We start from the raw sequence: 46,045 nt of genomic DNA on the forward strand, positions 1-46,045 counted from the left end.
ATACGAGCGAGAAAGCGGTCATCGCCATGAACGACATCGGCCGCGTGGCGTTGACGCTGCAAAAGCCGATCGTTTGCGATACCTACGACGCGCATGCGGCGACGGGTGCGTTCGTGTTGATCGATGAATCTACGCATCACACCGTCGCAGCCGGCATGATTCGCGCATTATATGCATAAATCTATTGTTGAATCAGCAATAATGTTTGTTAACAAAATGCCACGTTAAACAAAAAGTTCATAAAAGCTCAATGGAAATCGGCAAGAATTCGCCCCGGCGCTAAAGGGGCCGCTTTCCAATTCACAAACGGACCACTCAATTCAAATGATGAACAAACGAATTCTCGTTGCTGCCGTGCTCGGCAGCATCGGCGTTGCAGCACATGCGCAAAGCAGCGTGACGCTTTACGGCCTGATCGACGCGGGCGTGAGCTATGTCAACAACAGCTCGTCGACGGTGACGGGCCACTCGAACTCGCTGACGAAGTACGACGACGGCGTGGCACAAGGCAGCCGTTGGGGCTTGAAGGGCAGCGAAGATCTCGGCAATGGCCTGAAAGCGATTTTCACGTTGGAAAACGGCTTCAACAGCGGCAATGGCACGCTGAGCCAGAACAATCGTGAATTCGGCCGCCAGGCTTTTGTCGGCTTGACGCAGGCCGGCACGGGCTCGGTTACGTTCGGCCGTCAATACTCGCTGTCGACCGACGTGCTTGCCAATTACACGACCGGTGGCAATACGGTCGCCGGCAACTACGCGTTCCACATCAACGACATCGATCAACTGACGTCGAGCCGCATCGACAATTCGGTCAAGTTCACGAGCGCGAACTTCGCGGGCGTGACGTTCGGCGCGTTGTACGGCTTCTCGAATCACGCCGGCGCATTTGCCGGTGCGCCGACGACGGGCACGGGCGCAGCGGCCGTCGCCGGTTCGGCACGCACGTACAGCTTCGGCTTGAACTATGCAGCAGGCCCGTTCGGCGTGGGCGCAGCCTACACCGACATCCGTTTCCCGTCGCAACAAGCAGGGATCAGCACGGGCATTTCGAACGCCGTGTTCCCCGCGGCCAACATCAAGGAATTGCGCACGTTCGGTTTGGGCGGCCGCTACCTGATGGGGCCGGCGACGTTCTGGGCACTGTGGACGAACACGCGTCTCGTGCAACTGCCGGGCACGGGCTCGTCGAACCTCGTGTTCAACGCCTATGAAGCTGGTGCGAAGTACGCCGTTACGCCCGCCTTCACGGCTGGCCTGGGCTACACGTACATGAACCTGAGCGACGCGGCGAAGGGCCACTTCAACCAGGTCGATCTGAGCCTCGACTACGCACTCAGCAAGCGCACCGACGTGTACGTGCTCGGCATCTACCAGAAGGCCTCGGGCAATAACAACGGCACGGCGCTGCAAGCGCAGATCGGCGATTCGACGGGCTTCTTCGGTACGTCGGGCGTCGACTCGCAGCAGCAGGTCGCCGCTCGCGTGGGCATTCGTCACAAGTTCTGATCGAACCGGACAGGCGGCCTTGCGCCGCCCTACAGTCTGATAAAAAAGGGCGCTCCGTTGTTTCGAGCGCCCCTTTTTTTGCAACCGTCAGTCGCTATTTGCCGAGTTCGTAGCCCACCACCCCGCCTGCGACGGCCCCACCGACGGTCCCGAGCGTGCTGCCGTGCGTCAGCTTGTTGCCCGCGTAGCCGCCCACGGCGGCACCACCCAGCGTGCAGCCGGACACGAGCGCAACGGTGACGGTTGCAACCGCTCCGACGAACTTCAGTCGTCCCAATCGCTTCATGATCGCCTCCCGGTTACGGAAATCGCTTATGAACGATCATGCAAACTTCGTGCCGACGCCCCGCTTCGTCAAACCGTGCGTCGCGCCACCTGATTCAACCCGGGGAAGTCGAGGATTTCCACCTCCTTGCCGCGCACCTTGATCAGCCCTTGCTTCTGAAACCGCGACAGCGTGCGGCTGACTGTTTCGAGCTTGAGCCCGAGAAAGCTGCCGGTCTCCTCGCGCGTCATGCGCAGACCGAACGCATTGGGCGAGTAGGCGCGTGCCTGCCAGCGGCTCGACAGGTCGAGCAGAAACGCAGCGACGCGTTCGTCCGCCGTCATCGTGCCGAGCAGGATCAGCGCATTGCTTTCGCGCACGAGGTCGGCGCTCAGCATGCGAAAGACGTTGTGCTGCACCGCTTTGACTTCGCGGCTCAGCAGTTCGAGCAGATCGAACGGCATGACGCAGACGCTGCTGTCCTCCAGCGCCACGACATCGCTCGCGTAATGGTCGGTTGCGATGCCGTCGGCGCCCAGCAGTTCACCCGAGACATAGAAGCCCGTCACCTGTTCGCGCCCGTCGGCCAGCAGCGTCACCTTCTTGTAGGAGCCCGTGCGGACGGCATACAGATTGCTGAACGCATCACCGGCACGGTAGAGCGCCACGCCCTTCTTCACATGGCGATACCCGAGGATCAGATCGTCCATTTGCCGCGAGCAGGACAGCTCATCGGGGTTGACCGCGCACACGGTGCGCAGTGAGCAGCTCTTGCAGGAGGAAGCGGCGCCGCGCATCGCTGCCGAACGTCTCGCCGCTCCGACGCCTTCGACCGCTGCGGAGCGCACCGAAACCGGCGGAAGGCCTGGGTGGGCCACGTCACGCGTGCTGGCTCGTTCGCTGGCACCGAGCATGTTCTTTCTCCTTTTCAACGATAAACACCGGGCGCCCGACTGCCTGCTTCGCAGCCGCGCTGCCGATTGGGGCCGACCGCGAGTGTCGCTCGTCGACATATAAGGGGACTATCGTCTTTCGACGAGAGTCGTGTCGGCGAGCGCGCACGCGCTGTCAGCGAATTCCTACGACACGCGACCATCGAGCGCGGCAACGCCCGTGGTTCCCAGCTTCTTGCGGTATTGCGCATTTGTCACGCTCGAGCGGCGCGACGAACCGCCGCATCGGTCGTGCGCAGCATGTGGCTTTGTCACGCGGACGTGATCCAGGTCAACCCGCGCGGTGCAATCGGATGTTCCAATCGTCAGGTTTGGCGGTCGATTCGAAACAGGAGGCATGGCGCCGGGTTTCGAGTGCGCCTTCTCGGGTGACAGACAGTGCTTTCGTTTTCGTCTGCATTGATTAGAATCGCAAGCACAGCCAGAGAAGATGCATTGCCGTTTCGGTCCGCACCGCTGCGAGGCTTGAGCCATAGCACCCGCGGGCGGCCCGCATATCGTTGGGGTTCCCGGAGACGATGACGTGATGCTGAGAAGAAGAATTGCTGCTGTTGTCCTCACGGGCCTTGTCGCTGTGGTCGCTCATGCGCAAGGTGCGCAGACCGGGCGAGCGCCCGATACGATGCAGGCGCGCGTGCTGGCCTGCGCCGCCTGCCATGGGGCGCATGGCGAAGGCACTGACAATGATTACTTTCCACGGCTGGCGGGCAAACCGGCAGGGTATCTCTACAACCAGCTGATCGCATTCCGTGACGGGAGGCGGCAGTACCCGCCGATGAACTATCTGCTCGCCTATCTGCCCGATGCCTACCTGCATCGAATCGCAGAATATTTCGCAGGCGAACGCCCGCCCTACCCCGTTGCGTCGACGCCGGCCATATCGGCCACCTTGCTCGCACGCGGCCAGCAGCTCGCGAAGGTGGGCGACCCGTCGCAGAAGATTCCGGCATGCGTGTCGTGCCACGGCGCGGCGCTGACCGGTATGGAGCCCGCGATTCCGGGGCTGCTCGGCCTGCATGCCGACTACATCAGTGCGCAATTGGGCGCTTGGCGCTACGGCACGCGCAAGTCGTACGCGCCCGATTGCATGCATGAGGTCGCTTCGCGTTTGACGAACGACGACATCACGGCGGTCGCGGCGTGGCTCGCGGCATCGCCGGGTCCGGCCAATCCCGCTTTCGCTCCCGCGGGAAGCCTGAAGATGCCGCTGCGTTGCGGCAGCGAACCGCAATGACGGAGTCTTTCGTGCCACACATCCTTTCTTTCTCGCGCTCGCTTGCTCGCGTCGGCGCGGGCCTCGTACTTGCCGCCACGACCGCAGTCGCCTTTGCGCAAGGCCCTTCGGGCGCATCGGCCGACGTCATCAAGCGCGGCGAATATCTGGCGCGCGCCGGCGACTGCGTCGCCTGCCATACGCAACCGGGCGAGAAGTTGTTCGCGGGCGGCCGAGCGATGCCGACGCCGTTCGGCACGCTCTATTCGCCGAACATCACGTTCGACAAGGAGACCGGCATCGGCCAATGGAGCGCAGACGAGTTCTATCGAATGATGCACACGGGACGCTCGCGCGACGGCGCGTTGCTCTATCCCGCGATGCCTTATGGCGCCTACACGAAAGTGACACGCGTCGATTCGGATGCCATCTTTGCGTACCTGCGTTCGGTGCCGCCCGTGCACCAGCCGAACCGGCCGCACGAAATGCGCTTCCCATACAACAACCGCGAGCTGCTGCTTGGCTGGCGCACCCTCTACTTCCGCGAAGGCGAATACCAGGCGGATCCCACGCGCTCGGTCGAATGGAATCGCGGCGCGTACCTCGTGCAAGGTCTCGGCCATTGCTCGATGTGTCACACGGCGATCAATGCGCTTGGCGGTAGTTCGGAGTCCAAAGCATTCGAAGGCGGTTTGATTCCGATGCAGGATTGGTACGCTCCGTCGCTGACGTCGAACAAGGAAGCGGGCCTCGGCGATTGGAGCATCGAGGACATTTCCGACCTGCTGCAAAAAGGCGTGGCCAAACGCGGAGCCGTGTATGGTCCGATGGCGGAAGTCGTCTACGACAGCCTGCAGTACCTGTCGGACGACGACGTTCGCGCGATGGCCGTTTATTTGAAGTCGCTGCCGCAGCACGGCGGTGAAAACGGTGCGAGCGCCAAGAGCGCAATGTCGGGCGAAGAGCGCGAGTTGCTCGTCCGTCTGGGTGCGAAGATCTACGACGCGCAATGCGCCACGTGCCACGGCAAGCGCGGCGAGGGCAAGCTGCCCGATTTTCCGCCGCTCGCGAACAATCAATCGATCCAAATGACCTCGGCCGTCAATCCGATCCGCATGGTGCTCAACGGCGGTTACGCGCCGGGCACGTTCAAGAATCCCTCGCCCTACGGCATGCCGCCGTTCGCGCAGTCGCTGTCGGATGAGGAAGTCGCGGCCGTCGTCACGTTCATTCGCACGGCATGGGGCAATCGCGGTACGCCGGTGACGGCCAAGGATGCCAATGCGTTGCGCTCGGCGCCCCTTTACTGAATCGAGAACGCCATGAATCCAAACAACGAGGCGCGCGCGGGCGCCGGGGATCGACAGCAAGCAGAGGAGGACGCGCGCGTGGACGAAATCGTCCGCTCGGGACCGGCGGGCGCCATCGCCGTGGCCGGTATCGCCACGGCAATCGTGGTGGCGCTCTGGTTTGCCTTCTATTTCCTGGTCTTTTTGCCGCGCGGCGTCATTCACTGAGCGAGCGACATGTCGAACATTCCTTCTTCCAGCCACGCCGAAGGCGCAGCGGTCGCCGCACGCGTCGAGCGCAAGTGGGCGGCCGTCGCCGTCGCCATCATCGTCCTGCTCGTGGCGATGGTGGTCTTCACGGGCCTGCACTGGGCCATGATGCCGCCCTCGCGCGTCGAAACGATCGATCCGACGACGCTGCACGTATCGGGCGAATTCATCGAGAGCAACCTCGGCAGCGCGGCCGAGACCGACGGCTCGGTCACCGTGCGCATCGTGGCCCAGCAATACTCGTTCACGCCGCAATGCATCGTCGTGCCGGCGAACACGCCCATCACGTTTCGCGTGACGAGCGCCGACGTCGTGCATGGCTTTCTCATCGCCGATACGAACATCAATTCCATGGTCGAGCCAGGGTATATCTCGACCTTCAAAACGAGCTTTCCCGAAAGCGGCGATCACCTCATGCCGTGCCATGAATACTGCGGCACCGGTCATGAAGGCATGTGGGCGCACGTGAAGGTGCTCGATCGCGCCGCATTCGACAAGCTCGCGGCCAACGCGCGGAGGCTTAGCTGTGCTCAATAACAAACGACTCGTACTCGCACACTTCTGGTTCGCCTTCGCCACCTTCGGCGTTGCCGTGTTGCTCGGCGCATGGCAGATGTACGTGCGCAGTCCCATGCATGCGTGGCTCGGGCAGCCCGAGCTCTACTACCGTTCCGTGACGGCGCACGGCTCCGTCATGGGCTACGTGTTCCCGACGTTGATTGCGATGGGCTTCGGCTACGCGATCAGCGAACTCTCGCTCGAGCAGCCGCTCGTCGGTACGCGCTGGGCGTGGCTCGGGTGGTGGCTCGTCGCGGTCGGCTCGGTCATGGCGATCATTCCCGTCGCGCTCGGTCGCGCTTCGGTGCTGTACACGTTCTACCCGCCGATGATCGGCAACGCGTTCTACTACATTGGCGTCGTGCTCGTCGTCGTCGGATCGTGGATCTGGGTGGCGCTGATGTCGATCAATCTTCGCACCTGGAAGCGCGCGCATCCGGGCAAGCCCGTGCCGCTGCCGATGTTTGCCAACGTCGCCGGCTCATATCTGTGGGCCTGGACGGCCGTGGGCGCCGCCATCGAGATCCTGTTCCAGATCCTGCCCGTTGCGCTGGGTCTGAAGACGACGATCGATTCGGGCCTCGCGCGCGTGTTCTTTTCGTGGACCCTGCATGCGATCGTCTACTTCTGGCTGATGCCGGCCTATATCGCCTACTACACGCTCGTGCCGCGCGCGGTCGGCGGCCGCCTGTACAGCGATGCGATGGCGCGCATCTCGTTCATCCTGTTCCTCGTCGTCGCGATGCCGATCGGCATCCACCACTTGTTCGCCGATCCGCAAGTCGGATCGGGCTTCAAGTTCCTGCAGTCGGTGTTCACCGCGCTCGTGTCGGTGCCGACGTTGCTGACGGTGTTCACGATCTGCGCATCGGTCGAAATCGCGGGGCGGCTGCGCGGCGGACGCGGGCCGTTCGGTTGGCTGCGCGCCCTGCCCTGGCACGAACCGATGATGCTGGCCGTCGCCTTCTCGTTCGTCATGCTCGGGTTCGGCGGCGCGGGCGGGCTCATCAACATGAGCTATCAGCTCGACTCGACGATCCATAACACGCAGTGGATCACGGGCCACTTCCACCTGATCTTCGGCGGCGCCATCGTCATCATGTACTTTGCGATCGCCTACGATCTCTGGCCGCACTTGACGGGCCGCATGCTCACGAGCGTCAAGCTCATGCGCTGGCAACTGTGGCTCTGGTTCATCGGCATGATCGTGACGACGTTCCCCTGGCACTACGCCGGCATTCTCGGCATGCCGCGGCGCATGGCCTATTTCGACTACAGCAACCCTGCGATTGCGCCCGAGGCGATAACGGTCGACATGTCGCTCGTGGGTGCGCTGATACTCGTGGCATCGACCGTGCTGTTCTTTATCGTGCTCGCGCGCGGACACCGCTCACCCGCCTGCGCGCCGCAGAAGTTTACGTTCAGCACAGCCGTGCATCCCCCGGCGACGCTGCCCGTCGCACTGAACAGCTTCGGCTTGTGGATCGCGTTGATGATTGCGCTGACCGTCGTCAACTACGGCTATCCGATCGCGCAACTGCTGACGCTGAAGCAGACATCGGTGCCGGCCATCTATATGGGGGGCGCGCGATGAGCACCGAACGTCTGTTCTCGCTGCGCAATCGATGGTTCACCGTCAGCGTCGGCCTGACGGCCGGCGTGGCCATCGTTTCGTTCTTGATCGGGTTCGTCTGGTTGCCTTCGGTCCAGACCGATTCGCAGTTCGCCGGCATCTGGAACGCTATCTGCAGCGCGGCCGGCGTTCCTCAGCAATGGCTCGTTTCGACGCCCGTGACCTCGCGCGTGAAGACGAGCGAGGTAGTCGTCACGCCGACCATGATGGCGCACCCCGACGCGTTATCGATCGGCCGCGGCGCGACGCTCGCCTTGCGTTGCACGATGTGCCACGGCCCGCAAGGCATCAGCCAGGCGAATTCGCCGAATCTGGCTGGACAGTACGAAGCGGTGATCTACAAGCAGCTCAAGGATTTCCAGACGGGCGCGCGCAGCAACGCGGTGATGAGCCCGATGGTGCCGACGCTGTCGGATCAGGACATGCGCGACCTTGCCGCCTATTACGCGAGTCTGCCGAAGCCGTCGGGCAACCGTCCGGCGGGGCAACCGGTGCCGGCCATCGTCGCGACCGGTTCGCCGATGCGCAACATCGCACCGTGCGCCTCGTGCCACGGCGCGGCCGATCACAAGACGGGCACGCCTTGGCTCGAAGGCGAGCCGGTGGTCTATATTCGTGCGCAGTTGCAAGCGTTCGCGGCGGGCGATCGCCACAACGACATCAACGAGCAGATGCGCAACGTGGCGCGCCAGATGACGCCGGCCGAAATCGAGGCCGCGGCGCGGTACTACGCGAATCAGCCGTAGGGCGCGAGCGGCGCAGACGGTCTGTTGCGACCGTTATGCGCCGCTCCCTATGCGTTGCGCCGCCGGTGCAGCCTGACCGATGATGCTTAGGACTACCGATCAACCAGCCGAACCCGGCGGCGTGGCGGCGCGACGGCGCGTGACGAGTCCATGCAAGGCGATGCCGGCCAGCATCGCCACCACGAAGATCCATGCTTTGGGCTGACCGCTCGATGCGCTGACAAGCGCCGGACCGGGACAAAAGCCCGCCAGGCCCCAGCCGACGCCAAACATCGCACTGCCGACAACGAGCGCGCGATCGATGCGGGTCGCCGCAGGCCAGGACATCGGCGCGCCTAATAAGCTGCGGCTTCGACGCCGTGCAATGGCGTAGGCGATGGCGCCGATCGTCACGGCGCCGCCCATCACGAAGGCGAGCGACGGATCCCAGCGGCCGGCCAGATCGAGAAAGCCGAGGACTTTCTCGGGGTTGACCATACGGGAGACCATCAGGCCGATGCCGAACAGCAGGCCTGCAAAAAGACCGGACAAACCTTGCATGTCAAACGTGCCGAAGGAACAAAACGGTTAGGAATCCGAACGACATGAACGTCAGCGTCGCAACGAGCGAGCGGGCCGAGCCTCGCGAGATCCCGCATACGCCGTGGCCGCTCGTGCAGCCTGAGCCATAGCGCGTGCCGAAGCCGACGAGCAGCCCCGCGACGACCAGCGTCAGCGGCGAAGCGGCGATAGACGACGCCGGCAATGGCGCGAGCATGCGCCACAGCCACGGCGCCGCGATGAGCCCGAGCAGAAACGCGAGCGGCGCGGCGCGGTCGACCGTATCCGGGTCAAGCAGACGGCCGACCATGCCGCTGATGCCGGCAATCCGGCCGTTGAGCAGCGCGTAGAGCCCGGCCGCCGCCCCGATGAGCGACCCGCCCGCGGCGGCGGCGCGCGGTGCGAAGTGCAACATGTCGACGCTCACGACCTGTACCCCTTGGTCTTGCCGCAAAAAAGCGCCGACAATGTTTCCATGATTGCGACGACCTTGTCGCTCGCAAGCCGGTAATAGATGTACTTGCCCTCGCGCCTGGCGGCGACGAGCCCTTCTTCGCGCAGCACGCCCAACTGCTGCGACAGACTTGGCTGACGAATGCCGACGCTCGCCTCGAGTTCGCCCACGTTTTGCTCGCCCTGCGTGAGCTGGCACAGCAATAGCAATCGATCCTCGTGCGCCATGGCTTTGAGCAGCGTGCAACACTGCGCCGCGGAATCGCGTAGGCGCTCAGTGAGTTCTGCAGTAGGCTGGTTTTCCATAGAGGGACCGGGTTCCTGTTCGACGATATGTTGAATCACATTATATAAATTGATATATTGTTTGACAACATCACTTTCCGAAAAAGGGGCTGACGATGCATCCCCATATTGAACCGTTCTTCGATAGTGCGACTTCGACGTTCAGCTACGTCGTTCATGCGGGCGACGGTACGCCGGCCGCCATCGTCGATTCCGTTCTCGACTACGATCCGAAGTCGGGCCGTACGTCGACGGCTTCGGCCGATCGGTTGATCGCGTTCGTCCGTGCGCACCGTTTGCAGGTGGAGTGGTTGCTGGAGACGCATGCGCATGCCGATCATCTTTCGGCAGCGCAGTACCTGAAACACGAGCTGGGCGGCCGCATTGCGATCGGCGATCGAATCTGCACGGTTCAGCACACGTTCAAAGGCGTATTCAATCTCGGCCAGGACGTGCCTGACGACGGCGCGCAGTTCGATCATCTGTTCGCCGCCGACGAAACGTTCAACGTCGGTGCATTGACGGGGCGAGCGCTACATGTGCCCGGACACACGCCGGCCGACGTGGCGTACCAGTTCGACGATGCCGTGTTCGTCGGCGACACGCTGTTCATGCCCGACGTGGGCTCGGCGCGCTGCGACTTCCCCGGCGGCGATGCGCATGCGCTCTATCGGTCCGTGCAAAGGCTGCTCGCGTTGCCGCCGCATACCCGGCTCTTCATGTGTCATGACTATCCGCCCGAGTCGCGTGCGGCGCGCTGCGAGACGACCGTCGAAGAGCAGCGCCGCGCCAATATTCATATGCACGAGGGCGTATCGGAAGAAGCGTTTGTCGAAATGCGGACCGCGCGGGACCGCACGCTTTCGATGCCGGTGCTGATCTTGCCCGCGGTCCAGGTCAACATCCGCGCAGGCGAAATGCCGCCGCCCGAGTCGAACGGGGTGCGATATCTGAAGATTCCGCTGAACGCGTTTTGATCCCACTCGCTGCGGTCGAGGCGGCGCGGCTCATTTGCGCGCAACGCGCACGAGCGGCCGCTCGCTCCCCGGGGCGCCCGCGGCGCCAAGGCCCAGCAGCCGCGACAGCTTGGCCTGATCGGCCGCGATGTCGGCCAGCGTGAATTTGTCGAGCACCTCGAAGTAAGCCCGCAGCGCGCTGCCCAGCACGCCGCGCAGTCCGCACGCCGCGGTGATCACGCACGCGTTGCCTTCCGTATCGAAGCACTCGACCATGCGGAAATCCGGCTCCATCGTCCGCACGACATCGCCGACCGTAATGCGTGACGCCGGCCGGCCCAGCCTCAAGCCTCCGGTCCTGCCGCGCGTCGTGCTCAGATAGCCGGCACGCCCAAGCGCATGCACGATTTTGACGAGATGCCCGCGAGCGATACCGAGCGCCTCGGAGATCTCCGCAATCGTGACGAGCTCATCGGAGCGCACGGCCGTGTACATGAGCACGCGCAAGCTGTAATCGGTGAAGTCCGTAAGTCGCATAGCGCACCTATAAAGTCGATAAATTGTATATCTTTTATGGGCCTGGCACGCTATGCAGGAGGACACGAAGGGCCGCCACGAAAGCCGGAGGATCGAAAGATGGATGATATGCGTCAAGTTTTCGCTCACTGCCGGTTCGATAATGATCGAAGGCCGGCGCTGAAGCCGGGCCATGTACGTCCACGGGATAGAACATGTCAGGTCAGATCGCGCAGGCGCGCGACGCATCGGCGAGCACAACGCAGCGGGAACCCGGCGGCCGTTTCGCCGATGTCGAACTATCGGAAGCGTTGATTCGCCGCTTCGACAAGGCGGGGCCGCGCTATACCTCGTACCCGACGGCCGATCGATTCGTGCCCGGCTTCGACGAAGCCGCCTATCGCCGCCATCTCGCCGAGCGCGCGAGCGCCGTCACCCCATCCCCGCTGTCGGTCTATCTGCATTTGCCGTTTTGCGAATCGCTTTGCTACTTCTGCGCATGCAATAAGGTCATCACGCGCGATCATGGCCGTGCATCGGAGTACCTCGGGTATCTGCTGCGCGAGATCGCGATGGTCGCACCGGAGCTGGGCAGCGCACGGCACGCCTCGCAATTGCATCTGGGGGGCGGGACGCCGACGTTTTTCAGCATGGGTGAACTCGGCACGTTGGTCGATGCTTTGCGCAACCATTTCGATTTCGTGCCGAACGCCGAACTGGGCGTCGAGATCGATCCGCGAACCGTGACGCCGATGACGCTGTCCGAGCTTGCCGCGCTCGGCTTCAATCGAACCAGCTTCGGCGTGCAAGACTTCGATCCGGCCGTGCAGCAGGCGGTCAATCGCATTCAACCGCTCGACATGGTTGAACGCGCGCTAGGCGCGAGCCGCGATGCCGGCTTCGAATCGATCAACATCGATCTGATCTACGGGCTGCCGCGGCAATCGGTCGCGAGCTTCGACCGCACACTCGATGAAGTCGTGCGACTCGCGCCAGACCGCATTGCGCTCTACAACTACGCGCACCTGCCGGCCCGCTTCAAGGCACAACGGTTGATCGACGCACGCGAATTGCCGCTCGCGGAGGATCGACTGTGTATCTTCATGCGCGCGACACAGCGGTTGCTCGACGCGGGCTACGTCTATATCGGCCTCGATCATTTCGCAAAGCCCGATGACGAATTGAGCCGGGCGCTGCGAGGCGGCAGCCTGCATCGCAACTTTCAGGGCTATACGACGCAGGCGGAATGCGATCTCGTTGGCTTCGGCGTCTCGGCGATCGGCAAAATCGGCCGTGCGTATTGTCAGTCGACGCGGTCCGTCAAAACGTATTACGAGCACTTGAACGAAGGGCGGCTGCCGGTGGAGCGCGGGTTGACGTTGGATGCCGACGATCTGTTGCGCCGAGACGTCGTGATGACGTTGATGTGCAGCACGCCGCTCGTGTATCGGTCGGTGGAGGCGCGGCATGGCATCGGGTTCGCGCGCTATTTCGAAGCGGAGCTGGCTGCGCTGACGCCGTTCGTGCAGGCCGAACTCATCGCCACGGACGACGATTCGATTCGAATCCTGCCCAAAGGCCGCATGTTCGTGCGAGCCGTGGCGATGACGTTCGACAAGTATCTCGGGCGACCCGACGCAGCGACCTATTCGAAATTGATTTGACCGGTGCGTGGGGCAAGCCGATGCAAAAAGGAAAAATTCGCGTTCAGGACTTTCTCGCCCGCCTGCCGCTGTTCAACGAGTTATCCGCACAGGAGCTCGACTGTGTGGCATTGGGCACGACGCAGCAGCACGTTGCGCGCAAGGAGATGGTCTTTCATTGCGGCGATACGTGTACGGGCCTGCATGCCGTCGTCTACGGGCAGATCAAGCTCAGTGTCATCTCGCCGCTGGGCGAGGAGAAGGTCGTGCGGCTCGTGGGGCCGGGCGACAGCTTCGGCGAAGCGCTGATGTTTCTGGGCAAGCCGTACATTGTCTCGGCCCAGGCGCTCAGCGATTCGCTGCTGCTGCACGTGACCAAGGCCGCGATCGTCGATGAACTGCGCCGCGACCCCGACTTCGCCTGCAAGATGATGGCGGGCATGAGTGCGCGATTGCATGCGTTGATGCGCGACGTGGAAGCCTACTCGTTGCGTTCGGGCACGCATCGCGTGATCAGCTACCTGTTGGCTCAGAAGGGGCAGCCGGAGCCCGGCGAAAATGTGCCGGCACTGCGCGTGCAACTCGAGGCGGGCAAGAAGATGGTGGCGTCACGGCTCAACCTCACGCCCGAACACTTTTCGCGGATCCTGCACGAGCTCGGCACACGCGGCCTCGTCGCGATCCATGGACGCGATATCGTCATCCCGGATCCGTCGAAACTGCGCGCCGCGTGCGCGTATTGAGGTGGGTCGGGCCCGGCGCGTCGATGGGGCTGTCACGCTTGCGCCAGCTTCGCAGGATCGCCGCGATAGATTGTCGCACTTGAGCCCGGACCGCTTCTTGACCCAGATTAAGGCCACCGGATCCGCGGCCCCTCACACTCGTCGTTACTGCGATTGTCGTGAGGTTATCCCGTGTCTGTGCCCAAAGCTGTCTTCGAGCCCCTGCGCATCAAGGGCAAAACGTTGTTGCCCATTGTGCAAGGTGGAATGGGGGTAGGCGTATCCGCGCATCGCCTGGCTGGCACCGTTGCATCGCTGGGCGCGCTGGGCACGATTTCGAGTGTCGATCTGCGCCGGCACCATCCCGATCTCATGGCGAAAACGGCGCGCTCGCGCGACCGTGCTTTGATCGACGCCGTCAACCTCGAAGCGCTCGATCGCGAAGTGCGCGCGGCCCTCGACCTGTCTGCCGGCCACGGCGCGGTGGCGGTCAATATCATGCGAGCGGTGTCGGCCTACGCCGACTATGTGCGGCGCGCGTGCGAAAGCGGGGCGCATGCCGTCGTGGTCGGCGCCGGCCTGCCGCTCGACTTGCCCGAGCTGACGGCCGACTATCCCGAGGTCGCGTTGCTTCCGATCCTGTCGGACGCGCGCGGCATTGCGCTGATATTGAAGAAATGGATGCGTAAGCAACGCCTGCCCGATGGCATCGTGATCGAGAACCCGCGCTATGCGGCGGGACACCTTGGCGCACCGACGCTCGATAGCGTGGCGAGCCCGCACTTTGCCTTTCCCGAGGTGATCGAAGGCACGCTTGCCGTGTTCAAAGACCTTGGGCTCGAACGCGAGCGCATCCCGTTGATCGCAGCGGGCGGCATCCATACGCACGAGCAGGTGCGCGAACTCCTGGCGCTCGGCGCTTCGGCCGTGCAACTCGGGACCCCGTTCGCCGTGAGCGAGGAGGGCGATGCGCACCCGAACTTCAAGACTGTGCTCGCGCAGGCCACGCCCGATGACATCGTCACCTTCATGAGCGTGGCGGGGCTACCCGCGCGCGCGGTGCGTACGCCGTGGCTTGCCGAATATCTGGAGAAGGAAGCCAAACTGCAACGCGTGGCGAAGACGCGCAAATGCACGGTCGGTTTCGACTGTCTTCAGCAATGCGGCCTGCGCGACGGCATCGCGAAGCATGGGCAATTCTGTATCGATACGCGGCTCGCTTATGCGCTGGCCGGCGACGTGAAGCGCGGCCTGTTTTTCCGGGGCTCGGAAACCTTGCCGTTCGGGCGGGAGATACGCCCCGTGCGCGACCTCATTGCCTATCTCATGACGGGGGCGACATAGCCTGCCGGTATGAACGGCCGCCGCGTTGCCTACCATCGGGCTTTACGTTTCGAAGCATGCGGCGGCTGTTGCTTGAGACGTATGTGAAGGAGTTTGAAGATGAACAACGAACGTCGTACCTTACCGCTCGTCTATTCGTGCTCGGGATGTTCGAGCGCGGCGCAGATGGCCAATTACGTCGCCGTGCAACTCGATCGGCGCGGCGCGGCTGAAATGTCGTGCATCGCCGGCGTGGGGGGCGATGTCCCGGCATTGCTGAAGGTGGCACACTCGGGGCGGCGCATCATTGCCATCGACGGATGCCCGCTCGAATGCGTGAAGCATTCGCTCGCCCGGCATGGCATCGATGCGGACGAACATGTGCAATTGGCCGAGCACGGAGTGAAGAAGCGCTTTCATGCCGATTTCGATATCGAGCAGGCGGAGCCGGTGGTGTCGGAGGTTGAAGACCTCGCGCAGGCGTTGAAAGAGCGGGGCGTCCAGAACGAGTCGGGCGGCGTCAGGGCTGACGCGCAACCCGTGATGGCCTGGCGTCAGGATGCGCAAGGCGGCCTCACGTGACGAATCGCAGCGGCCGACGCCGAATCGAAGCCACATCGCCGTTCAGCTTCGCCGGACGTCGAACCTGGGAAACCAACCACATACCTGGGCGATGCAATCCTCGCTCGGATACCCCGACATCGCAACGGCATTGAGCGCTTCGTCCTTCGATCCCTGCTGACGAAACACCTGCAGGACGTATCGCTTGACCCCCATCTGCGAAAGCGCACGAGCCATGCGCAACAGATCCGCTTCCGGCAGCAAGCGAGGATGCACCGTCGTTCTGCACTCGTAATCGACGCCGCTCATCAGCAACGCCTCCAGACTGCGCCGCGCTGCCGTCCCGCTTTCGCGCACACGCGTCACGCGCTCATAGTCGTCGAACGGCGCCTTGACATCGAACCCGACCCAATCGACGAGCGGCAACACGCGCTCGAACCGACGCGCATGCGTTCCCGCGCTATGAAGTCCGACCTTGAAGCCGAGCGTGCGCACATCGCGCATTGCATGGCTCAAGGCCGGATCCGAGGTCGGTTCTCCGCCGCTGAACACGACCGCATCGATCAGCCCGGCACGCCGCTGGAGAAAGGACATGACTTTGCCCCACGCCACGGCACCCGCTTTCGTGCGCGGCTGCAAATGGGTGTTATGGCAGTACCCGCATCGCCAGGGACACCCTTGCACGAACACGACTGCGGCCAGCAGCCCCGGAAAATCGGTGGCCGTAAACGGCGTCACTCCGCCGACTTTGAGCAACCGCGGGGAAGGGGCGTGCATCGAGGCCGACGCGCAGACGTCTTCAGGCAGCAAGCGAAGCCTCTTCGGCGAAATAGACCCGCTCGTAGAACTCGCCTTTCTTACCGGTATTGAACGAGGAGACGGGGCGGTGGTATCCCATCACGCGCGTCCAGATCTCACAGGGTTGGCGTTCTTCGTCTTGAAGCGAATCGACGGCGTGGTCAGTCATTTGATTCATCGTTGGGACTCCGTAGTTTCAGGTTGAGTGCGGTTTCGACGAAGCAACGCCTCGTCGCATTTGGGACAAAACTCATGCCGTCCCGGCAGATACCCGTGCTTCGGGCAAATCGAAAAGGTCGGCGTGACCGTGATGTAAGGCAGCGAGAAGCGGCTCAACGTGCGCCGAACGAGTTCACGACAGGCATCGGCCGACGACAGCGGCTCGGTCATGTAAAGGTGCAACACCGTGCCGCCCGTGTATTTGCGCTGCAGATCGTCCTGATGTTCGAGCGCTTCGAACGGGTCCTCGGTGAACCCGACCGGCAATTGCGAAGAATTCGTGTAGTAGGGCATCTCCGGCGTACCCGCCTGCAAAATGCCGGGATAGCGTTTCCGATCTTCTTTGGCGAAGCGGTAGGTCGTGCCCTCGGCCGGCGTAGCTTCGAGGTTGTACATATGGCCCGTTTCCTCTTGGAACGCGAGCATCTTTGCGCGGATCCGATCGAGCAGACGCACGGCCAACGCGTGACCCGCTTCGGTCGTGAGGTCGTCGGCGTCGCCCGTGAAGTTGCGAATCATTTCGTTGATGCCGTTGACGCCCAGTGTCGAGAAGTGATTGCGCAGCGTGCCGAGGTAACGCTTCGTGTACGGGAAAAGCCCGTTGTCGATATGCTGCTGAATCACGCGACGTTTGATCTCCAGGCTTTGCTTGCCCAATTCGAGCAGCGCATCGACGCGCGCCATCAACGCCGCTTCGTCGCCGGCATGGACATAACCGAGCCGCGCGCAATTGAGCGTCACGACACCGATCGAACCCGTTTGCTCGGCGGAGCCGAACAAACCGTTGCCGCGCTTGAGCAGCTCGCGCAGATCGAGTTGCAGACGGCAACACATCGAGCGAATCATGTTCGGCTTCAGCTCGGAATTGATGAAGTTCTGGAAATAGGGCAGGCCGTAGCGAGCGGTCATCTCGAACAGGCGCGTCGCGTTGGGGCTGTCCCAATCGAAATCGGGCGTGATGTTGTAGGTGGGAATCGGAAACGTAAAAACGCGCCCCTTCGCATCGCCGGCCTGCATGACCTCGATGTAAGCCCGATTGATCAGGTCCATTTCGATCTGCAAGTCGCCGTAGCAGAAGTTCATCTCCTCGCCGCCGACGATCGGTACCTGCTCGCGCAAATCCTCCGGGCACACCCAGTCGAACGTCAGATTCGTGAACGGTGTTTGCGTCCCCCAGCGCGAGGGCACGTTCAGGTTGTAGATGAGTTCCTGAATGTATTGCCGCACCTCGTGGTAGCTCAGGTGGTCTTTGCGGACGAACGGCGCCATGTATGTGTCGAACGAACTGAACGCCTGCGCACCGGCCCACTCGTTTTGCAACGTCCCCAGAAAATTGACGATCTGCCCGACCGCGCTGGACATATGCTTGGGCGGCCCCGCTTCGACCTTACCGGGGACGCCGTTGAGCCCTTCGGTCAACAGCGTGCGCAGCGACCAGCCGGCGCAATAGCCCGAGAGCATGTCGAGATCGTGAATGTGCAGGTCGGCGTCGCGATGTGCCGCGCCGACGGCGGCAGGATAGACATGGCTCAGCCAATAGTTGGCGAGGAGCTTGCCCGACACGTTGAGAATCAGGCCGCCAAGCGAATAGCCTTGATTGGCGTTCGCATTGACGCGCCAATCGCGCCGCTCGAGGTATTCGTCGATGGCTGAGGCGACTTCGACGTAAGGCCGGGCTCGCTCTGCCGCCAGCGTTGAATCAAGGGCTTGATCGAGCGTGGCGGGCGTCCGCTGGCGTTCCATGTGGTGGTCCTCGATGAGCACAATATGTTGTGATTGGGTTCATCGTATGCACCAGATATTGCGTGGTCAACGCCGGGGACGCCCATTATCGGGTCCGCTTGACCTGGATTAAGTTTGGCTCGGCCGCGCGCGGCGCGCGACCGACCGCCAAGGCTTACCCGCTGCAGCCGCAACCGCCGTTGCCGCCGCCACTGCATCCCGCTTCGGCTGTCTGCGCGGGCGTCTCGCCTTCGCTTGCCGTGAGCCGGACGGCGAAGTCGATGATGACGCGCTCGGGACCTCGCTCGCAGTACTGAACGCGAATCTGATTGCCGTAGCGCTGAGCGATCTGGTTGATGAGCGGGATCGGATCGTGGTCGTTGACGAAGCGCATGGTTTCGCCGTGATCAAGCGATTCCAGTGCAGCGAAGATCGCGGCGTGACGAAAGCGCTTGGCGATGCCGCGCGCATCGAACACATAGGTGGCTTCGGGGGATGGGTGGTTCACAGGGGACTCCGGTTTGTCGTGGATACAAGGGAAGGCGGCAGGCGATGAACGGCGAGCGGCCGGTTATCGATGAACGTATGCATTCATAGCTAAGCGGATGGATCACCTCCCATGCGCGACGAGGCGGGCCTCGTTTCGCGCAGCGAGGGCGGACGTGGCCATCACGGCGACGAACAAGGCGAGGGCGACGGCGTTACCTACGGCACCGGCGCGACGCAATGCGAAGTCATTCATGAGCGCGCCCGCCACGCGGACGGCCAATGTTGCGTGCAAGGCGATCAGCGGGAGATAGAAGACGGGCCCATAGCGGACACGAATGCGTGCGACCGCGGGCAGAACGATCGGCGCATGGCCGAGCGCCATCGAGATGACAAAACCGAGCGTAAGCGCATGCAGCGCCGCATCGTGCCAGGGGTGCGAGACATTCCATGCGCCGGCAAGGCCCAGCGCGCCGCTCAGCGCGAGCCAGCCATAGCCCGACAGCAGGCAAACGGCGATGAAGCGCGTGAGGCCGCGTTGACGCACTGTCACGCGAGCGATGTCGTAACGCGTCAACCAGGCGGCGAGTGCCAGCAGTGACGCGGCGAACCAGCGCAGTGCCGGTTCGGGCGCAGGCACCGCTGCCGATACGCTCAAGAGCATGGTGACGACAATCGTTACGAACAGCGCTCGGGCATGGGGCCGCGTCGGCCGCAAGCGCGTCAGTTCGAGCCGTTCGGCGGCGATCGTCAAGACGAGAAATGCGAGCCAGCCGGGCACTGCGAGCAGCGGTGCATCTGTCAGAAGCCAAATGAGATCGCCGAACCACCAGCTCAATACGCCGAGCGCCAGCACCATGAGGTGCAGTTCGGCATGCCGAAGCAGCAGCCCCGACGCGCTGGCCAGGGCGAGCGTGGCCCCCGCAAGCAGCACGGCCTGCGCCAGGCCGGTGGGCATGCCGGCCAATAACATCAACCCCGCCAGCGCCACCGCGACCGGTGCAAAAAGATGCCGGCCGCCACCGAGCGCGACGGCCCGCTCCAAACTCACGACCGCACCAAAGAAAATCGGCAGCACGAGTACGCCATGCCACGATGCATTCGATAGCGCATGACGAGGCACTGCTACGCCGAAGCGCGCAAGCCCGGCCACCACCCCGCACGCGAACAGCGCCAGAATCGAGGCGACGCACGCAACCCGCGCGACCGTGCGCGCGGCGGGAGGTAACGCTTTCGTACGTGAACCGAAGGTCAAGCGTCGCTCCATCCGAGTGCGTCGCGCGCCGCATCGCTCATCATCGAGGGATCCCACGGCGGCTCCCAGACCAGGTCGATATCGACGCTTGTGCCGATCGTCAACGAGGAATCGATGGCCGCGCGCACGTCATCGAGAATCGATTGGCCCATCGGACACGCGGGCGACGTCATCGTCAACGCAATACGCCAGCCGTCACTGTGCGAGTCGATGTCGTACACGAGGCCGAGATCGACAATGTTGACGCCGATCTCGGGATCGATCACCTGCGCGAGCACCGCATGGATCTGTTCGCGTGTCGGTGCAATCGATGCATTTGATAAGGACTCCATAGCAATGGCTCCTCTGAAGGTTCGCTGCGTCGCCGGCCGGGTGCGAAGCCCGGCCGGCGCGGGTGTCATGAGAATGCGGGCCTGATGCTCATACGCGATTGGTTGCGGCCGTCGCGGCCGCTTCGACAGGCCTGCCACGACGCAGGAGGCGCAGCGCAAACCACCCGAGATAGAGCACGCCGGCTGCGAACACGATGTCGCCGGGCACGCGCACCCAGACGAGCGTCTGCATGATCGGCGCATGGACGATCTCGGGCGAGCGCGCATACCAGAGGCCCTTGCTGACACTGGCCCATGCCTCATAAATGCCCGAGGGCAGGATGGAGAGGAACACCATCATGAACAAACCGATGTTGAGCATCCAGAAGGCGGGCTTGAGCAGCGAGTCATCCCACGCCTCGCGCGGCGACAGACCACGCAGGCAGAACAGCATGAGCCCGATGCCGAGCATGCCGTAGACACCGAACAGGGCCGCGTGGCCGTGGGCCGGCGTCATGTTCAGGCCCTGCACGTAGTAGAGCGAGATCGGCGGATTGATCGCGAAGCCGAGCAATCCCGCGCCCACGGTGTTCCATACGCCCACGGCCACGAAGCACAGGATCGCCCACTTGTAGGTCTGCACCCAGGGCGCCGCCTGCGTCTTGCGGTAGGTTTGCCACCCTTCGAGCCCGATGAGCGCGAGCGGGACGACCTCGAACGCCGAGAACACCGCGCCGACGGCGATCACAGCCGTCGAAGCGCCCGTGAAGTAAAGGTGGTGCAGGGTGCCGAGGATGCCGCCGAACAGGAACACGATCGTTTCGAGCACGATGGCGCGGTTGGCCGTTTCAATGCGGATCAGCCCGAGGCGCGAGAAGATCAGCGCAATGACAGCGGTGGCGAACACTTCGAAGAAGCCTTCGACCCACAGATGCACGAGCCACCATCTCCAGTACTCGATCATCGAGTAGTGCGTGTGTTGGCCCCAGGCAAGCGAAGTCGAGTAGAACGCGCCGATGCAGGCGGCCGACAGAAACACCATACCGATCAGGCCGCGCCCGTTCGTTTGCGGATTCTTCAGCGCGGGCATCAGCGCCCGTCCCATCAGCAACAGCCAGAACAGCAGGCCGACGAACAGCAGGATCTGCCAGACGCGGCCCATGCTCGTGTAGGCGAGGCCCTGATTGCCGATCCAGAAGCTGTAGTCGGTGCCGCGATGCTGGAGCGTGCCGAGCCAGCCACACACGGTCGAGCCTACGACGATGAACAGCAGCGCATAGAACAGCACGTTCACGCCGAGCTTTTGCAGTTTGGGCTCGTGGCCTGACAGCAGCGGAGAAATGTAGAGTCCCGTTGCGAGCCATGCCGTCGCAATCCAGAGCACGCCGAACTGCGTATGGATCGTGCGGCTGGCGATCCACGGCAGCACCTGCGCAAGCGGCAAGCCGAAGAAGCTGTGACCTTCGACGGCATAGTGCGCGGTGATCGCGCCCATGCCCACCTGCGTCAGCAGCAGGCCGATGACGACGTAAAAGTATTTCTTTGTCGCCTTCATCGAGGGCGTCGGCTTCACGTTGAACAGCGGATCCTTCGCCGGAACGGCCACGCTCGCTTCGCCGTCGTTGTGAGCGGTGTGGTACCAGAGCATGCCGGCGATGCCGGCCAGCAGCAGAATCACGCTGGCGATCGACCACATCCCGTTGGCGACGGTCGGGTTGTTATCGACGAGCGGTTCGTGCGGCCAGTTGTTCGTATAGGTGATCCCCGTTTGTCCCGGACGATCGGTGGTTGCCGACCAGGCCGTCCAAAAGAAGAACGCGGCGAGCGCTGCACGATCGTCGGCACGCGTGATCGAATCGGCGTTCATCGCGTACTGATCGCGCAAGGTATCGAGCGAGCGATCGTCACCGAACAAGGCTTCATAGTGCGCGGCGACGTCGCGCGCGGCGCTGGCCCGAGCGTCTGACAACGTGATGCGGCCCGTGGCGGCGTCGTAGCGGTTCGCGCGCATTTCGCGTTTCAGACGCGCGTCCAGTGTGCCCTGCTCGTCGGCGGAGAGCGCTGCATAGGGCTTGCCGAATTCCTGCTTCGCCCAGACTTCGCGCAGCTGCACGGCTTCGCGATGCAGCCAGTCGGCCGACCAGTCGGGGGCCACATAGCTGCCATGGCCCCACACCGTGCCGAGTTGTTGACCACCGGCCGCGAGCCAGACCTGCTGGCCGCGTTTGACCTGCTCACCGGTGAAAAGCACCTGGCCGCTGTCGGCTACGACCGCGCTCGGAATCGGCGGCGCGGCCAGATAGATTTCTTTGCCCAGATAGAGCAGGGCGGAGAACGATAGCAGGCAGACCAGCCCCAGCCATGTCCATAAGCGTCGTGTCGATTGCATATCCTCTCCTGGAGGGGTGAAGGGCAGGCGGGGTAGCGTGAACCACGGAACCTATCGCTACAGCAGCCTTTAAAAATTCATGGCAGATGAATGTTAAAGGCATCATAGGTTCGAGATTTGATCTATGTAAAGGCAAGTGCAGCTGTGAGGATGTCGTTGAACGCTGTAAACATCGATGAAAAATCAATGTTTTAAGGCGCTTGGAAGGAGATTGCGCCATATCGCCGCAGGGGCAGGAAAGCGTTGGTGAGCAGGGGCGCAAGATGACCGACTGCGTTGCGCACGGGCGCGAAGCCAGGGCATGTATCAGTCGAACGTGCGTGATTATTGCAGGGGGCCGCCCCGGACTGCCTGATGCAAGTCAAAGCACGGCCAAAACATCGTGCTGAGGTCGACGCGGTCTGATCGAAGACGCGCACGGGCGTCGAACTTGTTATACAACCGGCGGCGTCTTCAGCGCAGGTGTCGAGTTGCCCGTCTCCGTCCAAACCCCGGCCGGCCAAGCCCGGCGGGCCATGCCACGGCCTTCCGCGCGGGCTTGGGGCGCTGCCTATGCCGCCGACCTATCTGTCGTTCGATGGATCGTCGATGACACTGCTTGCCGCCAATGACGGCGGCGGAGCGGTCTCGAGAACCTCGGTCAATCGCGATGTGAGTTTAGGCTCTCGCTTGTCTTTTGATTGGGCTTTGCTTGTTGCGGAGCGGGGACTGCTGCTCGACAAGTTCGATTTGATGGAGGCGGAGTAGGGGACGCGGCGACGCGCGTCCCTATACAAAAACCTGGATCCGTTTGGATTTTTCTCTGTGGGGCACGAGGTGCGCGTATTCAGTGCTGCTTGGCGCAGTCGGCATTGAACACGCGTTGGGTTGACGCTGGGTTGTTTGCCAACTTGTTTGCAGGACGACGAGGTCTCGCGACCAGTTCGCCACCGCAATTCGGGCAGATTCCGTGCAACACGTTGGTGGCGCAGTCTGCGCAGAACGTGCATTCGAAGGTGCAGATACGAGCGTCTTCTGAATCGGGCGGGAGATCTTTATCGCAGCATTCGCAGCCGGGGCGTAGGTCGAGCATGGCGTCTCCATCGAGCGAGGATGCCGGGCATTGTAAGGCCCGGCTTTCGAATGGCATACGGGCATAAGCTGCCATTGAGACGTCAATTTGAGCGCCGGACGTGTCGATCAAGTGCCGAGTTGCTTCTCGGTGCCGGGGTGACGCATCGCGACGGTAAGCCCGAGCGTGATCATGGTTAGCGACAGCAGGAGCGGCGCGGTTGGGGCTCGTCGCAAGATGATCGATTCGATGATGGCCGCGGTAACGGGCCCGAGCGCCTGGAACGCGACGACGCGACTCGCATCCATATTGGCCAACGCCCAGAGCCAGAAAAAGTAGCCTACCCCGCTTGATAGACCGAGGAAGAGAACGTTGGACCAGGCTGGCCACGGCAAATGCGGCAGGAGTGGCTGACTCGTGGCGAAACAGGCGACGCCGAGAAAGAGCACGGCTGCGCCCATTGCGACGCCACAGGTCGGCAACGCTGGATAGCGGCGCAGGTAGGGGCGATAGAGGAGGCTCGTGATTGCGCCGACAAGCGTAGCGGCCACTAGCGCGGCAAACCCTCGAACGGCTTCTACGTGTATGGCGCCTCGGCTAGGGCCGGCGTTGAGCAGGCATACGACGCCGGCGACGGCAAGCGCGACACCTGCGAGTTTCCGTGTGCTGTATGCCTCGCTTCCCAGTGCGACGGCAAAGCACATCGTGAACAGCGGCATCGTGGCGAATACGAGCGAACACGTGGTTGCCGACAGCGCGGAGAGCGCGTAATTGAGAAGAAGGATCAGCAGGGCGAATTGGAGGATGCCGAGTACGGCGATGGCTACCAGGTCCTTCAGTGCGAAGTGGACCCGTTTGGCAACGGCGACTGGGGCTGCGAGTATGGCGAAGCCGACCAGATAGCGAAGAAAGGCGAGGGTGGTGAGGGGGACATCGTTGGTCACGGCGCGCGTAGAGACCATCGCGGCGCCGACCAACACACCTGTCGCCGCTGCGGCCAGCGTGGCCCCGCGGCGGCCGTTCGTGGAGCGACTGCCGGAGGTTGGCTCTGCAGGCCGACGCGCAGTGGATTCAGAGGCGCTTTTCAAACCAGAAGTCCGCGTAGGGATTGTCGTTGTACGCGGCAATCTCCTTGTAGCCATTGCGCAGGTAGAGCGATCGCGCTTCAGTCAACGTGCGATTCGTATCGAGTCGCAAGCGTCCGACGCCTGCATCTTTCGCCTGTGCTTCCACTGCTTCGAGCATGCGTTGCGCCACGCCCAGTCCGCGGGCGGAAGGCGACACCCACATGCGCTTGATTTCGCCCGTCTTCCCTTTGATTTTCAGGCCGGCGCATCCAACCGTTTCGCCATCCAGACGTGCAATGAAGAAATAGCCGGCCGGCGGAATGAGTTCTTCGGGGTGTGCCGATACGGTTTGTTCGGGATCGAAGCCACCCTCGAAGCGCTGCTGTAATTCACTGAAATACCCCTCGATGCATGCGCGCGCTTCCGGCGCAGCGGGATCGGCGATCTCGATGGTGAGGGCGCAGGCGCGCAGAAATCGCTCGACTTCTGCCATCGCCGCCAGCAACCGGGCGCGTTGCGACTCGCCGAGCGGAGCCAGCAGCGAATGAGCCAGCTTGTCGGAGCGTTCGTTGAGCAGGGCCCATTGCGTCAGCCCTTTCTTCGTCAGCGTTGCACGGCGCACGCGAGCGTCCGTCTGGTCAGGCTGCAAACGAATGAGACCATCGGCTTCCAGCGCGCGCAGGAGACGGCTCGCGTAGCCCGCGTCGAACCCCAGGCGCGAACGCAGGTCGCGGATGGTGCTGCCGGCCTCGCCGATCTCATAGAGCAGCCGCGCCTCCGCGAGCGGACGACCGCTGCCGAGATAGTCGGCATCAAGGACGCCGATACGTTGTGAAACCGTGCGGCTGAAGCGGCGGACGGTGTTGATGTCGATGTCGGTCATTATTTGACATTGGTCAAGCATTTGAAATTTGCTTGATCTTAGTCAAGTAATTTGGAGGCGTCAATGTGGTGGCTTTGTTCGCTCTGGTGGATGCTGACGCTTGCGTGCTGGAACAGCGCAAGCTGGCCTGATGAAAAGACAAGGCCAACGGCTAAAATTGCGGTGAGCAGCGGCAAAGCGAACCGAGAAATTTGCGCGTCACGATCTGTTCAAGCATGTTTTCTTTACTTCCGAAGGCACCAAAGGATTACCCATGAGCGCATTACCTCCCTGCCCGCAATGCAATTCGGCGTTCACGTACGAAGACGCGGGCGTCTATATCTGCCCGGAATGTGCGCATGAATGGTCGCCGCAAGGAGCTGCGCCGGCTGAAGCCGCTGAGAAGGTTTACCGCGATTCAGCCGGCAATGTCCTGCGGGACGGCGATACCGTCACGGTCATCAAGGATTTGAAACTGAAGGGCTCGGCTGGCGTGGTCAAGATGGGCACCAAGGTAAAGAACATCCGCCTGGTGGATAGCGATCACGATATCGATTGCAAGGTCGATGGCTTTGGCGCCATGAGCCTGAAATCGGAATTTGTCAAAAAGGTGTGAGCGGGAGAACGGCCTGCGGGTGGATACCCCCGGCAGGCGGCCCCGAAATCCTCTAGACATGCAGGCTCGGGTAGCCGCGGCGCGCAACAATACGTCGCCAAAGTCATGCATCGACAACGATCGCCGCCAGCGGCCGCCGGCCGCTGGCCGGGCCGCGGCGATCCGTGCGTTGCAACCGGAGGTCGACATTAATGTGCGGAACGCGAGCGACGACGTCCTCTAGTTGATTCAACGAGTGCGTGGGATGTAGTCCGTCGGAGGCTAGTGGCCTTCGCGCTTTCTAGATCAGATCGGCGGCTTCGCGAATGCGTTGTGCGGTTACGGGCAGGCCGTTCCGTTCAAGCGCCTGGGCGAAATTTTCGGGTGTCGCTTTGGGATTTCTCCACCGGGCCCGCATGCCTTTGAATGCCGTCATGGTGGCGATATGGTCCAGATCCCATCGATTGATGATGAAGCGATCCGGAGGGATGCAGACTCATGAGCGAGTCGGCGACCGCAATCGGAAATAAAACGCACGCATCAAGCACAGCCGTATACCGTACGTGGCCGGCCATGTCAGTAATCCAGCCCCAATTCGTGAGCGTTTGCCGCCAACTTGTCCAACGCAGCCGCTTGCTTTTCACGCATCTGACGAGCGTACGCGACGAGATCTTCGAATGCGATTCGACGATGCGTTCCGACCATACGATGCTGAAGCCTGCCGGCCTCGATTTCCTTGATCACGAATGGGCGCGACACGTTAAGGAAGTTGGCGGCTTCGACCGTCGTGAATTCGCGGTCCGCTGGCACGAGGGTGATCTGCCGCCCCTCGCTCATGGCTCCGAGCAATTGCCCAATGAATTTCAGTGAGGCTGGCGGGAGGGCAATGGGCGGATGTTCGCCGTCGTCAGTCGTCAGAGTAATTTGCGCCGCGCACGAATGATCCAAGGCTTCCATTATGCAGCGCTGTGCAACGCGGGCCATTTCAAGATCCTTCTCCGTCATCGGCGGTGGCGTCATCTCGCGAATCCGCTCTACGGTGCGCATGTGTTCCTCTCTCACAAGTTTATGAATGGCGTAGCGCCTATCTGCATCAAGTGCAACAAGTGAAATAACCGAATAATAGCATTTGCTGATCGGAAAAATAGGGGCAGATTGGTGGTCCTTGGGAGCGATTGTGCGGTCGGTCGTTGCTACGCTACTGACCGGCAACGGTCCAGACTGTCACTGACCGGCATATTCGAGCCATTCCGGGATCGGCGTAATCGAGCCACCGGATGATCGCCGTAATCGAGCCAGTGCATGATCGGCGCAATCGGACCACTCGATGATCGGCGTATTGGAGCCACCTCAGGATCGGCGTAATCGAGCCACGTAGCGGGCTCGCAGTTCTGTTGGGCGCCAGCCCGAAGCGCATTTCGAATTTCCGCAACCCGGTACCTTCGGGCTTTTTGCCCCGAGAGCCGATGAGTCGAAGGAGGTTCGAAGCCCCGCATCGCCACGTCCGCACCGTTCGGATACCTGTGGATTGCGCGTTCGGATAACCGTGGAATGGGCGTTCGCTTTAGCGTGGAATGAGCGTTCGGTTTGCCTGGAATACGCACGTGAAGTTCGACGACGTGATTAACGAGGGGCGGCAAAGGGTTCCCGCAAGCCGCCGAGGGACCACTATACGAACGCGAACTCCTCCGGTCCCAATAGCGGTTCTCCATGATAGATGACCGTTCCGTGTGGCGACGTAACTACCATCTCGATGCAATCTCCGCCGGCGTAGCGCAAGAAGTAGCGCTCCATTAACTGCGTGAACGTATGCAGCGCATGGCCAGTAAAGGCTGCTTCATCGATCGTCAAAGTGACCTGAATGCCAGGCACCAGAACGGGCATCGGAACCGATGCAACGTTCATGACCCTCTTGACCGAACGACCATTGAGTTTAGTGATTCCGGCCACATATCTGCTCGCATCGGGCGGTGCCGTTTTTGCGAACTGGTACAGCAACGCTTGCAGCGCTCCAAGGCCGGCAGGCGAGAGCGCCGCGTGGTTGGGCGATAGTGCTGACAGCAGCCGCCACAGCGCGCGGTCCTCGTGCGGCGGTTGACTGGTTGAGGAGGGCGGCACGAGCATTGTGATCGGGGTGCTGAGGTTCAACTCCTCGCTGAACAGATCTCCGCCGGGAGCCCCGACATCGATGGCGTGCGGCGCATGACCGTTCATGCACATCACTTCGATCGCGAGCTTGGCAGCGTCGGGCGTCACCGGTTGATCGTCGAGGTCGACGAGCCGAATTTCGGTGCCTTGTCCAATCTCCCAACTATTCTTTTCCTGTATCCAGAACACGCCGACAGGCGACCAATGCTGCAGCGACCTGTACGGAGGGATTTCGGCGCCTGGCTTGCCTCCTTCCGGGCCGTGCATCAGGCGCACGGACTGAATCGAATGAATGACGGCTGCTGCGCCATCGCCGCTTGGCGGCACGACGGGATACGTTTGTGTGTCCGCCGTCACATCGACTGCCTTCGCATCCGCTGCGAACAGATTAACGACCGGCGTGCAATAGAGTCGCAGATGACGCGCGTTCAACAGTCCGAAGCGTTGCATCGTCGACGCGTCTGCGGCTTTGGACGAGACCGGAAAATGCAACGCGAGTTTGCTGCAAGAACCGGCTGTACGTAGCAGTACCGCGAAGTCGATATCGATGAATCGGAACTTGTATGGGAATGCGGCATATTCGAGCAGTAGCCGCAGTGCGGGTTGCTTCTCATGTTTCGGTTCGTCGATGATCGCTTCGTCGTCGTTGAAACCCACCGCGGAGGCTGGATTGCTCGATAGCGCTTGCCAACGGCGGTTACCGTCGGCTTCGACGAACGCCGTCTGCGGATGCAATAGCAGTGCATCGATGAGTGCGGCCGCGAGGAACCGATCGCCGTGCAAATATAGGCGTAGCTTCTCGGGCAAGAGTTCGTTTTCGGACGCCAGCGCTTGATCGGCGGCGGAAAATTCGATGGAGATGATACCGGCCGTGTCGATCGGCAACGCCCCAGCAGGCAGAACGGGCGCGGCGGTCGGGGGTGAAAACTGGGCCCGCGTAATACCGAGGGGCGAGAGCGTGACATCCCACGCCGTATTGAACCGGCACAGGGACGGACGGTGCTCGAGTTCCGTGCCGCGGGGCATCGTGATCGTGCGCGTCAGCCCATCGAAAACGCCGGCGACATCGAATTGCGCGATTGAGCAGGAGGGAATCGGCCTCAAATAGGCGGGGAAGACCGTTTCAATCAGCGCGTCGGTGAATTCCGGGTAGTGGTCGTCTATGCGTCTCGCTGCTTTGGCGTTGAGCCAGGCAGCGGACTGAAGCATGCGTTCGACATGGGGATCTTCCGTTTTTCCGCCGGACATCGAAAGACGAGCGGCTGCTTTGGGGTACGCGCGCTCGAACTGAAGCATCTCGCCGCGCAATTGTGCGAGCTCTCGCTCGAAGAACGGGAGCAGTTTTTCGTAATCGTCCATTAAGGCGCTGTTCGCGGGGCGTTTTACGGAGGGTGCGAGCCCACACCCTAGGCGTGGGAAGGAAATCGAAGCCGGACTATCTGGGGGGTATGTCCCACGCCTTATCCGCCGATACGTCGACGCCAGAAGGCCGCCCGTCTGGTCGCAAAACAAAACGTCAACACAAGAACCGGAGCAAGCAAGGCGCCGATCGCTCCGAGCTCTTTCCACCGATCGTGGCTCGACAGCCATACGCCGAGCCATTCCATCCGGAGGATGCCGGTGTAGTACCGGATCAGGATGGCAAAGATAACGACGCACGTGAACAACCATCCGAAGAAGCCCCGCTTTGGTAAGGGGGCAGTGCGAGCGGGATCGACGAACGAAGACGGCGGTTCCCATTCGCTCGGTAGCGACTTGGGATCGAGCCAGCGGATGCGGGCGAAGGCACTATACATAACGAAGAATGCGGGAATCTGGACAATGGCGAGCCCGAAAAACACCCACGCAAGGGCAGAGCCCGACGGTGTTTTGCCATACAACACGATCGAGCCCACGAGGATCGCGGGATACGCAGTTGTGAACGCGTAGGTGCTCCATCGAACCAGTTTCACCGCCCAGAGCTTTCCTCCGCCAATCCCAATTAGGACAGATAGCAGGAACGCTGTAGCCACCGCTATCTCCACCAGCAGGAAGCCGTTCGAAAACTCGAATCCGAGGAAGTTTGCCAGGCAACCGTAAAGTTCGACGAGCGTAAATGCTCCTATGACGAAGAAAGCCATTAAGGCACCTACGGCTGCTTGCGGCGCGCCTCGCGGACGATTTCCGGGCTGGCCGGCTACGCCTTTTCGAGGTACGTGTTTATGCGGTGGCATGGCTCGCGGGCGCTTCACGGAACTCATTGCGACGCTCCTGTGTGCGAGTGAACGCCAACTTGGAATTGCATGACGGGCCGTACCGCTCCCGTAATGCGTGCGGACGCATGCACGGGCACTAATTGCCGCGCGGGGTGATGTAGGTCGAGTGTCGGCTCTGTCGTGTGCGTGCCCATGCCCTGTACGGCATCGCCGACGGCCTGGTAGGCCTTTTGCAGATCCGGCGGGTCGACCGCATATACCCCCAGCCCATAAGCACTGCCAGCATAGGCGGGCAGCCCGATCGTTCGTAGCAGCTTTAACTTCCGGCTCATCGCGTCAAGCTTCGTTTGTGTCCTGCGCATGTCGCTTGTCAGTCGATTGGCTTTCGCCTGCATCCGTTGCGTTTTGGTTTTGATGTGGGATTGTTCGAGCTTCGTCGCGTGTGCTTCCTTGTATGCGGCGATCGCGTCGCGTTGGCTGGCTAGCCTCTGTGTCGCGGCCTCCGCGCGATCTGCTAATGCAGTGACCTTGAGCGCTGTACGAGCCGTTTCCTTGATTGTACGCAGGCCGCTAAACGCGAGATCCGGCAGTGCGAGCCAAGGTGCAACGGATTCGACCAATTGGTACGTCCATGAATTTGCGAGCTGCCTTTTGCGCATTTCATCGCCGGTCAACTCGAAATAGAGCATTTGTCCATCTTCGACAAAAAGCGCAATCGAGGCGGTTCCTGCCAGAATACTCAGTGCTGCGGCGAACGCTACCCCCTCTGCTGGAATTGCCGCCACTGCCAGGATGCCGGACATCACTCCCAACACGTCCACGGCCGTGCTTACGCTATCGAACACGGTCTTACGGCCCTCGATGAACCTCGCCACGGGGGCCGTCGCCCGACTGTAGGCTTGCCTCGCTTCAGTCAGCACACCGTCCGCGCTCGGCCATGTTGCCTGTATCCGATCGTGGGCAAAATGCCCAAATGACTGAGACTGCGCTTTTCCTTGGAACGCGACGGGAAATAGCGGTGGACGCGCCACGGATACGATGAGGTCCGTCGTGTCACCGTCTCGGTCGGGCATGGCGGATTTAAGCCGTGTTGCTCCCGAGCCATCGAAGAAGATGACACCGGCATCGTGACCGAGTACCTCACTGGCGAACTTCGATAGGTGAAACTCGGCGTCGGGTCGATGGCAGTATGGCTCCCAGCGGGATGGGGCGTTCGGCATGGCAGTGACGAATCAAGACGGAATTAAAGAGCCCAGCCAACTGCGAGCATTTAGCGGCTATGCAGGGCACAACAGGGACGACCGAAATATAAGGCAGAGCGACGCCCCGGCACAATCTTTTGAATCGAAGCGGAAATAATTGCTTCTCCGTGCGGTTAGTCATGAAATTATTGCTGGAAAGCGAATTGCGATTGTTGCGGCCATTGGGAATGCGATGATTTTCCGTTAGTATTGCGCGATTTCCGTATTGTTACGCGCCGGGGCAGCCCATGCAAATGTCCGATCTCTTTGCTCAATTGCAAAATAGTCGCCTTTTCCGCCTGAAGGCTGTGGCGGAGGGATTGTCGGAGCTTGTGCTCGTCGATTTCCAGGGCACGGAGGGGCTATCGCAACTGTTCGAGTTTCATCTGCGGCTTGCTTCGCAAGATCCGAATATCGAACTCAAGCAGATGATCGGGCAACCGGTAACGATTTCCCTCCAGTTGAACAGTGCGTTTGCGAGTTCGGAGCAGCGACATTTTCACGGTTATGTCACGCACTTCTCGCATCTGGATACAGATGGCGGCTTGGCCACATATAGCGCGACGGTCCGGCCGTGGATATGGATGCTTTCTAGACGGCAAGACATTCGGATATTCCAAGAGCAGACCGCTCAGTCTATTATTTCAAATGTCTTTCAGGGCTACGGTTCGTTGGCCTCGTATGAGTTCCGGCTATCGAAGGCAACGCCGAACCGCAGCTACTGTACGCAGTATCGGGAAACCGACCTGAATTTCGTATTGCGCCTGATGCAGGAAGAGGGGTTGTTCTTTTACTTCGAGCATACGAAGGCGGGTCATAAGCTGATCGTGACCGACAGCTCGGCGAGCGCAAAGCCGATCGATGGCATTAGCCCGTCGATGCCTTATTCGCAGGGCGAGATGCTGGACGATGTGGATGTGGTCACTTCGTTGCAATCGAGGCGGGAACTCGTACCAACCGACGTGGCGCTTAAAGGCGCTGACTACAAAGTCCCCAATGCGCGCCGGTATCAAACGAGCAAGGCCGAGATCGATCAGGGCGATGTTCCCTCGTACGAGATCTATGACTACGTGGGGCCTCAAGGCTTCCCGGACCGCGACCGTGGCCATGAGTTGGCCAGCTTTCGAGCAGAGGCGCTGGCTGCCCATAGCAAGGTTTTCTTAGGTACGAGCACGAGCCGGCGACTGATGCCGTTGCGCTACTTCGAGATCGAGGACCATTACGACCACACAGGGAAACCGGAGGACCGGCAACTCGTGATTCTCACGGTCGCTCACTCAGGCCAGAACAACTACCAGGCAGGCAAGGGGGCAGCGTCCTATAGCTGCAGCTTTACGTGTATCCGCAAGAAGATTCCTTATCGCCCCTTGCTGACGATACCTCGGCCGACCATTCCCGGGCCGCAGACGGCGGTCGTGGTGGGGCCCGCGGGCGAAGAGATCTATACGGACCCGCTGGGCCGCGTAAAGGTGCAATTCCATTGGGACCGACTGGGCGAGAAAAACCAGTCGAGTTCTTGCTGGGTTCGTGTCGGGCAGCCGTGGGCGGGAAAAGGCTTCGGCATGATCCAGATTCCCCGGATCGGCGAAGAGGCGGTCGTGCTGTTTTTGGACGGCAACCCGGATCGTCCGCTCATTATTTCGAGGGTATATAACGCGCAGAACATGCCGCCGTGGGCCTTGCCGGCGAGCGCGACGCAAAGCGGCATTCTCACGCGTTCGAGCAAAGGAGCGACGTCCGCCAACGCGAATGCGATTCGCTTTGAAGACAAGAAAGGGCAAGAGGAGGTTTGGCTTCACGCGGAGAAGGACCAGCGCATCGAGGTCGAGAACAACGAGTCGCATACCGTCGGCAACGATCGCGCGAAGACGATCGACCATGACGAAACCGTGCAGGTCAAAAACGATCGCACGGAGACGGTCGGTAACAACGAGACGATCACGATCGGCGTGAATCGGACGGAACGCGTAGGCGGCAACGAGACGCTGAACGTTGGCGGCAATCGCAGCGAAACGATCGATGGTGCGCAGAATCTGGTGATCGCGCTCGCGTCTGCCGAGACGGTGGGCTTGGCGAAGGCGTTGACGATCGGCGGTGCCTATACCGTGACGGTTGCTGGCGCGATCAATACGGCAGCGGGGTTGGCCAGTGCGGAAGAGGTGGGGTTGTCGAAGACGACAATGGTCGGCAAGACCTACACCATCACGGCAGGCGACAGGATCGAACTGAAGACGGGCAGCGCTTCGCTCATTCTCGAAAGCAACGGGCACATCACGCTAAGCGGCACGCAGTTGCTGATCGAAGGCTCCGGGCCAGTGCAGATCAATGGCAAGGACGTTGACATCAACTGAGCGCCCCGGCCATGGAATTCGTCAATCACACGCCGTTTCCCGCGCTGGCGTTTGAAGGCATCGATCAGCGAGGACAGGGCTTTCATACCGTTGTGTTGCGGCAGACCTTCACCTGGAACGATGCGGGTGAATTGGTCTTCGCAGACGATCAGCAGCCGCTATGCGAAGCGGACGAGTTCTTCGACGAAAACCTGCAAGGGAGTGTGCGCCAGGAGTCCGACCTTTGCGCGTATAAGCCGCGTTGTGACGTGATCGTCAATGCAACGGCGTATCCGCCACAGCCGGCGGACGGTTCGGTGCCGGAGCGATTCGAAGTCCGTCTTTCGGTGATGCGACCCGGTACACCGGTCCCCATACCAGCACGCCCGCATGGCCTTAATCCGTTGATGCCGGCATCCGATGAGGCGATGCGCATTTGGCAGGCCGAGGTCGAACGAGTCAAGCATGCGGATGCTCAGGGCGAACGCCTGATCGACAAAGTGCTCGTTGTGACGGGTGAGCGCCGATTCGTAAAGCTGAATGGTTGGACGCGCGCCGCTGCCGCGCTACTGAAAATCGGGACAATCGGCATTGTTCGCTTTCCATACTGGCGAGTGACCCGGCCGGAGCCGGCACAACCGGTGCCGATTCGCTTGGAGCGCGCGTTTGGTGGTGAATGCCGTATCGATGCCGATCACAGCGCGGCAGGCAAAGTCCCCCAAAAGTATCGCCTAACAGTGGAGCAAACCGACGCGCATCCTGACGTGGCCCGGCCCCCTGTCGCGCACGATGCGTATCCGTTCAATCCGGTCGGTCAAGGGTACACGCGCGATTGGTTTCTGGCCTCGGCCGATGTACGTAGTGTTGCGGCCACACAGATCGAATATCCGTCCCGTCCAATTGGTCTCGACGATTTCAATCGCGCTCGCCGCGGCAAGCTCGACGGCGGTGAGTGGCTGGTTGCTGGATTGGGCGTGCGGCCCAAAGGCCATCCCGAACGAGCCAAGCTGGTTGGGACCATCGATGAGGCATTCATCGAAAGCAATGCCGCGTTGCCGAAGGATTTCGATTTTGCGGTATGGAACGCGGCTTGGCCTGATCAGCAGGTGGATGCGTTGCGCGGCGATGAGCTAATTCGACTTGTCAATCTCTGTGCACCGGACACGCCGGGAGTGACGCGAGATACGCAAGGCAACGCGGTCCTCACGCTCGCTCTACCGGGGCATTTGCCGTTCTTGTTGGTGCGGTTCGAAAACGGTGCGATCGGGGAACTCGCCGCTCGGCTGGATACGCTTCTGATCGATCTGAACAGGCGACAGGTTTCGTGCGTGTGGCGGGCAACGCTTAGTAAGCAACCACAGGTCCGAATGCTAGAGGCACGCATGCTTTCGGGTGACGACGCGCTAGCCGTGACGACTCGTATGCCGACAGAACAAGAAGAGGTTGCGCATGGCTAGCCAGCTCGGGGCGCGAAAAAATGCGAAGTTTAAGGCGGTATCCACCGCACCGTCGATCAACAAGACGCCTGTTGGCGGTAGCACGCCGCCGCTGCCTTATCCGGTGACCGAGGACTTGTCCAGCAGCGTCGGTATTGTGCCGAACGTGCGGTTCAATGGCGACCCCGCTTACGTGCTAAGTCAAAGCACACAGCCTAGCTGCATCGGCGACGCCGCAGGTTCCTGCAAGGGCGTAAAGAGCGGTACGGTGAGTGGCGAGGTGAAGCCGGTGAGGGGTTCCAGTACGGTGCGGATTTCCGGCAAGCCGGTCATCCGCGAGGGAGACCCTTGTACGCTTAATGGGGGGAATTGTCCCGGCATCTACGTGACGCAGCCGGCGCCTAGCGGCTCCATTGCCGGAGGGCAGCCCAGTGCGAGCACGAATCCGCCAGTCAAACCGGAGACGCCGAAAGAAGAGGGTTGGTGGGGAAAGGCGAGTCCGTGGGTGCATGGCGCGCTAGGTCTTGCGAGCTTCGTGCCGGGGCTGGGGATCGTGACTGGAGCTGCCGATGCGGGGATCTACGCGGCTGAAGGCGACATGGTGGACGCTGGACTGTCGGCTGCTAGCATGATCCCCGGTGGGAAGATCGTCACGACGGCAGGCAAGCTCGTGAAGGGCGCGGCGGGGCTTGCTCGAGAGGCACATGCTGCGGAAGAGGCCGCTAAATTGGCGAGAGAGGCTGAGGCTGCGGCGAAAGCGGCGAAACTCGAGAAAGAGGCCGAGGAAGCGGCTAAACTGAAGAAGGCCGAGGAAGAAGCGTCGCATGCCAAGAAGGCAGACGAGGAAGCGACCGACGCTGGCAAGGGTGAGGACGGTGCAAAGGTCAAAGGCAAGAAAAAGCTCAAGTGCGGAGAGTACGGCAAATACGGGGACTTGAAAAAGAAGACGGGGGACGGAAAATTCGATCGGGATCATGTGCCGTCGAAGGCGGCTCTGAAGGAGCGAGCGGAATCGCTGCTGGACGAAGGCGAAAAGCTTTCGTCCGCACAAAAGAAGGCCATTGAGGACTGGGGTGATTCCATCGCTATTCCAAGACGGGCACATATTGACGTGAGCCCGACATATGGAGCAAAGAATCTGAAATTGGGACCCCAAGACGCAGAAGACCTGGCGGGTGCCGCTCGCAGAGATGTTGAAGCGATGTTGAAGCAGATCGACGAATACGATGCCGACGGGGGCTGCAAGAAAGCATACCAGAAGGCCGCCAAGCGTGTTTTACGTATGACTAATAGGGATTTTGATAAGGCTCTGCTAGAGATCCTGAAAAAGGTAAAGTGACAATGCAACCCGAATATTTCATGAACTCAATCGGCAAGCAGGCAGACTCGGATGTGGTCGTGGGACTCTTGCGCACCTTGGGTATTGAGCGCCGGATAACCATAAGGCGTGACGACACGGACGTCTATATGAACAATGCCGACGCTGGAGTGTCGTTGCTATTCGAAAGCGAAAGCTACGTAAGCGCAAAGTATCACGTCAGCTTTCCCAGTGACGCGCCGGTGTTGACGGCAATCTTTCTCTACGGTCCGGGCGACGACGAGTTCTCAGTGTACAAAGGAGATCTTCCAGGGGGATTGCTGTTCTCGGATAGCAGGGAGAAGGCAATTTCGAAGCTCGGTGAGTCCGCAAAATTCAATCCAGACAGGGATTCTGAATTTTGGGAGTTACCCGGTAATACTCGGCTTTTTGTTAGGTACGCGGAGGGCAGAGGGTCGATTGAAAGAGTACAATTTGGGATTCTGTGGCGATGAACGCCGACGAAATTGTTCGGGAGTTCGGAAACCCTGCCGACGCTGAAGGCGTTGCTGAAATTTTCGACGGTCTGGGAACATATCAGCGTCCGGAATCCCCCGGAGATGGGCGATCTTTTCACGATTGGGTACTCATCCGTCGTAAAGGCATTGAGTTGGGTTTTGTCGACTCGGAATATCAGGCGGGGGCGGACCGGTACCGATGGGGGCATGGTGAGTTGTTGTTCTCGCAAGCCTATTTCTACGCTGGCTTCGACGACGTTCAGCCCTTCGTTGGAGAATTGCCTTTTGGATTGTGTTTCACTGATAGTCGCCATGCCGCTCGCTCAAAGGTCGCAGCCTATGAGGAGACACGTCACTCATATCGTAGCGACACCTGGGATGTCGATGGTTATCGCTTGACCGTATCTTACAACGGTGCCGGCACTTCGATTGATCGGATCGCTTGTCGTGTACTTGCTGCCCCGATCCAAACGCGGCGTGTACTGAGATGGCCGAATTTTGACGAATTGATTGAAGCCTTCGGCTTCGTGACGCGATCACCAGAGTTTATAACTCTATGGCGTGAGCCTTTGTCTGAGAGCGAGTATCGGGCTGCGCGCGACGACGGTGAAATCGATTTGACGGGGAGTTATGGCGCCACGCTGCACTTTGCTGAAAGCAACTCGGGACCCGTATTCCGGGCGGTTACTCTTCATCGCAATCGCGACAGTGAGTCTGTCGGGTGGCTAGGTGCGTTGCCTCACGCGCTTGACTTTGAGGACAGCCCGGAGGCCTTATTCGGGAAGATCTCCTTACCCCCGGTTCAACACGCGGATTCTGCGGTGACGGGGCATGCCGTGTGGCATTTTGATGCTTACACGTTGCATGTACTGTACAGCAACGTCGACAATCGGCTGTTGCGAATCAAGCTGATCGCACCTGGCACATGGAAATGCATCGAAGAAATCGACTATGCATAAGTAAGATGAATGTAGGTGATTTTCAAAAGTTCTTTGGACTGCCTGCGACGAATCAGGAGTTTGCTGTATTCCTCTCGAGCCATGGTATCGATGAGCGGCCGGCTTTCGATTCCGAAACGGGAAACCCGGCCGAGTTGATCGAGTTGCCGGAGTCTGGTGTCGCATTGGAGTTCGTCAGGCCAGGTGCATTCGTGAAAAAATTCGGTCCGGTGCGCGAAGATGGGGACATGATTTTCTCCAAAATCTTTGTCTATCTTGTACCGGAAGACGACTATCGGTGTTTGTCAACATAGTTGTCGGTGTGCCGGCAGATGGCAGGCTGAATGCGATGTTATGATGAAATGAATGCGAACTGGACAGGACTTCGTATATGGGAACGCGATACGGCCGACGCGCTCATGACGGCACTACTGAATATTACGATTCGAAAAAGGAGCTGGTTGCTGCCGCGGATAGAGAAGTGCTGGCCCGCATGGCAAACTTCTTCACGGTAATCGGCTTGGTGGCGGGTGGGGTGATCTCCTACCATTTTCTTCATCACAGCAGCGCCGTGGCATGGCCGAAGCTCGCGCGAGCGCTCGTTATAGCTGGCTCTTCGGTCGGTGCTGCGTTGTTGTTGCGCACTGTCGGCAAATATCTATTTATGCTCACTGTTGTGCTGTTGTTGGGTAGCCTGCTACTGGTCGTCGGCCGATGGCTTTGGCATATTGCCTAACTGCTTCGGTTATCGGTGTTGGGCTTCCTATGAGAATAATCCGCCGAATACCGACATCGATTGCACCGGTGCCAGCCTGGAAGGTCACACGTGCAACCGATGCGCCGATGCAGGTCGAGGAAGACCAAAATCGATGAAGAAGGCGATTGAACTCCATGAGCGAGGCACGCCGCGAGCCAGAGATCCGCTCCTGAGCCTGATCTCACACTTCGAAAAAACGGTTAGCGCTCGATTTTAATCGTTTCAAATCCAAGTAGATATAAGGTGCATAGACGCAAGAAGTTCTTTTTCGCCAAAATTGACAGTGTTAGTCCCTGCGGATTTCTTGCTAGGTAGGAGAAAGTAACAAGAAGACAAAATGCGAGTATCGTTCCGCCAACAATTGGACCCCAGCTTGCCATGTCGTTTTCAGGTAAACTATCATTCATTTTTTCGATGAGCTCGAACCATATTCCCGTTAGGCCGTATGCCCATACAATAAAAATAAGCAACGAAAGTCCGTTGTATGATAGCGGGTCTGCGATAACTTCGCCGTCGCCCAAAAATGAGTAAAAAAATAGGCCAACAAATATAAAAAGCAGAACGCGACTGTTAGCCTTTTCAATAACGGCAAGTATCTCCGAGATAAAGTCGAATCTGGTGTACGGGGGAGTTGAGGCGGGAAGTTGAAGGCGGTGGAGGTTTCAGCTGAGAATCTGATTGTCGAAGTCGGAAACCAGCAACCAAACAAACCATCCACCATGAGCAAGGATACGGAAAAAGCAGTCGTCGGTCTATCGGGAGTCGGGCTTGGCCTGGACGAGTTGGTTCGTCACGGGGCGCGGCAAGTGATTCAACAAGCGATCGAAGCGGAGTTGGCGGAGTTGATGGAACGGTTCGCGAACGTCAAGACTTTGCAAGGGCAACGCGCCGTTGTGCGCAACGGCTACTTGCCCGAGCGCGAGGTGCTGACGGCCGCCGGGCCGATCGCGGTGAAGGTGCCGAAGGTACGAGATCGATCGGGATCGGGCGTGAAGTTCAATTCGACGATCGTGCCGCCGTACGTGAGGAAGTCGCCTCGCGTGAGCGCAGCGCTGCCCTGGCTGTATCTGAAGGGCATCTCGACGGGCGACATGGGCGAAGCGTTGAGCGTGCTGCTGGGCGATGACGCCAAGGGCTTGTCGGCCAACGTGGTGAGCCGGCTGAAGGCGCAATGGGCCGACGAGCATGTGGCGTGGAGCCGGCGAGACATGTCCAAGGTGCACTATGTTTATTGGTGGGTCGACGGCATTCACACGGGGCTGCGCAGCGAGAACTCCGATGGGCAATGCTTGCTTGTCATCATCGGCGTGAAGCCGGACGGGAGCAAAGAGCGTGTGGCGATCGGCGATGGGTATCGCGAAACGAAAGCATCGTGGCTGGAGCTGCTGCTCGACCTGAAAAAGCGTGGTCTGAAGACAGGGCCACGGCTGGCGGTCGGCGACGGCGCCATGGGCTTCTGGGCCGCGCTGGAAGAGGTGTTTCCGACCACACGTGGCCAGCGGTGCTGGTTTCATAAAATGGGAAACGTCATGAACGCGCTGCCCAAGTCGCAACAGGCCCGCGCGAAGGCTGACATGCAATCGATCTGGATGGCGGCCACCCGCGCCGACGCGCACGCCGCGTTCGATCGTTTCGTGTCGATCTATGCGGCGAAATATCCGAAGGCGACCGAGACGTTAAAGAAGGACCGGGAGAGCCTGCTCGCGTTTTACGAATTCCCTGCCGAGCACTGGCAGCATCTGCGCACGACCAACGCGATTGAATCGACGTTCGCGACGGTGCGCCACCGTACGACGCGCACGCGTAACTGCGTATCGCGACCAACCTTCCTTGGACTGGCATTCAAGCTGATCGAGGAAGCCGAGAAAACCTGGCGCCGTATCAACGGCCCGGAAAAGATCAAGCTGTTGCTCGAGGGCGTTGCCTTCAAGGACGGCGAACCGGTGCAAGACGATCGACCGGGTCAGCAGAAACTCGCCGCTTGAAATCGATCGCCGTCAAATTGCTCATACACCACTCTTGACGTTAGCTCAGTATCTCCGCTAGCACAGTTACACTCCTTTTAGTGCGCCACGCCTATCGTTCATTGCGAATAGTCGATGCAGCGCTGTTGACAACGTGGTGTGTCAGCGACGGCTTTCCGAACGTAAGAGTGTACCTTGGTCGAGGATTTGGCTAGCAGGTGCGTTAGCCAACCGTGAGATGCCAGGACCCGGCGCGGTCGCCAAGTGCAGCAGGGAAACGGTGTGCCATGTGCGCCGGGGAGCCGTCTCAGGCACCTGGTTCTGGACCTTGATTCCGGTGTCTCAAAGTGGTGACCTGAATATCGCGTCCGGCCTGTGCCTGTAGGGCACTGGCAGCGCGTGAGCAACGTTCCATCGTTGTCGGCGGGCGACGGGATATCGTTCGCCCGGACCGGCGCGTATAATTCGGGTTCAGACAACGAACAACTTGGGGAAGCTGACATGGCGCGCGGCGAACTGATGAAAAAGTTGCTCGCGAGTTACGGTCGGGACGATGAGTTCCGCGCAGTTGCCGAGCAGATCATCCTTGAAGAGGAACAGAAGAACAATCGAGTGCTGGCGCGCGCGTTGCGTCGCACCCTCGATAACTCGGCGCAAGGCACCACTGAACCCAAAGCCCCAAAGGTGCTCGCCCCCCTTATTAAGTTTCCGGATGCGGCGAGCGAATTCATCGAAAAGATCGAACCGAACCGTACGCACAAGGACATCACACTCGCCCCAGCTAACGTGCGTGTGTTTCTCGGCTTGATTGAAGAATTTCGTCGTTCAGACGAAATTCGTCGAAAGGGATTGCCTATACGGTCGAAGCTTTTGTTCTGCGGCCCGCCTGGTTGCGGAAAAACTCTTTGTGCGGAAGTATTTGCGGCGGAGCTCGGTTTGCCACTTTATGTGGTGAAGTTGGATCAATTAATCTCGTCGTACTTGGGTGAAACCGCTTCCAATATAAGAAAAATATTTGATTTTGCGAGAAAGCATCCGTGCGTCTTGTTTTTGGATGAGTTTGATGCGCTTGCTCGCTCGCGAGATGATACGTCGGAGCACAATGAGTTGAGGCGTGTCGTCAATAGTCTTCTGATTTTTATTGATCGCATTCAACCTCGGGGTTTCCTTATTGCGGCCACCAACCTCAGCAAGACTCTTGATCAAGCGGTGTGGCGTCGTTTTGATGAGGTGATCTGGTTTGATAAGCCGAACGATAGGATGATTCGCCGTTTCTTGGTCGCGAAATTTAAGAATGTGCATATCGGATTTGATCCATTGATATTTGCGTCAGCGTTGTCGGGCTATTCGTATGCTGAAATAGAGAGAATTTGCATTCAGGCGGTCAAGACTGCAGTAATCGATCGTCGAAAAGTTGTAGAGGAGGGTGATTTCCGGGGCGCCCTGCGTGATGAGCAACGCCGTAAAGCGGGGCGGGAGAGGATGGCTGAGGTGGTATAAGTTCAACGATTGTAATCGATGCCTCATTTAGAACATTTGCGTCTTATCCGGCTGCCCGAGCGATTCGAGCGCAGGAAGAACGGGGGCGGGGCGCCTCCACCGGCGCGTGATCCGAGCGCGCATAGCGCCCGTTTAACTGCGGAGCTAAATTCCGTCGTTACTGCCCAGCGCGCGCGCCGTCGCCCAGAGTTCGTCAATCCCGCGCTTATCTTGCGGGTCAGGATGGCAGGAGCACGACAAGAAAGCACGTGGGAAGGGCTAGGGCTCACCGTCCTATCATCCGACGCTGACCGGACATTGATAGTTTTTGCAGACCATGACGACCTGCGCGATTTTCGGCAACGAATAGACGCTTATTCGCAAGGCGTTCCGCCCGGGCAGCAGAATCCAGCGTATGCGGCATTTGTTGCAAATATCGAAGCAATTGGTGACGTTGAGCCGCGCGACCGGATCGGGCTTAAGCTGCGGGAAAGTGGCTTTGTTTCCGAAGCCGATTTTCGTGACGATCAGGTGCATACCCTTGACCTTGAGTTATGGGATGTCGGCCGGCGCGAGCTGCGAGATCGCAAGCTTGATGAGATTGGGGCGTACATCGTGAATCGTGGCGGCGATGTTCACGATAGGTATGTCGGTCCGTCCATTTCTATGCTTCGTATCACTGTGAGTGGCGCAGTTGTTCGAACGCTGCTTTCCGTTGATGCCGTGGCAAGCATCGACAGGCCGCCGGAGCCCGATGGCGCGGCCGAAACAGCTATCGCACTTGACCTCGGGCAGTTACCCGAGCTAACCCCTCTCGACGACGACGCACCACTCATTGGGATCATTGATAGCGGTATCAATGATCATCCGCTCATCGCTGACATTTTGGTTGGTGCCATCGGAGTTCCGGAGGGTTTGGGGACCGCGGACGTATGGGGGCACGGGACGGTTGTCGGTGGGATCGCAGTATTCGGGGATATCGTTGGGCAGCTAAATACCGGGCAGCTAAATCGCGGCGCGCGGCTTTGCTCTGCAAAGGTTGTGAACGATCAAGGCGCTTTCGATAACCGGCGTCTTGTGCCGTCACAAATGCGAGAGGCAATCACCGCACTGCATACCCGGTACGGGTGCCGAATATTTGTGATCGCTTTGGGCGACAGGCAGCTGACCTACGACGGTAGAAAGGTCGGCCCTTGGGCCGCCACGCTAGATGAATTGGTCCGGGAACTCAACGTCGTGATCGTGGTATCCGCGGGGAACCGCGTTCCGCGCCGCGGCAACGCTATCGAACAGGCGGTTACCGAGTATCCGGACTATTTGTTGGAACCGGCGAATCGCTTCTGTGAGCCCGCTGGCGCTCAGAATGTCTTATCGATTGGGGCGATTTCACACAGTACTGGCATTTCGCCGGAGCTAGCGGATGACATCCGAGTCCATCCGATAACCGGGCCAATGGAGCCGTCGCCCTTTACTCGGGCGGGGCCTGGTATCGATGGCTCAGTCAAGCCAGATTTTGTGGATTTTGGTGGAACAGCGGTCTTCGATGCGGTAACTGTCCAGTTGCGTGGCGGTGAGGATTTGCCTAGTGCCGGAGTCGTCTCGCTCAACCATCGTCATATCGAACAACTTTTCACGGCCCGATCTGGGACATCTTTCGCCGCACCTTTAGTTGCGTTCAAGGCAAGCCAAGTCTTGGCGATTTTGCCCGACGCATCCGCTAATCTAGTTCGCGCGCTACTCGCGGGGGCAGCAACGGTGCCACAGGAGGCGATTGATCGCCTTGGCGTTCTCGGTGCTGACGCTGCTCGGAAGGTTTGTGGGCGAGGGCAGGTCGATCTTGAGCGCGCTGCATATTCGGACGAATCTCGAGTTGTCCTGTATGCAGAGGACGAATTGGCAGTTGACCATTTTGCTGTCTATGAGGTTCCTATACCTGTTGCCTATCAACAGACTCGGGGCAGGCGTACCGTCAAGGTCAGCTTGGCGTTTGATCCGCCGGTTCGTCATACTCGCGTCGACTACGCCGGAATCGGGATGAGCTTTCGGCTAATCCGGGGCTGTAGTGCGCAACAGGTTTTCGAACATTACCGACGGCGGAATGTTGCCGTAGAAGGTGGTGTTCCGGAGATGGCTGGCCGGTTTAACTGCGCATTGGAGCCCGGTCCGCGGGATCGCGAGACGGCGACGCTACAAACGGCCGCGATTACGTTTCAGCGCGACTTAACTCAGTACGGCGATCGGTACTATCTCGTCGTGAGATGTGAAGGTGGGTGGGCCCAGGAGCTTGTGCAAAGTCAGCGTTTTGCTGTAGTCGTTGAGGTTAGCCACGAGGAGGAGATTCGGCTATATCAGCAGATCAGAGTCCGACTGCCAGCCTAGCGTCTGGTCGTGCATTGCTGATCTTTCGATCGAGTCGATGCACGACCTGATTGCGTGCGCTACCCAAGTTTTTCCAGCAGGCTTTCCGGCTTGAGGTGCGTGTATCGTTTCAGCATTTGCATGCTGCGGTGGCCGGTTATAGACGCAACCTCCAGGGGATGCAGGCCTTTTTCAAAGAGCCTTGATGCAGCTTCGTGGCGTATCGTGCCAGCGAAGTGTCAGCAGCTCCGGATCATGTTTGCTGGCGTCACGAAGGGTGCGTTTCCAGACGCATATGACCGAGTTCACGGTGGTCGCAAATACCCGGCCGTTCAGATCGCGTCGAATGTCTGGCGGACCGTACATGGAGCGCGCGAAGCGCGCTTCTGCGCCCTCCGAAATTGCTGCAAGACCGCGGAGCACGTTGACCGCGCGCGTGGACAGGGGGAGGGCAGAGGGCACGCCTTTGTTGTCAGCGCCGCGTGCCTCCACGGGGAAGCGGACTACCCTGTTGTTGAAGTCGATCCACTGCCATTGAAGGCTGAATAGCGCACCTTGACGCAGGCTTGTCTCGATAGCCAACTCGAAGGCTGGGGCAACCCACGGATTGCGACTAACAGACAGCAGAGCTTTCAGCTTGTCAAATTCCCCCGGAAGTAAGCGCCTTTCCCGGCCTTTGCTGCCTGATGGCTTCCGGATGTTGTCGAGAGGGTTGGGAAGGCCCTCCATGCCCCATTCTTTACGAGCTATCTCGAAAAGATGGCGTATGAGCTGAAGCTCGAGGCGGATAGTGTTTTCAGCGCGGCCAGCGGCACGGCGATCGTCCCGGTACCTGGCGAAGTCGGTGCCTCTGAGATTGGCAAGGGTGCGATGGGCCAGATCGTTATCCAGCCACCTGTCGATCCGGCGTTCCTCCTGATACGGATGCCGCTTTTCGGGAACAATCTCTTTGCAGTAGCGTTTCAACGCGTCGGCCAAGGTCGTACGCTCGGCTTCCGACCGATCGACAAACGATCCCACGTCCATCTCGCCTTCGATCTGACGTGCCCACTTCTGCGCCTGTTGCTTCGTGCGTATTTCGGCGAACGTGACCGCCGATTTCGGGAACGTGACCGATTCGGCGGGGTTGGGCGTTGCGCGGTGTTGATTGTAGATTTCCTTGTTAGTTCTGGTCGAGTTCGGGCTCCAGGACGTTGG

The 46,045-nt window shown here is 60.4% G+C and carries 47 protein-coding genes and 1 pseudogene; 25 read left to right on the top strand and 23 right to left on the bottom strand.

What is annotated here, in order from left to right; all coding sequences use genetic code 11:
• Together C0Z19_RS25950 and C0Z19_RS25955 are read left to right on the top strand one after the other, a co-directional pair.
• Positions 1 to 179, top strand: a 179-nt coding sequence (locus tag C0Z19_RS25950; RefSeq protein ID WP_438947154.1) for an elongation factor 1-alpha C-terminal domain-related protein, incomplete at its 5' end; no start/stop codon positions are given.
• A 148-nt stretch (positions 180 to 327) separates the two neighbouring features.
• The gene (locus tag C0Z19_RS25955) at positions 328 to 1,506 is read left to right on the top strand and encodes a porin (RefSeq protein ID WP_102612750.1); all 1,179 of its coding nucleotides are present in this window, start codon (positions 328 to 330) and stop codon (positions 1,504 to 1,506) included.
• Positions 1,507 to 1,600: 94 nt separating this feature from the next.
• Here the strand turns inward: C0Z19_RS25955 and C0Z19_RS25960 are convergent, their stop codons facing one another.
• Together C0Z19_RS25960 and C0Z19_RS25965 are read right to left on the bottom strand one after the other, a co-directional pair.
• Complete coding sequence (locus C0Z19_RS25960) at positions 1,601 to 1,792, bottom strand: glycine zipper 2TM domain-containing protein (RefSeq protein ID WP_102612714.1); 192 nt, start codon at positions 1,790 to 1,792, stop codon at positions 1,601 to 1,603.
• A gap of 68 nt (positions 1,793 to 1,860) precedes the next feature.
• Complete coding sequence (locus C0Z19_RS25965) at positions 1,861 to 2,685, bottom strand: helix-turn-helix domain-containing protein (RefSeq protein WP_233196286.1); 825 nt, start codon at positions 2,683 to 2,685, stop codon at positions 1,861 to 1,863.
• Positions 2,686 to 3,250: 565 nt separating this feature from the next.
• Here C0Z19_RS25965 and C0Z19_RS25970 point away from each other — a divergent pair.
• Genes C0Z19_RS25970 through C0Z19_RS25995 form a run of 6 tightly spaced genes read left to right on the top strand, consistent with a single transcriptional unit; the run spans position 3,251 to position 8,433 of the window.
• Positions 3,251 to 3,958 carry a c-type cytochrome gene (locus tag C0Z19_RS25970; RefSeq protein WP_102612715.1) on the top strand — a complete coding sequence of 236 codons (708 nt, stop codon included), beginning with the start codon at positions 3,251 to 3,253 and terminating at the stop codon, positions 3,956 to 3,958.
• Between the two features lie 11 nt (positions 3,959 to 3,969).
• Positions 3,970 to 5,247 carry a c-type cytochrome gene (locus C0Z19_RS25975; protein WP_425330318.1) on the top strand — a complete coding sequence of 426 codons (1,278 nt, stop codon included), beginning with the start codon at positions 3,970 to 3,972 and terminating at the stop codon, positions 5,245 to 5,247.
• A gap of 12 nt (positions 5,248 to 5,259) precedes the next feature.
• Positions 5,260 to 5,454, top strand: coding sequence for a hypothetical protein (locus C0Z19_RS25980; RefSeq protein ID WP_175084104.1), 195 nt, complete (start codon positions 5,260 to 5,262; stop codon positions 5,452 to 5,454).
• 9 nt (positions 5,455 to 5,463) lie between these two features.
• Positions 5,464 to 6,033: a cupredoxin domain-containing protein gene (locus C0Z19_RS25985; RefSeq protein ID WP_102612717.1), complete on the top strand. Its 570-nt coding sequence runs from the start codon at positions 5,464 to 5,466 to the stop codon at positions 6,031 to 6,033.
• Complete coding sequence (locus C0Z19_RS25990; protein WP_102612718.1) at positions 6,023 to 7,648, top strand: b(o/a)3-type cytochrome-c oxidase subunit 1; 1,626 nt, start codon at positions 6,023 to 6,025, stop codon at positions 7,646 to 7,648. The genes C0Z19_RS25985 and C0Z19_RS25990 overlap by 11 nt, the downstream gene beginning before the upstream one ends.
• Positions 7,645 to 8,433: a c-type cytochrome gene (locus C0Z19_RS25995; RefSeq protein ID WP_102612719.1), complete on the top strand. Its 789-nt coding sequence runs from the start codon at positions 7,645 to 7,647 to the stop codon at positions 8,431 to 8,433. The genes C0Z19_RS25990 and C0Z19_RS25995 overlap by 4 nt, the downstream gene beginning before the upstream one ends.
• Before the next feature lie 99 nt (positions 8,434 to 8,532).
• Here C0Z19_RS25995 and C0Z19_RS26000 read toward each other — a convergent pair whose 3' ends face one another.
• From C0Z19_RS26000 to C0Z19_RS26010, 3 genes are read right to left on the bottom strand one after another with little or no spacing between them, the layout of a single operon-like run.
• Positions 8,533 to 8,973 carry a YeeE/YedE family protein gene (locus C0Z19_RS26000; RefSeq protein ID WP_102612720.1) on the bottom strand — a complete coding sequence of 147 codons (441 nt, stop codon included), beginning with the start codon at positions 8,971 to 8,973 and terminating at the stop codon, positions 8,533 to 8,535.
• Position 8,974: 1 nt separating this feature from the next.
• Positions 8,975 to 9,400, bottom strand: coding sequence for a YeeE/YedE family protein (locus tag C0Z19_RS26005; RefSeq protein WP_102612721.1), 426 nt, complete (start codon positions 9,398 to 9,400; stop codon positions 8,975 to 8,977).
• Positions 9,397 to 9,732, bottom strand: coding sequence for an ArsR/SmtB family transcription factor (locus tag C0Z19_RS26010; protein WP_102612722.1), 336 nt, complete (start codon positions 9,730 to 9,732; stop codon positions 9,397 to 9,399). The genes C0Z19_RS26005 and C0Z19_RS26010 overlap by 4 nt, the downstream gene beginning before the upstream one ends.
• A 95-nt stretch (positions 9,733 to 9,827) precedes the next feature.
• On the opposite strand from C0Z19_RS26010, the gene C0Z19_RS26015 reads away from it, so the two are divergent.
• Positions 9,828 to 10,688 carry an MBL fold metallo-hydrolase gene (locus C0Z19_RS26015; RefSeq protein WP_102612723.1) on the top strand — a complete coding sequence of 287 codons (861 nt, stop codon included), beginning with the start codon at positions 9,828 to 9,830 and terminating at the stop codon, positions 10,686 to 10,688.
• A 30-nt stretch (positions 10,689 to 10,718) separates the two neighbouring features.
• Here C0Z19_RS26015 and C0Z19_RS26020 read toward each other — a convergent pair whose 3' ends face one another.
• Entirely contained in the window at positions 10,719 to 11,204 is a 486-nt protein-coding gene (locus C0Z19_RS26020) for an Rrf2 family transcriptional regulator (RefSeq protein WP_102612724.1), read from the bottom strand.
• A 194-nt stretch (positions 11,205 to 11,398) separates the two neighbouring features.
• On the opposite strand from C0Z19_RS26020, the gene hemN reads away from it, so the two are divergent.
• The 4 genes from hemN (at position 11,399) to C0Z19_RS26040 (ending at position 15,453) form a co-directional block, all read left to right on the top strand.
• On the top strand, positions 11,399 to 12,847 hold the full coding sequence (gene hemN / locus C0Z19_RS26025; RefSeq protein ID WP_102612725.1) for an oxygen-independent coproporphyrinogen III oxidase: 1,449 nt from the start codon (positions 11,399 to 11,401) through the stop codon (positions 12,845 to 12,847).
• Positions 12,848 to 12,867: 20 nt separating this feature from the next.
• Entirely contained in the window at positions 12,868 to 13,569 is a 702-nt protein-coding gene (locus C0Z19_RS26030) for a Crp/Fnr family transcriptional regulator (protein ID WP_102612726.1), read from the top strand.
• Between the two features lie 171 nt (positions 13,570 to 13,740).
• Positions 13,741 to 14,892 carry an NAD(P)H-dependent flavin oxidoreductase gene (locus C0Z19_RS26035; RefSeq protein ID WP_102612727.1) on the top strand — a complete coding sequence of 384 codons (1,152 nt, stop codon included), beginning with the start codon at positions 13,741 to 13,743 and terminating at the stop codon, positions 14,890 to 14,892.
• A 99-nt stretch (positions 14,893 to 14,991) separates the two neighbouring features.
• The gene (locus C0Z19_RS26040; protein WP_102612728.1) at positions 14,992 to 15,453 is read left to right on the top strand and encodes a putative zinc-binding protein; all 462 of its coding nucleotides are present in this window, start codon (positions 14,992 to 14,994) and stop codon (positions 15,451 to 15,453) included.
• Positions 15,454 to 15,495: 42 nt separating this feature from the next.
• Here C0Z19_RS26040 and C0Z19_RS26045 read toward each other — a convergent pair whose 3' ends face one another.
• From C0Z19_RS26045 to C0Z19_RS26070, 7 genes and pseudogenes are all read right to left on the bottom strand, one after another.
• Positions 15,496 to 16,209: an anaerobic ribonucleoside-triphosphate reductase activating protein gene (locus C0Z19_RS26045; RefSeq protein WP_102612753.1), complete on the bottom strand. Its 714-nt coding sequence runs from the start codon at positions 16,207 to 16,209 to the stop codon at positions 15,496 to 15,498.
• 22 nt (positions 16,210 to 16,231) lie between these two features.
• Positions 16,232 to 16,408, bottom strand: coding sequence for an anaerobic ribonucleoside-triphosphate reductase (gene nrdD, locus C0Z19_RS28085; RefSeq protein WP_146012147.1), 177 nt, complete (start codon positions 16,406 to 16,408; stop codon positions 16,232 to 16,234).
• The gene (locus tag C0Z19_RS26050; protein WP_102612729.1) at positions 16,405 to 18,192 is read right to left on the bottom strand and encodes a ribonucleoside triphosphate reductase; all 1,788 of its coding nucleotides are present in this window, start codon (positions 18,190 to 18,192) and stop codon (positions 16,405 to 16,407) included. Before C0Z19_RS26050 ends, nrdD begins: the two co-directional genes overlap by 4 nt.
• 244 nt (positions 18,193 to 18,436) lie before the next feature.
• Positions 18,437 to 18,703 (bottom strand): annotated as a pseudogene (locus tag C0Z19_RS26055) (DUF2249 domain-containing protein); the annotation flags it as partial.
• A gap of 78 nt (positions 18,704 to 18,781) precedes the next feature.
• Entirely contained in the window at positions 18,782 to 19,912 is a 1,131-nt protein-coding gene (locus tag C0Z19_RS26060; RefSeq protein WP_146012148.1) for a DUF8744 domain-containing protein, read from the bottom strand.
• On the bottom strand, positions 19,909 to 20,244 hold the full coding sequence (locus tag C0Z19_RS26065) for a metal-sulfur cluster assembly factor (protein WP_102612732.1): 336 nt from the start codon (positions 20,242 to 20,244) through the stop codon (positions 19,909 to 19,911). Before C0Z19_RS26065 ends, C0Z19_RS26060 begins: the two co-directional genes overlap by 4 nt.
• A gap of 88 nt (positions 20,245 to 20,332) precedes the next feature.
• Positions 20,333 to 22,612, bottom strand: coding sequence for a nitric-oxide reductase large subunit (locus C0Z19_RS26070; protein WP_102612733.1), 2,280 nt, complete (start codon positions 22,610 to 22,612; stop codon positions 20,333 to 20,335).
• Between the two features lie 552 nt (positions 22,613 to 23,164).
• Here C0Z19_RS26070 and C0Z19_RS28090 point away from each other — a divergent pair.
• Complete coding sequence (locus C0Z19_RS28090) at positions 23,165 to 23,359, top strand: hypothetical protein (protein WP_146012149.1); 195 nt, start codon at positions 23,165 to 23,167, stop codon at positions 23,357 to 23,359.
• A gap of 79 nt (positions 23,360 to 23,438) precedes the next feature.
• Here C0Z19_RS28090 and C0Z19_RS26075 read toward each other — a convergent pair whose 3' ends face one another.
• The 3 genes from C0Z19_RS26075 to C0Z19_RS26085 form a co-directional block, all read right to left on the bottom strand.
• On the bottom strand, positions 23,439 to 23,684 hold the full coding sequence (locus tag C0Z19_RS26075; protein ID WP_102612754.1) for a DUF1272 domain-containing protein: 246 nt from the start codon (positions 23,682 to 23,684) through the stop codon (positions 23,439 to 23,441).
• A gap of 107 nt (positions 23,685 to 23,791) precedes the next feature.
• A complete protein-coding gene (locus C0Z19_RS26080; RefSeq protein ID WP_269844892.1) occupies positions 23,792 to 24,664 on the bottom strand; it encodes a DMT family transporter in 873 nt (290 codons plus the stop codon).
• 70 nt (positions 24,665 to 24,734) lie between these two features.
• Complete coding sequence (locus C0Z19_RS26085; RefSeq protein WP_102612735.1) at positions 24,735 to 25,613, bottom strand: bifunctional helix-turn-helix transcriptional regulator/GNAT family N-acetyltransferase; 879 nt, start codon at positions 25,611 to 25,613, stop codon at positions 24,735 to 24,737.
• Positions 25,614 to 25,866: 253 nt separating this feature from the next.
• On the opposite strand from C0Z19_RS26085, the gene C0Z19_RS26090 reads away from it, so the two are divergent.
• Positions 25,867 to 26,208, top strand: a complete 342-nt coding sequence (locus C0Z19_RS26090) for a zinc ribbon domain-containing protein YjdM (RefSeq protein WP_102612736.1) — start codon at positions 25,867 to 25,869, stop codon at positions 26,206 to 26,208.
• Between the two features lie 280 nt (positions 26,209 to 26,488).
• Here C0Z19_RS26090 and C0Z19_RS29230 read toward each other — a convergent pair whose 3' ends face one another.
• From C0Z19_RS29230 to C0Z19_RS26110, 5 genes are all read right to left on the bottom strand, one after another.
• Positions 26,489 to 26,623, bottom strand: a complete 135-nt coding sequence (locus C0Z19_RS29230; RefSeq protein ID WP_483409870.1) for a VapC50 family PIN domain-containing toxin — start codon at positions 26,621 to 26,623, stop codon at positions 26,489 to 26,491.
• A 140-nt stretch (positions 26,624 to 26,763) separates the two neighbouring features.
• Complete coding sequence (locus C0Z19_RS26100) at positions 26,764 to 27,207, bottom strand: excisionase family DNA-binding protein (protein ID WP_233196288.1); 444 nt, start codon at positions 27,205 to 27,207, stop codon at positions 26,764 to 26,766.
• A 648-nt stretch (positions 27,208 to 27,855) separates the two neighbouring features.
• A complete protein-coding gene (tssF, locus tag C0Z19_RS26105) occupies positions 27,856 to 29,694 on the bottom strand; it encodes a type VI secretion system baseplate subunit TssF (RefSeq protein ID WP_158243067.1) in 1,839 nt (612 codons plus the stop codon).
• A 101-nt stretch (positions 29,695 to 29,795) separates the two neighbouring features.
• The gene (locus C0Z19_RS28365) at positions 29,796 to 30,455 is read right to left on the bottom strand and encodes a hypothetical protein (RefSeq protein WP_158243068.1); all 660 of its coding nucleotides are present in this window, start codon (positions 30,453 to 30,455) and stop codon (positions 29,796 to 29,798) included.
• A 116-nt stretch (positions 30,456 to 30,571) separates the two neighbouring features.
• Complete coding sequence (locus C0Z19_RS26110) at positions 30,572 to 31,750, bottom strand: hypothetical protein (RefSeq protein WP_146012150.1); 1,179 nt, start codon at positions 31,748 to 31,750, stop codon at positions 30,572 to 30,574.
• Between the two features lie 269 nt (positions 31,751 to 32,019).
• Here C0Z19_RS26110 and C0Z19_RS26115 point away from each other — a divergent pair, with 269 nt between their 5' ends.
• From C0Z19_RS26115 to C0Z19_RS26160, 10 genes are all read left to right on the top strand, one after another.
• Positions 32,020 to 34,122: a type VI secretion system Vgr family protein gene (locus C0Z19_RS26115; protein WP_102612740.1), complete on the top strand. Its 2,103-nt coding sequence runs from the start codon at positions 32,020 to 32,022 to the stop codon at positions 34,120 to 34,122.
• 11 nt (positions 34,123 to 34,133) lie between these two features.
• Positions 34,134 to 35,558, top strand: a complete 1,425-nt coding sequence (locus tag C0Z19_RS26120; protein WP_102612741.1) for a DUF2169 family type VI secretion system accessory protein — start codon at positions 34,134 to 34,136, stop codon at positions 35,556 to 35,558.
• Positions 35,551 to 36,876 carry a PAAR-like domain-containing protein gene (locus C0Z19_RS26125; protein WP_102612742.1) on the top strand — a complete coding sequence of 442 codons (1,326 nt, stop codon included), beginning with the start codon at positions 35,551 to 35,553 and terminating at the stop codon, positions 36,874 to 36,876. Before C0Z19_RS26120 ends, C0Z19_RS26125 begins: the two co-directional genes overlap by 8 nt.
• 20 nt (positions 36,877 to 36,896) lie before the next feature.
• Entirely contained in the window at positions 36,897 to 37,349 is a 453-nt protein-coding gene (locus C0Z19_RS26130) for a hypothetical protein (RefSeq protein WP_146012151.1), read from the top strand.
• Positions 37,346 to 38,311: a hypothetical protein gene (locus C0Z19_RS26135; RefSeq protein WP_102612744.1), complete on the top strand. Its 966-nt coding sequence runs from the start codon at positions 37,346 to 37,348 to the stop codon at positions 38,309 to 38,311. Before C0Z19_RS26130 ends, C0Z19_RS26135 begins: the two co-directional genes overlap by 4 nt.
• A gap of 5 nt (positions 38,312 to 38,316) precedes the next feature.
• Positions 38,317 to 38,604, top strand: a complete 288-nt coding sequence (locus C0Z19_RS26140; protein WP_102612745.1) for a hypothetical protein — start codon at positions 38,317 to 38,319, stop codon at positions 38,602 to 38,604.
• Between the two features lie 77 nt (positions 38,605 to 38,681).
• Positions 38,682 to 39,026 (top strand): hypothetical protein, encoded by a 345-nt coding sequence (locus tag C0Z19_RS26145; protein ID WP_102612746.1) that lies wholly within the window; start codon positions 38,682 to 38,684, stop codon positions 39,024 to 39,026.
• Between the two features lie 740 nt (positions 39,027 to 39,766).
• A complete protein-coding gene (locus C0Z19_RS26150) occupies positions 39,767 to 41,032 on the top strand; it encodes an IS256 family transposase (protein ID WP_102612747.1) in 1,266 nt (421 codons plus the stop codon).
• A gap of 378 nt (positions 41,033 to 41,410) precedes the next feature.
• Positions 41,411 to 42,511, top strand: coding sequence for an AAA family ATPase (locus tag C0Z19_RS26155; protein ID WP_199180799.1), 1,101 nt, complete (start codon positions 41,411 to 41,413; stop codon positions 42,509 to 42,511).
• A gap of 18 nt (positions 42,512 to 42,529) precedes the next feature.
• Complete coding sequence (locus tag C0Z19_RS26160; protein WP_102612749.1) at positions 42,530 to 44,869, top strand: S8 family peptidase; 2,340 nt, start codon at positions 42,530 to 42,532, stop codon at positions 44,867 to 44,869.
• A gap of 59 nt (positions 44,870 to 44,928) precedes the next feature.
• Here the strand turns inward: C0Z19_RS26160 and C0Z19_RS29195 are convergent, their stop codons facing one another.
• Positions 44,929 to 45,072 carry a tyrosine-type recombinase/integrase gene (locus C0Z19_RS29195; protein ID WP_438947155.1) on the bottom strand — a complete coding sequence of 48 codons (144 nt, stop codon included), beginning with the start codon at positions 45,070 to 45,072 and terminating at the stop codon, positions 44,929 to 44,931.
• A partial coding sequence (locus tag C0Z19_RS26165; RefSeq protein WP_438947153.1) for a tyrosine-type recombinase/integrase occupies positions 45,041 to 46,045 on the bottom strand: 1,005 nt, incomplete at its 5' end. The genes C0Z19_RS29195 and C0Z19_RS26165, both read right to left, overlap by 32 nt.

Origin of the sequence: Trinickia soli, assembly GCF_002879855.1 — a bacterium.
GTDB classification, from domain to species: domain Bacteria; phylum Pseudomonadota; class Gammaproteobacteria; order Burkholderiales; family Burkholderiaceae; genus Trinickia; species Trinickia soli.

Coding starts and splice junctions, on each gene's coding strand:
- C0Z19_RS25980 (WP_175084104.1), top strand. CDS start 5,260: ATGAATCCAAACAACGAGGCGCGCGCGGGCGCCGGGGATCGACAGCAA.
- C0Z19_RS25970 (WP_102612715.1), top strand. CDS start 3,251: ATGCTGAGAAGAAGAATTGCTGCTGTTGTCCTCACGGGCCTTGTCGCT.
- C0Z19_RS26040 (WP_102612728.1), top strand. CDS start 14,992: ATGAACAACGAACGTCGTACCTTACCGCTCGTCTATTCGTGCTCGGGA.
- C0Z19_RS25955 (WP_102612750.1), top strand. CDS start 328: ATGAACAAACGAATTCTCGTTGCTGCCGTGCTCGGCAGCATCGGCGTT.
- C0Z19_RS26100 (WP_233196288.1), bottom strand. CDS start 27,207: ATGACGCCACCGCCGATGACGGAGAAGGATCTTGAAATGGCCCGCGTT.
- C0Z19_RS26075 (WP_102612754.1), bottom strand. CDS start 23,684: ATGCTCGACCTACGCCCCGGCTGCGAATGCTGCGATAAAGATCTCCCG.
- C0Z19_RS26150 (WP_102612747.1), top strand. CDS start 39,767: ATGAGCAAGGATACGGAAAAAGCAGTCGTCGGTCTATCGGGAGTCGGG.
- C0Z19_RS25965 (WP_233196286.1), bottom strand. CDS start 2,685: ATGCTCGGTGCCAGCGAACGAGCCAGCACGCGTGACGTGGCCCACCCA.
- C0Z19_RS26120 (WP_102612741.1), top strand. CDS start 34,134: ATGGAATTCGTCAATCACACGCCGTTTCCCGCGCTGGCGTTTGAAGGC.
- C0Z19_RS26125 (WP_102612742.1), top strand. CDS start 35,551: ATGGCTAGCCAGCTCGGGGCGCGAAAAAATGCGAAGTTTAAGGCGGTA.
- tssF (WP_158243067.1), bottom strand. CDS start 29,694: ATGGACGATTACGAAAAACTGCTCCCGTTCTTCGAGCGAGAGCTCGCA.
- C0Z19_RS25985 (WP_102612717.1), top strand. CDS start 5,464: ATGTCGAACATTCCTTCTTCCAGCCACGCCGAAGGCGCAGCGGTCGCC.
- C0Z19_RS26030 (WP_102612726.1), top strand. CDS start 12,868: ATGCAAAAAGGAAAAATTCGCGTTCAGGACTTTCTCGCCCGCCTGCCG.
- C0Z19_RS26015 (WP_102612723.1), top strand. CDS start 9,828: ATGCATCCCCATATTGAACCGTTCTTCGATAGTGCGACTTCGACGTTC.
- nrdD (WP_146012147.1), bottom strand. CDS start 16,408: ATGAATCAAATGACTGACCACGCCGTCGATTCGCTTCAAGACGAAGAA.
- C0Z19_RS26045 (WP_102612753.1), bottom strand. CDS start 16,209: ATGCACGCCCCTTCCCCGCGGTTGCTCAAAGTCGGCGGAGTGACGCCG.
- C0Z19_RS26090 (WP_102612736.1), top strand. CDS start 25,867: ATGAGCGCATTACCTCCCTGCCCGCAATGCAATTCGGCGTTCACGTAC.
- C0Z19_RS25995 (WP_102612719.1), top strand. CDS start 7,645: ATGAGCACCGAACGTCTGTTCTCGCTGCGCAATCGATGGTTCACCGTC.
- C0Z19_RS26085 (WP_102612735.1), bottom strand. CDS start 25,613: ATGACCGACATCGACATCAACACCGTCCGCCGCTTCAGCCGCACGGTT.
- C0Z19_RS28365 (WP_158243068.1), bottom strand. CDS start 30,455: ATGGCTTTCTTCGTCATAGGAGCATTTACGCTCGTCGAACTTTACGGT.
- C0Z19_RS26020 (WP_102612724.1), bottom strand. CDS start 11,204: ATGCGACTTACGGACTTCACCGATTACAGCTTGCGCGTGCTCATGTAC.
- C0Z19_RS26140 (WP_102612745.1), top strand. CDS start 38,317: ATGAATGTAGGTGATTTTCAAAAGTTCTTTGGACTGCCTGCGACGAAT.
- C0Z19_RS26050 (WP_102612729.1), bottom strand. CDS start 18,192: ATGGAACGCCAGCGGACGCCCGCCACGCTCGATCAAGCCCTTGATTCA.
- hemN (WP_102612725.1), top strand. CDS start 11,399: ATGTCAGGTCAGATCGCGCAGGCGCGCGACGCATCGGCGAGCACAACG.
- C0Z19_RS26010 (WP_102612722.1), bottom strand. CDS start 9,732: ATGGAAAACCAGCCTACTGCAGAACTCACTGAGCGCCTACGCGATTCC.
- C0Z19_RS26065 (WP_102612732.1), bottom strand. CDS start 20,244: ATGGAGTCCTTATCAAATGCATCGATTGCACCGACACGCGAACAGATC.
- C0Z19_RS26115 (WP_102612740.1), top strand. CDS start 32,020: ATGCAAATGTCCGATCTCTTTGCTCAATTGCAAAATAGTCGCCTTTTC.
- C0Z19_RS26000 (WP_102612720.1), bottom strand. CDS start 8,973: ATGCAAGGTTTGTCCGGTCTTTTTGCAGGCCTGCTGTTCGGCATCGGC.
- C0Z19_RS28090 (WP_146012149.1), top strand. CDS start 23,165: ATGCCGCCGACCTATCTGTCGTTCGATGGATCGTCGATGACACTGCTT.
- C0Z19_RS26130 (WP_146012151.1), top strand. CDS start 36,897: ATGAACTCAATCGGCAAGCAGGCAGACTCGGATGTGGTCGTGGGACTC.
- C0Z19_RS26145 (WP_102612746.1), top strand. CDS start 38,682: ATGGGAACGCGATACGGCCGACGCGCTCATGACGGCACTACTGAATAT.
- C0Z19_RS25960 (WP_102612714.1), bottom strand. CDS start 1,792: ATGAAGCGATTGGGACGACTGAAGTTCGTCGGAGCGGTTGCAACCGTC.
- C0Z19_RS29230 (WP_483409870.1), bottom strand. CDS start 26,623: ATGACGGCATTCAAAGGCATGCGGGCCCGGTGGAGAAATCCCAAAGCG.
- C0Z19_RS26070 (WP_102612733.1), bottom strand. CDS start 22,612: ATGCAATCGACACGACGCTTATGGACATGGCTGGGGCTGGTCTGCCTG.
- C0Z19_RS26160 (WP_102612749.1), top strand. CDS start 42,530: ATGCCTCATTTAGAACATTTGCGTCTTATCCGGCTGCCCGAGCGATTC.
- C0Z19_RS26135 (WP_102612744.1), top strand. CDS start 37,346: ATGAACGCCGACGAAATTGTTCGGGAGTTCGGAAACCCTGCCGACGCT.
- C0Z19_RS26110 (WP_146012150.1), bottom strand. CDS start 31,750: ATGCCGAACGCCCCATCCCGCTGGGAGCCATACTGCCATCGACCCGAC.